A 57671-nucleotide genomic window follows, 5' to 3' on the forward strand; every position below is an offset into this window, starting at 1 on the left:
GACATGATGCGGCGCAATGTGCCGCGCCGATCGCCCCGCAGCCTCTTCTGCGATGGCGAATTCGACGACTTGTACATCATGTCCCAGGCGACGGACTGCATACTCATGTCGTCCAGGGTAGAAGCTCAAGCTCAGTTGAAGTCCAGCTGTGGGTTCAGCTGACAGCGGACCCGATGTGATCGTCGGACCCGGCCATGATTGTCAGACCCGTCCACGACAATGGGGAGCATGACCAAGCTCTATCCGATCAACGATTGGGACTCGATGCTCGAGTGGGTCGCCGAATCGCTCGACGAACAGCCGGCCGGCCTCGAGTTCAGTCTCGGACCCAATGATGTCCGGTTGGCCGAGGACTGGGACGAGGTCGAAGCCGATATCGAGGACGATGACATCGACGCCGACGACGAGGTCGATTTCGGAGCACCCGATGCCGTGTGCGCACAGGTCTACGTGCTCGACGACGGTGTCTTTCTCGTGCGACGGTCGCGCACCGCACTGCGCACCCTGCGCTTCACCGATCACGACGCCTCGTCTGTGCGGCTCGACGTCTGGCACCACGATGACCCGTTCGACGACTGCACCGACGGCTATTTCTACACGCGTGACCGCAGACTTGCCGCTGAGGCCTGTATCAGCTGGTTCCGTGACAACACGGATGCCCCGGCGCGGACCGACCTCGGTTGCCACTACAGCTACGCCGTCGACCTGCCTCGCGGGGCGGCGGACGATCCGATCATGCGGTGAGTCTTTCGGCGAGCCACGCGGAGATGTCGTGGCGCGCGACTGCCGCCATCGACGTCGCGTGATGTGTGAATCCGTGTGGCGATGCGGGATACACGCGCAGATCGACGTCGTTTCCCGCCCGTGACAGTTGTTGCGCCATGGCTGTGTTGTCGTCGAGCAGGACGTCCTCGGAGCCGACGACGAGCGTCATCGGGGGCAGTCCCGACAAGGTGCCGAAGAGCGGGGAGATGTCGGGGAGTGTGCGGTCAACGACGTGCCCGACGTACGCCTCGAGGAAGTACTCGTCGGCGATCAGGCGTCCGGCGGGCGTGGTCGAGCTGAGGTCGTAGGTGCCGAAGTGCAGTGCGGCTCCGCGGAACCGGTCGGCAAGGCCGGTCTCGCGGAGGCGTAGCAGCGTTGTCATCGCCAGCGTCGACCCCGCGGAGAAGCCCACGAGGACGAGCCTGTCGGTGCCGAACTGCGCCGTCGCGTTCTCGACCAGCCATCGAGCCGCGACCTCGCAGTCGTCTGGTGCGGCCGGCCACGGATGCTCGGGTGCCAGGCGGTAGTCGACGCCGACCACCACGGCGTCGAGCGCGTCGGAAAGTGCGCGATTCCAGCTGTCGTGATCGGCAGCCGACCCCAGATAGAACCCGCCGCCGTGCAGATCGAGCACCACACCGCGCGCAGAGACCTCTGGCGTGATGACCCGTAGCGTCACGGCTCGCCCCGCCCACTCGGCGGTGAGATCGACGGCCCGCGGGTCGCGGGGCCTCGGATCGGCCATGCGCTGTTCGCGCAGTCGGTGCACCTCGGCGGCGCTCTGCGGCCCGGGTCCGGTGCCGCGCGCGGCGTAGAACGCGCGTGATTCGTCGGCCAATGCGAATAGGCGGGGCTCGATCGGGGGAGCGTCGAGTTGCGTGGGATCCACGGGTACAAAAATGTACCCCTCGATCCCACACAACTCGCCGGATCGGCCCCGCCCTCGACGATCCGCGCCAGTCGCGCATGGGTACGTTGGATCACAGAGTGATCGTTCGGTCCAGCAATCGGCAGTGAGGCGTAGGTATGGCACAGGAACTCAAGCTCGGATACAAGGCCTCCGCGGAGCAGTTCGCGCCGCGTGAGCTGGTGGAGATCGCGGTTGCGGCCGAGGAGCACGGCATGGATTCGGTCGCCGTCTCCGACCACTTCCAGCCGTGGCGACACAATGGCGGCCACGCCCCGTTCTCGCTGTCGTGGATGGCGGCGGTGGGTGAGCGCACCAAGCGTGTACAGATCGGTACGTCCGTCCTGACCCCGACCTTCCGCTACAACCCCGCCGTGATCGCCCAGGCGTTCGCGACGATGGGCTGTCTCTACCCCGACCGCATCATGCTCGGTGTCGGGACCGGCGAGGCGCTCAACGAGTACGCCACCGGGTTCCAGGGCGAGTGGCCCGACTTCAAGGAGCGCTTCGCCCGCCTACGCGAGGCCATCAAGCTCATGCGTGAGCTGTGGACCGGCGAGGAGATCAACTTCGACGGCGAGTACTACCACACCAAGGGCGCCTACATGTACGACCTGCCCGAGCATCAGATCCCCGTCTACGTCGCGGCCGGTGGGCCTGTGGTCGCACGGTATGCGGGCCGCTCCGGCGACGGCTTCATCTGCACCTCGGGCAAGGGGCCGGAGCTCTACACCGAGAAGCTCATCCCCGCGGTCAAGGAGGGTGCAGAGAAGGCCGAGCGCAACTTCGCCGACATCGATCGGATGATCGAGATCAAGATCTCGTACGATCCCGATCCGGAACTCGCACTTGAGAACTGCCGCTTCTGGGCGCCGCTGTCGCTGACCGCCGACCAGAAGAACAGCGTCAACAGCTCGACCGAGATGGAGCGCCTCGCCGACGAACTCCCGATCGAGCAGGTCGCCAAGCGCTGGATCGTCGCGTCGGATCCCGACGAAGCCGTCGAGAAGGTCAAGTTCTACACCGACGCCGGACTGAACCACCTGGTCTTCCACGCCCCCGGTCACGACCAGGAGCGGTTCCTCGACAACTTCGAGAAGGATCTCGCGCCGCGGCTACGCAAGCTGGCCGTCGCCGACTGATCCACCCGCTCCAGCAATCGCCGCAGCCCGATCGGTCACGCACCGACCAGCTCGCCGTGTGTCCGCCGAGCCTGCTCGCGTACGAGCTCGACGATGCGATCGGCCGCGTCGTGTTCGCGGAGCGAGTGGCGGCGTCGGATCGAGATCGACCGCCGCGGAGTCGGTTCGGCGATCGGGATCACCCGCACATCGGCGGGCACGTCGACGAGGGCGAGCGCGGGCACCACGGTGAGTCCGATCCCTGCGGCCACGAAACTGATCGCGGTCGGGTAGTCGTGGGCCTCCACGCCGAAGCATGGAGTGAACCCAGCCGCGGTGCATGCGCGGAGCAGTGCCTCTCGACAGGGGCCGCGTGCAATGTCGTTGTCGATCCACACGTCGTCGGCCAACTCGCGCAACAGCACCGAATCCCTTGTCGCAAAAGGCGAATCGGGCGTCACCACCACGCGGTACTCCTCGGTCACCAGCGGCGTGACGTCGTAGTCGCGTAGCTGTCCCGCGTCGATCGTGGAGCCGGTCGCGTCGACCCCGACCCCGACCTCGATGTCGGGTGGCGTGAGAGTCGGATCGCTGATCTCGAGTAACCGGAGATCGAGGCGTAGCGCGGGGAACTCCCGCCGCACCGCAGCGACCACCGTCGGCATCCATGCCGCGCCGGCAGAACCGAAGTAGGTGACGCGGAGTGCACCCGCGCGACCATTGCGTAGGTCTGCGACGAGACCGTCGACGCGCGCGAGTTGGTCGAACACCGCTTCCGATTCGGCGGCGAGTATCCGTCCGGCCTCCGTGGCCACGACGCCTCGGCCATCACGTTCCATCAGCGTCAGGCCGGTCTCACGCTGCAGCGTGGCGAGATGTTGGCTCACAGCCGACGGTGTGTAACCGAGCGCCGACGCCGCGCCACCGACGGACCCCTCGGCGACGACCGCTCGGAACACGCGGAGGCGATGGGGATCGATCATGCCGCGAATATACAGCGGTACTCAACGGTCGTGAAGAAATATGAACTTGTGCTGAAGCAAAGTGCGCGCGGAGGATGTGTGCCATGACCCGTCGACTTCCCGATCTCGCAGTGCTCGCCGCGTTGGTCACCGTTGCGCTGTGGTCGCTGTCGTTCATCGCGATCCGCTCGGCGGGCCACTCGTTCTCGCCCGGCGCACTCGCGTTCGGGCGGTTGGCGGTCGCGGTGGTCGCGCTCGTCGTCATCGTCGGCGTGATGCGTCGGCGTGCCGGTTCGCGCCCATGGATCCCACCGCTTCCGCGCGGTAGGGCGCTTGCTCTCGTCGTCGGGTATGGCGTGGCGTGGTTCGCGGTCTACACGGTCGTCCTGAACTGGGCCGAGCAGCATCTCGACGCGGGGACCGCAGCACTGCTCGTGAACTTCGCACCCATTCTCGTCGCGGTGTTCGCGGGGCTCTTCCTCGGCGAGGGATTCTCCGGTCGACTGCTCGTCGGTATCGGCGTGGCGTTCGCCGGCGTCGTGCTCATCGCCGTCGGCGGCACCGGACCGCACGCCGACTGGCTCGGCATCGCTCTCGGGTTGACCGCCGCCGTGCTCTACGCAACCGGCGTTCTTGTCCAGAAGGTGGCGCTCGGTCATGTCGACGGACTGACCGCGACGTTCTGGGGCGTCGCGGCGGGTGTGATCGCCACAGTCCCGTTCGCGCCCGCCGCCATTCGTGAGGTGAGCACGGCACCGGCCTCCGACATCGGCGCGATGGTCTTCCTCGGCGTCGGTCCCACAGCCATCGCATTCACCACCTGGGTGTATGCACTCTCGCGTACGAGTGCCGGTGCACTGACCGCGACGACGTTGGTCGTGCCCGCGGTCGTCATCGTGCTGTCGTGGCTACTGCTCGCCGAGGTCCCGACGCCGCTGCGGGTCGTCGGGGGTGTGCTGTGCCTGGTGGGGGTGGCGATGACGCGGGGATTGATCCGCGTGCCCTCATCGCGCAGGCTGCGCGTCGTCGAGGATCAGTTGGAGGAATGCGAGGTCGAGCCATGAGCCGAACTTCGTCCCGACCTGCGGCAGCAGCCCGACACGCGTGAAGCCGAGTCGCTCGTGAATCCGGATCGATCCCGAATTCGACGCATCGATCGCCGCGACCATCACGTGCACGCCGTCGGTGCGTGCGCGGTCGATGAGCGCGCGCATGAGCGACTGTCCCGTACCCCGCCCGCGCTGATCGGAGCGCACATACACCGAGTGCTCGACGGTGTGCCGAAATCCGTCGTGCGGGCGCCACGGACCGTAGGTCGCGTAGCCGAGCACCGCACCATCGGAGTCGGCAGCGATCAGAACCGGAAATCCGGCCCCCAGCCGATCCGCGAGCCATGCCGACCGGTTCGCGTCGTCGACGAGCTCCTCGTTCCAGATGGCGGTGGTGTGTTCGACGGCGTCGTTGTAGATGAGCGTGATGCCGGGGACGTCGCGCGCCTGCGCGTCACGAATCTCCATGGCCGCAGAGCTTAGGGCATGGATGCGCGCACCGAGCGGCACGCGCCATGGCGCGCGTAAGTGGCCGGTACCGTGCGCCGACGTCGATCCGATTCGCTAACTTCTCCTCATGGAATCGGATCGCCTCGTCGACGTGGGCGTCGCATTGGTGTCGCGCTTCGGCGCCAAAGCACTCAGCCTGACGTCCGTTGCCCGTCATGCGGGGGTGGCACGCGCAACGGCGTACCGGATGTTCGGCGGCCGCGACGCACTCGTCGCCGCAATGCTCGACCGTGAGATCGCACTGCTGCGGGTGAAGCTACGCGAATGGTCGGCCACCGCGCCCGACGCCGCGGGCAAGGTACGCGCGCAGGTACTCGGCGTCCTGCCCTACATCCGCGAACACGAGGCACTGCAGTACGTTCTCCGCCAGGAACCCGAGGAGATCGTGCGCGCACTCGTCGCCACCAACGACGACGACGGACCCGACCTGATCGAGAAGATCGTCGACGCGACGCTGCCCGACGTTGCGCCCGAGGTACAGGCCGAGCTGACCCCCGATCCGCGTGGCGCAGCGGAGTTCATGGTCCGCATCATCTATTCACTGATGCTCGTTCCCGACAGCAGCATGACCGACGATCAGATCGCCGACCTGATCGTTCGGGCAATCGTGACCTGACCGGTCACCTCACCCGCGACGCACGCGAGAGGCACCAACTACTCTGACCACTATGTCGCCCGACGCAGTGAGCGCAACGAAGATCTACATCGTGTCCGCGGAAGCGGAGACCGGGAAATCGGCGGTGGCGCTCGGCGTGCTGTCGCTGCTGACGGCGACCGGGGGTCGTGTCGGCGTGTTCCGCCCGATCTCACGGGCCGCACACGGCGAGCGGGATTATCTGCTCGACCTCCTCCTCGAACACACCTCGGCCGATATCGACTACGACGACGCCATCGGCGTCACCTACGACCAGGTACACGCCGACCCGAGCGGCTCGATCGGGGAGATCGTCGCACGTTTCCACGCCGTCGAGTCGCAATGCGACGCCGTCGTCATCGTCGGCTCCGACTACACCGACGTGGGTAATCCGTCGGAGCTCACCTACAACGCACGTATCGCAGCCAACCTCTCGGCGCCGATCATCCTGGCGCTCAAGGCGCTCGACCGCACGCCCGCCGAGGTACGCGACCTCGCCGAGCACCTGCGCACCGAGATCGCCGCCATGCACGCCACCACGGCGGCCATCGTCGCCAATCGCTGCGACCCCGACCACATCAACGAGATCGGTGCCGCGCTGGCCAAACTCGACGTCCCGTGCTGGTGCCTTCCGGAACTGCCGGTGCTCTTCGCGCCGACGATGGCCGAACTCAAGAAGTCGCTCGGTGCCGAAATGTACAGCGGCGACCCGGAACTCCTCGACCGCGAGGCGCTGCGGGTGATGGTCGGCGGTATGACGGCCGAACACATCCTCGAACGGTTAACCGAGGGCATGGTGGTGATCACTCCGGCCGATCGCTCCGACGTGCTGCTCTCGCTGGTCAATGCCAATGCCGCACAGGGATTTCCGAGATTGACGGGCATCATCCTCAACGGTGGGCTCAAACCGCATCCGATGATCGACGCGCTCGTCGGCGGACTACGGTCCAAGCTGCCGGTCATCACGTGTGAGCAGGGGACCTACGACACCGCCCGCATCGCCGCCGACACCCGCGGGCGCATCGCGATCGGATCGGCACGCAAGATCGACGCCGCGCTCGGGCTCATGGAGCAGTATGTCGAGCCCGACGAACTGATCAAGGTGCTCGACGTCAGGCCGTCCGAGGTCGTCACCCCGCAGATGTTCGAGTACGGGTTGATCACCCGGGCACGTTCGGATCTCAAACGCATCGTCCTCCCCGAGGGCGGCGACGACCGAATCCTGCGGGCCGCTGGTCAATTGCTGCGCCGCGGCGTGGTGGCGCTGATCATTCTCGGAGATCCCGAAACGGTCACCGCCCGCGCGGCCGATCTCGGTGTCGACCTCGGTGGCGTCGAGATCATCGATCCCCAGAATTCCGAACTCACCGACGAATTCGCGCATACCTACGCCGAACTCCGCAAGCACAAGGGCATGGATTTCGAGCACGCCCAGGAGCGGATGCGCGACGTCTCCTACTTCGGCACCATGCTCGTGCACACCGGACGCGCCGACGGCATGGTCTCCGGTGCGGCACACACCACCGCGCACACGATCCGTCCGGCGTTCGAGATCATCAAGACGGTGCCCGGTGTGTCGACCGTGTCGAGCGTGTTCTTCATGTGCCTACCCGACAAGGTGCTCACCTACGGCGACTGCGCCATCGTGCCGGATCCCACCGCGACTGAACTCGCCGACATCGCGATCTCCTCCGCCGCAACGGCATCCGCGTTCGGCATAGATCCGCGCATCGCGATGCTCTCGTACTCGACAGGCCGCTCGGGCACCGGCGCCGACGTCGACAAGGTTCGTGTCGCCACCGATCTCGTGCACGAGCGCGCACCGGAACTCTCCGTCGAGGGCCCGATTCAGTACGACGCAGCCGTCGAACCGTCCGTCGCGGCGACCAAGATGCCCGACTCCGAGGTTGCGGGACGTGCGACGGTGCTGATCTTCCCCGACCTCAACACCGGGAACAACACCTACAAAGCCGTGCAGCGCAGTGCGGGAGCCGTGGCCATCGGCCCTGTGCTGCAGGGTCTCCGGCGCCCCATCAACGACCTCTCCCGCGGTGCTCTGGTGTCCGACATCGTGAACACCGTCGCGATCACCGCGATCCAGGCCCAGAACATCGACGCACAGGAGTCAACCCGATGAGTACAGCGACCGACGGCGCCGTCCTGGTTCTCAACGCGGGGTCGTCGTCCCTGAAATATCAACTGCTACACCCTGACACGACCGACGTGATCGCCGAGGGGATAGCCGAACGCATCGGTGAGGAACAGTCGTCGATCACCCATGAGCAGAACGGTGAGTCGTCCACCCGAACCGAACCCCTGCAAGACATCTCGGCAGCTCTCGACGCGGCGTCGGAGATGTTCGCGGATGCCGGAACCAACCTCGCCGATGCCGGACTCAGCGCAGTGGGACACCGCGTCGTGCACGGCGGGCGCAGCTTCTTCCACCCGACCCTGGTCACCGACGAGGTCGTCTCGGAGATCTCGCGGATCTCCACCCTCGCACCGCTGCACAACAAGGCGAACCTCGCCGGTATCCAGGTCGCACGGGAGAAGCTCCCCGACGTCCCGTCGGTGGCCGTATTCGACACAGCGTTCTTCCACGACCTCCCCGACGATGCTGCCACGTACGCCATCGACCGAGGTGTTGCGCACCTACATGCGGTGCGACGCTACGGCTTTCACGGCACGAGCCATCAGTACGTGTCGGGAAAGGTCGCCGAATTCCTCGGTCGTGAGTACGGCGACCTGAACCAGATCGTGCTGCATCTCGGCAACGGCGCATCGGCGTCGGCGATCGCACATGGCGAGCCCATCGACACCAGCATGGGCATGACACCTCTCGAGGGTCTCGTGATGGGTACACGTAGCGGTGACATCGACCCAGGCGTGCTGCTGCACCTGAGTCGCGTGGCCAAACTCAGCATCGACCAACTCGACACACTGCTCAACAAGAACTCCGGACTCAAAGGCCTTTGCGGCGACAACGACTTTCGGACCATCACTGCGCGTATGGACAACGGCGACGAGAACGCGAAACGCGCGTACAAGGTCTACATCCACCGCCTGCGCCGCTACATCGGCGCCTACATGATCGAACTGGGCGCCGTCGACGCGATCACGTTCACCGCAGGCGTCGGGGAGAATGCCGACAACGTGCGACGCGATGCGCTGGCCGGACTGGAGAACTACGGCATCGTCATCGACGACGAGCGCAATACTCTGCGCAGCAAGGAAGCCCGACGTATCTCGGCGGATTCGAGCGCGATCGACGTCTTGGTGGTCCCGACCAACGAAGAACTCGCGATTGCACGTCAGGCCGCGGCCGTCGCCCGTGGCGAGCAGCCGGAGTAGTGCGCCGGTGGCGGCCGCGTCAGAACAGCGACCACGGCCGCACGTAGTTCGCGAGGTCGACGAGCAGGAACCGGTGGTCGCGGTTGGTGCGTGTCTGCCGGGCGAGATAGCGCAGCGATTTCTCGGTACCCGTGCGCAGACCCTCCTCGGTGAACGGGAAGCCCAGAAGCCGCGCGGGTTCTCCCGCCCGGTCCGGATGGTTGTGCACCCACCCCAGTGCGGTACCGAGCACGATGAGTTGGAGTCGCTGTTTGCGCGGCTCGCTGTCGGGCATCGCCTCCATGCGCTTGGCGGCCTCGACGAGCTGGTCCTTGCGTAGCTCCGACGGGTCACGACCGTGGACGAGTGCGATGACCGCGGTCGCACGTGCCGTGTTGAAGTGCCTGCTCGTCGGTGGCACCTCATCGAGAGGCTCGATGGCCGCGTCGTAGTCGCCGCGCGCGACCGCGAGTCGAGCCATGCCGAACGCGGCCGTGACGATGCTGTGGTCGGTGAGCCAGAGATCGTGATAGTTCTGTGCCGCAACGTGATACATGTCGTTGATGCGTTGTCGAGAGCCCTCGGACGGATCGCGTTCATCCGACAGCCAGCGACCGATCAGCTCGGCCGTACCCGCGACCGCGAGCTTGGGTGCCACCTCTCCCGGCATGGCCTGCAGCACGGCGTCGAACCATTCGTACGCGAGCTCCGGCTCGTCGTTCATCAGAGCGCAGATGCCCATGTACCACTGCACCCGCCACGAGTCGCCGTGTTGCACAGAGACTTCGCGGAGCAGATCCAGTGCCGTGTCGACGTCGTCGAGTTCGAGATGTGCACGCGCTTCGGCGAGGTCGATCTCCAGCGACGGATGCGCCGACGACGTCGGTTGCCCGAGGAGCGAGCGGAAGCCCTCGGCGCGTGCGGCGTGAATCGAGTCCAAGGTCTGTCGAGGATCACTCAACGCCGCTGAGTTGAGTAGTCCCGCAGCGGGATCGGTGGGGTCGACGAGGGGTACCGGCAGCGCGCGCGCCATGTCGACCGGATCGTAGAAGGCAGCGAGGTCGGGATCGAAGAATCCGTCGACGGGTGCCAGCATGAGTTCGGTGCCGAACGTCGACCGTTGCGGGGTGAACACCGTCGACAGCGACGGACGGGGAACCCCGGTGTGCACCGCGACGGTCTCGCGGAGAACATTGAGCAGCTGGGTCGTCATCTCCTCGGCGGAGGAGAACCGCTCTGCCGGGTCCGCCGCGGTCGCGCGCTGCAGCAGCAGGTAGAACGACGGATTGTCGCGGAAGACGGGTGTGTCCTCCGGATCGGGTAGCCCGTCGACGTAGCGTCCGTCGCGCATGGGCATGTCGACGGTGAGTGCGGCGAGCGTACGTCCGATGCTGTAGATGTCGGTGACCACCTGCGGTCCGGTCTGCACGATCTCGGGCGCTTGGAAACCCGGTGTGCCGTACAGGTGCCCGTAACCGTTGATCGGAGAGACGGCACCGAGGTCGATGAGCTTCACCTCGTCGCTGCCGACCATGATGTTGTCGGGCTTGACGTCGTTGTACACCAGCCCGACCGAATGCAGATATCCGACGGCCGGCAGCACCTCGAGCATGTACGCGATGGCCTGCTCGACGGAGAGCAGAGCGGTCTCGGTATCGCCTTCCGAGGTGATCTGCTTGAGGGTCCGGCCACCGATGTACTCCATGACGATGTAGCCGAACCTGTCGCCGAACTCGGTGACATGCTCGACGAAGTTGTAGATCTTCACGATGCCCGGATGATTCACCGAGGCCAGGAACTGTCGTTCGGCGAGTGCGACCTGCTGAGCCTCCGAATCAGACGAGTTCAACAGACCTTTGAGGACCACGGGCCTGTCGGAGACGTTGCGGTCGATGGCGAGGTAGATCCATCCGAGACCGCCGTGGGCGATCGCGCCGGCGATCTCGTACTGGCCCGCGACGAGCGTGCCCTTGGCCAGGCCGGGGACGAACGAGTACCGCGCACCGCAGTGTGGACATTCGCCCGTCAGCTCACCGGCACCAGGGCCGGTTGACCGTCCGACCGGCCGCCCGCACCGCCAGCAGTTGCGCTTGCCCTCGGCGATGACCGGGGAGTCGAGCACGGCGTCCTGCGGCTCGATGTCGGTGACCTTGGGCAGTTCGACCAAACCCGAACCGAGCCGACGATCGTGGACGCGCGGACGGCGGCGCGGCACCAGCCGACGGGTCTGACCGATCGACACCAGGGCGTCGTTGGGTGCCGTGGGTCCCGACGGCACCACCGGCCCCGTCGACTCGTCGCGTAAACCGTGCACGGGTGTCGCGGCGGTCGCGAGTTCGACGCCGGGGTCGGCGCGCTGAGTTCCGACGTCGAGTTGGTCGAGGCTTGCCCGCTGCGTTCCCATCTCGGCGTCGGTGTCCGGTGCCCGCTGGGTGCCGACCTCGAGCGCGGCGAGATCGGCGCGTTGGGTACCCACCTCGGCATCTGCACCCGGACCGGCACCGCCCGGCCCGGGTGCCGGCTCGTCGCGCTCTTTCTCGGCGGCCGGGGTTGCGCTGTGCTTGTCGCTTCGGGACATCTAGCGTTGCCTCAATCGCGGTATGAGGGTTGGGGGGCGCCGTATCCCGGTCCGAGGATCGACAGCCACTGGTCGTACATGTCCTGCCACCGCCCGGAGGCGCGGAGTTGGGCGAGGGTCCCGTTGACGAACCGCACCATGTCGTCGTGCCCGACCGGCATGCCAACTCCGTAGTTCTCCTGGCCGAGGCTGGGTCCGACGACCTGCGCCCACGGATCCTGTGTCGCCAGGCCTGCGAGGATCGCGTCGTCGGTGCTGACCGCGTCGACCTGCGCCTGCTGGAGCATGACCAGGCAGTCGGCCCACGTCGTGGTGGTCACCATCTTCGCACGGGGTTGTATCTGCTGCATGCGGCCGATCGACGTGGTGCCCCGCGCAGCGCAGACCCGCTTGTTCGCCAGCTGCTCCGGACCGGTGATGACGGATCCGCGCAGTGCGAGAATTCGTTGGGATGCAACGTAATACGGTGCTGAGAAGCTGATGTCGCGCAGGCGGTCGCAGGTGATGCTCATCGTCTTGATCACGACGTCGACCTCCTGATTGCGGAGCGCGTTGATGCGTTCGCTCGAACTCAACACGCGGAACTCGATGCGGTTGGGGTCGTTGAAGATCGCACGGGAGATCTCATGCGCGAGGTCGACGTCGAATCCCTGGATGTCACCGGTGATCGGATCGCGGAAGCTGAACAGGTTGGAGCCGATGTCGGTGCCCACGATCAGTCGGCCGCGCCGGAAGATCGCGTCCATCGTGCTCCCCGGCGGCATACGAGCGGGTTCGGGTTGCTGCGCCGCGGGCCGCAGGCTCTGCGTCGCATCGCACGACGACGAGTTGGGCGGAGCTTCCTTGGCGACGTCGAACTCGGACCCGAGGGGCTCCGGCACCTCGGCTGTCGCACTCGGGCCGGGAGACGGCGGTGCCGGGAAGTCGACGCAGCCGGAGAGCATGACCATACCCACCACGAGTGCGACGAACGAGATCGTCGTTCGCGCCATGCCCGATGGTCCGCGGCCGGTGTGCGTTCTCATCGGTACTCCCGGATGCGGGGGATCATGCCGAGGATCAACGCGATCGTCGCGAAGACCGACAGCGCGAGAATTCCGTTGCCGGTGAAGCCGAGTACACGCTGCGCGGTGTTGATGTCGTCGCGGAACGAGGATCGGGTGGTGGTCATCGCATTCACCAGTGCGGAGTCGACCGCGTTGTAACTGGTCTCCGAACTCTGTGGCGACGAACCGACCGTCATGACACGCGCCTGCGAGAAGTTTCCGGTGGTCATCTCGTCGCGCACCTGGGCGTCGGTCCTCTTCCACTGGTCGAGTGCGCCGCGCAACGTGGCGATCCGAGCACTGTCGAGCGAGCCCGACGACTGTCCGTCCTTGTCGAGCCTGTCCAGAAGCATGCCGATCCGGTCGGTCGACTGCTCGAACGAGTCCTGCAGGCCGGATTGGTCGCCTCGTCGGAGCAGCGACAGCGTCTCGGCCGAACGCGCCTGTTGAGTGAGGATGCGGGCCTCGGTGAGTTCACGCAGCGGGGTCGCGCCTTCGGTCTTGGCCGAGCTGGTCGCCGCCACCGACAGCAGGCCGGACGTGAGCAACCAGATCAATCCGCCGATGATCGCGACCAGCGCGGCAACGATGCCGACGTTGAACCGGCGCCTGGTGCGTCGTGCCAGGTAGCGCGACGTGCCGAGGAGAAGGAGCACGACGACGAACAGCGCGACGTAGACGCCCCACGGAGGAGTTGTCAGGGCACTCTGCGGATCGGCGATGGCCAGCGAGCGTCGCTCGTACACCCGCTGCGCGGCGGGCAGGATCGTGTTCTGCATGACCGCCGACGCCTGACCGAGGTATGCCGATCCGACGGGATTGCCGAGCCTGTTGTTGGTCCGGGCGGTCTCGACCAGCCCGCTGTAGACGGGGATGGTCGTGGTGAGGGTCTCCAGATCGGAGTTGAGTGCGCGGGTGTCGGCTGTCGCGTCGGAGCCCGGTCCGGTGTCGCTTCCCGCGGTGACGAGCAGCGACGACGACGCGGTCGCCAGCGCGTCGGAGTATCGCTGACGCAGTTGCGGATTCTCCGGACCGCCGGAGATGAACGCCGAGTTGGCGGCCGCGTCGGCGATCGACAGCGAGCTGTAGAGCACCTGCGCGGCCTCGGACAACGGTTCGGCACGGTCGATGATCGTCTGCAGCTGATGCGTCCGATTGTTGAGGGTCGTCGACGCGTACCACCCCGTCGCGAGCGAGGTGACCGCAACCACGAAACACAACAGGATCAACTTTCCCGGTGTCGTCCTCGCGTAGTGCCGTACCGAGGAGAACGGCGACTGGGCGGCGGCCCGTGCGGAGGCGACGAGTTCGCGACGGTCGCTGAGCACCTCACGCAGCGGTGGCGATGTGGTTGCCGGGCGAACGGTCCGCCCTGCTCGGGTCAGCACTGCCCGCACGGGGGATGCGTCGCCGGTCACCTTCTCTGTCCCCTCTGCGTTCGCCGTCGATGTCGGGTTGTCCACTCCTCGGGTATGTCGTACGCCACGTCGAGTCCGTTTCCACCCTAGTCCGCGTTGTCCGCTTGGCGACTGCACCGGACGAGGGAGTGTCACGCGGCTGTGAGTTCACATAGGTTGGTGGGCGCGGGGGTTGGAGGGCACGGCAACGATCAGGAGGCGCGGTGCGCGGCGACGGCGACGGTTGGGTGTTCGACAGCGGTGCGAGGTACTGGGGCCTGCACGGCGCTGCGGGTCTGCTCCTGCGTGCGCCGCTTCCCGACGGAGACATGGGAGTACTGCTGCAGCACCGTGCGGTCTGGTCAGATCAGGGCGGCACCTGGGGTCTGCCCGGCGGAGCGCGCGATTCGCACGAGAGTGCCGTCGACACCGCGATCCGGGAAGCGGGCGAGGAAGCGGGCATCGTCGCCGACCAGGTGACGGTCGTCGCGGCTCTCGTCACCCACCGCACCGAGAGCGGGTGGACCTACACGACGGTGATCGCCGACGCCGAACGACCGGTCGTCACCACCGCCAACCTCGAGTCGACGGAATTGCGCTGGGTACCCGAACCGGTAGTGACCACGCTGCCGCTGCATCCCGCATTCGGTACGGCATGGCCCGGGTTGCGCGAACGCATCGCTGCGCTGGACTCGATGCCCTGAACCGAGGCGTCTGCCGTGCGTTCAGAGACCCACGCCGAGATCGCGGCCTGCGAGCAGGCGGTTCGCGCCGGCGATCAGAGCGTTGATGTTCGCGTCGGCCGTCGTCTCACCGTCACCGGTGGCCCAGCACTGACGTCGATCGTGCTCGCAGAGCAGGAACGAGACGTTGCGGTCGTCGAGTCGACGCTGGTGTAGTCGGACGATCTGCACGGAGACCCCGAGGTCGTGCAGGATCGACGTCATCGCGCCGACCGGCCCGGTCGATGTCGCGGACATCGACATGATCCGATCGTCGTAGGCGATGGTCGCCCGACACTCGACCATGTCGCCGGGTGCCGGAGCGACGCTCCACGACCCGAGACGAATCGTGCCGGTCGCGGTGTATTCGTCGATGAATTGCTGCCAGGTCATACCTGCCGCCTCCTGACGGATTCCGCGGGGAAGTCGACGGCCGGTCCGCTGCCAGAGCGGGTCGGTGGCGTCACGGTCACAGCATGAGGGCGAAAGATGAATGTTGTGCATCGGTGAAGGTCATTCCGGTCGAAGAATCGGTGACCGACGAGCGCATGACGACCCCGCAGCGGGGGGTCGGTCGAAACTAGACCCCGCTGCGGCGGGCTACGCGGAGGCCGCGGGTGCAGAGGATTCTCGGTGCGCACAACATGGTGGCGTCTACATTAGCCCCGACCACCGGGATGACCGCAAGTGGTTCGACCGACTGCTCCCCGGTTGCGGGAAAGCCACGAGTGGGGCGCCCGGTGGGTTCAGGCGAGGGGATCTCGCAGTTCCGTCGCTGCCGCCGCGGGATCGGATGCCGCGGTGATCGCGCGTACGACGACGATCCGCTGTGCACCCGCGGCGGTCACCTCCGGCAGTCGTGTCGCGTCGATCCCACCGATCGCGAACCACGGCTTACGGTGGCGGACATCGTCGGCCGACTCGTTCGCGGCGACCTCGCGCACGAGTTCGAGGCCAGGTGCGTGACGCCCGGGCTTCGTCGGTGTCGGCCAACACGGGCCGACACAGAAATAGTCGACGTCGGGATCGGCTGCCGCTGCCGCGGCCTGCTCGACGTCGTGCGTCGACCTGCCGACGATCACGTGCTTCCCGACGATCCGACGAGCCGCTGCGGGCGGCAGATCGTCCTGTCCGATGTGCAGGATGTCGGCATCGGCGAGCGTCGCGATGTCGGCCCGGTCGTTGACCGCCAGAAGCGCGTTGCGGGCACTCGTCACCTCACGCAGCAGTGCGAGGATCTCCAGTTCCTCGCGTGCCTCGAGAGTGCCGAACTGCTTCTCGCCGGCCGACCCCTTGTCGCGCAGTTGCACGATGTCGACGCCGCCCGCCAGCGCGGCGTCGACGAACTCGACGAGGTCGCCGCGTTCTCGCCGCGCGTCGGTACACAGGTAGAGCAGTGCCGTGGCGAGCCGAGCATGCCGGTGCGAGTGGATGGCCATCACGGTGGTCAGCGTAGCCGTCGACGCACGGTGGCCGAGGACGCGAGATCGGCAACCCAGTACGCTGGAACGCGAAACACACGGGAGTCCGACGATCGCCGGGCTGAGAGTGCGGGGCCGCGCCCGCTGACCGTCGTACCTGATCCGGGTCATGCCGGCGAAGGAAGGACGTCTGCAGTTCATGTCCGATACATCGGTTCCCGACCTCGCTGTCGTCGGCGGCGGCGTCGTCGGACTCACCAGTGCTCTCGCGGCGGTGGACGCGGGTATGCGCGTCGTCGTCCACGACGCCGGTGCACAGCAGCGGGCCTCGCATGTCGCGGGCGGCATGCTCGGCTCACTCGGTGAAGGACTGCCGGGCGAGGAGGCACTGCTCGCCGCGACGTCGGAGTCGGTGGCCGGGTGGCCTGCGTTGCTCCGACGACTCGGCGACCCACTGCGCGACGGAGGCCCCGCGGGTGCGGAGAGCATCTCGGTGGCCGACGACTCGCTGTTCGTCGCGACGACAGCCACTGACCACGAACATCTCACACGGCTCGCGCAGACGGTGTGGACGCCGTCGTCGGTCGACACACGCGAGGTCCGTCCGGTCGGGCCGAGTCAGATCCGCGAGTTGGAGGGGGCCCTGTCGTCGCGTCTGGTCGGCGGGTTCCTCGCCCTCGGCGAGGGTGCTGTCGACAACCGACTGCTGCTGACGCGACTTCGTGGCGCTCTGCGCGACGCGGGTGCGCAGCTTCGCCACGACACCGTCACCGATCTCGCCGATGTCGACGGCGCGCAGGTGTTGCTGGCGGCGGGTGCCGGAGTACCCGGCCTGTGGCCGGACGCGCCCATACATCGGGCGAAGGGCGAGATCCTGCGGCTGTCGCGGACCAGGTGGTCGGTGCCGCCGCCGAGCCACGTGGTGCGCGCGCGGGTCGACGGCAGAACGGTGTACCTGGTGCCGCGATCGAACGGAATCGTCGTCGGCGCAACGCAATACGAGTCCGACGAGCCGGGAGCCGAGGTTTCGGGGGTACGTGATCTCCTCGACGACGCGCTCACTGTGATGCCCGGACTCGCCGGTTACACACTGAGCGAGGTCGGTGTCGGGTATCGGCCGTGCTCTGTCGACGGGCTCCCCATCATCAGACGGATCGACGAGCGAGTGATCGTCGCAGCAGGTCATGGACGTAACGGCATCGTCCTCGCGCCGTACACGGCGCAGCGGGTCTCGATGTTGTTGCAGCACAGCGATACCGACCACCCGACCGGTGACCGCGACAACGACCACGTGAACGAGTACGAGAACGAGGAGGTCAGATGGGCTTCACCGTGAACGGAGAACCCCACGAGTGGGATCCGCAGCCGACGGTCGGCGTGCTGGTCGAGCGACTCGGACTGCCCGACCGTGGCATCGCAGTGGCGGTCGACGGCGCCGTGGTGCCGCGCGGCAGGTGGGATTCGGTCGTCCCCGCCGACGCCGTCGTCGAGGTCGTCACGGCCGTGCAGGGCGGCTGACATGGATGCACGCGACATGGATGTGGACGGCGCGAATCCGCACGGCACGAATGTGCATGGCATGGACGCCGGGGAACTGCGAATTGCCGACCGCCACTTCGGGTCCCGGCTGATCATGGGCACCGGTGGTGCTGCGAACCTCGCGGTACTGGAGCGGGCGTTGATCGCATCGGGCACCGAACTGACCACCGTCGCGATGCGTCGGGTCAACGCGGGTTCGACGACCGGTGTGCTGGATCTGTTGCGTCGCTTGAAGATCGAGGTTCTGCCCAACACCGCCGGCTGTCGCACCGCTGCGGAGGCCGTGCTGACGGCGCAGCTCGCGCGCGAAGCCGTCGAGACATCGTGGGTGAAACTCGAAGTGGTCGCCGACGACCACACGCTGCTGCCCGACGCCGTCGAACTCGTCGACGCGGCACGACGACTCGTCGACGACGGTTTCACGGTGTTGGCCTACACCAACGACGATCCTGTTCTCGCAGCACGGCTCGCCGACCTCGGTGTGGCGGCGGTGATGCCGTTGGGCTCGCCGATCGGCACGGGACTGGGCATCTCCAATCCCCACAACATCGAGATGATCGTCGCGGCAGCGCAGGTGCCGATCATCCTGGATGCGGGAATCGGGACCGCGAGCGACGCCGCACGCGCGATGGAACTCGGCTGCGACGGTGTGCTGTTGGCGTCTGCCGTCACTCGCGCCGACGACCCCGAGCGCATGGCCGCGGCGATGAAGCATGCGGTGGTCGCGGGCAGGCTGGCGGCGGGAGCCGGGCGAATCCCCACCCGCTTCTGGGCACGGGCGTCCTCACCGGAGCGCGTCTGAAGGTCGAGGTTGACGCCTGAGGGTGGCGTTGCGCGCTATGGTCGAGCCGATGCTTGCAGCGGCCGATCTGACCAAGACCTTCGGTGGCGTCACCGCCGTCGACCACCTGAGTTTCACCGTCGCACCGGGACGGGTGACGGGCTTTCTGGGTCCGAACGGGGCGGGAAAGTCCACCACGATGCGCATGATCCTAGGTCTGGACCGACCGACGTCGGGCACCGCGACGGTCGGTGGGCAGCTCTATCGCGATCTCCGGCATCCGCTACGTCAGGTCGGTGCGCTGCTCGACGCGCACTGGGTGCACCCGAACCGCAGCGCGCGTAACCACCTGCGGTGGATGGCCGCGACCAACGACATTCCCGAACGCCGAGTCGACGAGGTGCTCGACATGGTCGGGCTGACGTCGGTTGCGAATCAACGCGCAGGTGGCTTCTCGCTGGGGATGTCGCAGCGACTCGGACTCGCGGGCGCGCTGTTGGGCGACCCGCACACCCTGGTACTCGACGAACCGGTCAACGGTCTCGACCCGGAGGGCATCGTCTGGGTCCGCAACTTCATGCGGTCGCTCGCGGCGCAGGGGCGGACAGTATTCGTGTCGAGCCACCTGCTCACCGAGATGTCGTTGACGGCCGACCACGTCATCGTCATCGGCCGCGGCAGATTGATCGCCGACTGCTCCGTCTCCGAATTCACTTCGCGTGCGCGGCCTGTGGCGCGGGTGCGCACACCGCAGCCCGCAGAGTTGCATCGGGCGCTCGAACTCGCGGGATTGGCGGTCACCCCGGTGTCGGGAGCCGATGGCCGGGTCTACCTGACCATCCCCGATGCGGCGACGGATCAGGTCGGCGACATCGCAGCCGCCGCCGGGATCGCCGTGCACGAGTTGGTGTCCGACACCCCGTCGCTCGAGGACGTGTTCATGGCGGCCACCGCCGAATCGATCGACTACCGGGGAGGGCAGCGCTGATGGGCGCGGTGCGGGCCGAGCAGATCAAGTTGACCAGTACTCGGGCGCCGTGGTGGTGCACCGCAACCGTCGTCGTCCTCGGGCTCGGCATCGCGGCCCTGATCGCGGTGGTCACACGGGGTGTCGGCGCGGGGCCCGACCAACCGTCCGACGTGGGTGCCGACGCATCGTCGGTCGACCAGACCGGTGCGGCGTCGGTCTATCTGATCGGAGTGAACTTCTTCGGTGTCGTCATCCTGATGATCATGGCGGTCCTCGGGGTGACCACCGAATTCCGCTACGGCACCATCCGCACGTCGTTCCTGGGTATTCCGCGGCGCTGGAATGTGTTGTGTGCGAAGGCCCTCGTGTATGTGGCGCTGACCTTCGTCATCGTCGTACCCCTGACGCTGTGCAGTGTCCTGGTCGTCATCGCCCTGTCGGACGGGTCGTCGGGACTCGACCTCGGCAGCGAACACGTCATCCGGCAGATCTGGGGCACGGCCGTCTGGGCGTCGTTGTGCGTCGTCGTGGGTATCGGTGTGGGTGCCATCGTCCGGCAGACGGCGGGCGCGGTCTCCGTGGTGCTGGTCTGGATGCTGGTGATCGAGAACGTCGCTGCCGCTCTGCCCGTCGTCGGGCGACGTATCGGTCCCTTCCTGCCGTTCCGTAACGGATCCCGATTCCTCGATGGCGACTTTCCCGGCGACGGCTACCACTGGAACTCGTGGGTGTCGCTTGTCTACTTCGCCGTCTTTGCGGCGATTGTCTTCGCCATCGGACTGCTGGTGGTGAACCGCCGCGACGCAGGGTAGTCCGTTCGGAGGACGATCTCGTCAGCTGGCGTACGGAAAAGGCCAGGTGGTTGTCTAAAATTTGAGTCCATGCAAGGCACTTGGCCGTTGATCGAGCGCGAACGCGAGTTCCGCACGATCCAGTCTGCGCTGACCCAGGGCGGTCCGGTGTGTGGTGTCGTGTTGACGGGGGATTCGGGGGTCGGCAAGACGACCCTGGCGCGCCTGGTCACGGCGGGCACGGAGACCGGGGTGCGCTGGGTTGCCGGTACCGAATCCGCCAGGTCGATACCGCTGGGGGTGTTTGCGCATCTCGTCGGCCCCGCGGTGTCGAGTGACCCTGTCACGTATCTGTCCGCTGCGCGCGAAACGCTTCTGGCAGAGGGCGATACGATCATCGGCGTCGACGACGCCCATCTCCTCGACGAGTTGTCGGCAACCCTGCTCCATCAGCTCGCCATCGACCGCGCGGTGCAGATCGTGGCGACGGTACGCAGCGGCGAGGCTGTGCCCGACGCCGTCACGTCCCTGTGGAAAGACAACCACCTGATTCGGATCACGTTGTCTCCGTTCACCAAAGAGCAGAGTGTCGAGCTCATCGAGTCGGTACTCGGCGGTCAGCTAGAGGAGCATTCCGCCGACCGTATGTGGGAGGCGTCCGGCGGTAACGCATTGTTCCTGCGGCACCTCGTCGAGGGGGCGCGGGCCGCAGGCACGCTGCGACAGGTCAACGGTGTATGGCAGCTGCGCGGTCGCGCGGCGATCACCTCTGAGCTCGCATCCCTCCTCGCCGGGCGCGTCGAGCAGCTACAGCCCGACGTCCTCACGACCTTGAAGTACCTGAGCCTCTGCGAGCCCCTCGACATCGATGTGTTGGCGGACCTGACCAGCGAGGAGGCCGTGGAGAAGGCGGAGATCGACGGGCTCGTCCGCATCACGCGTGATGGCCGCAGCCTGAATGTGTCGTTTCACCATCCGCTGTTCGGTGAGGTCATTCGTCACGGTCTGGGGCTGGCGTCGTCGCGTCGCCTGCGTGGTGCGCTGGTCAGGGCGCTCGACTCGCGTCCGAAGGACACGCCTGCCGCGCGGATTCGCCTCGCCGATCTCGCACTCGAGAGCGATGTGGGGGCCATCGATCCCTCCCTGCTCGGAGCAGCGGCACGCGACGCCCTCAACCTTGCGCAGGTACCGATGGGCGAACGGTTCGCGCGTGCGGCGATCGCAGACGGCGGCGGCGCCGACGAGGCGGAACTGCTCGCGCGCGCACTGATGTGGCAGGCGCACCCGGACCGGGCCGAGGAGATCCTGAGTCGATTCCCGCTCGCCGACCTCGACGAGATCCGGGCCACCCGCGTCGGCATCGTGCGGGTGGGAAACATGTTCTGGGCCATGGGTGATTCACATCGTGCGGATGCACTGCTCGACGAGGTCCGCGGCAGGATCACCGACGTGAATCTGCTGCCCGTCGTCGACGCGATCGGGTCGGCCTGCGCGTTGTTCGAGAACGACCTCGACGCCGCGGTGGCGCTGTCGGACGGCGTGCTCGCCGAGTCCGCACCGCTGCCGTGGGCGGTCGAGTGGGCGGCGTTCGGTGGCATGCTCTCACGCGCGCTGCAGGGCCGCGGCGACGATGTCACACCGCTGGCGGTCCGAGCCCGCGAAGCCGAAGTGAAAACCGATGGCCTGCTCCGCTTTCCGACGGGGATCGGTGAGATACTCGCGCTCACCCTCACCGGCCGACTCGATGACGCACAGGTTGCGGCGAAGCGATATGTGACCTTCGCCGACACCGCGCAGTACCTCGGTTGGGCGATGGCGGGCGAACTCGTCGCCGCGGTCGACCTCGCGCGTGGGATGTGCGGTGCCGTGACACGTCGCATCGAGCAGACTCTCGCCACGCTCGACACCGACGAGTACTCGGCCACCTGGAACTTTCCCGCCTACCTGTTCCTCGCCCAGTCGTTGTCTGCGCTGGGGCAGGCTGACGCCGCGGGCTCGGCACTGGCGCGCGCCCGCAACCACTACGGCAGGCAGGTCGCGGTGTTCGGTCCGATGCTCGGGGTTGCGGCCGCCTGGCAGGCGGCCGCAACGGGGACGATCTCGACCGCGATCGCCCTCGCGAACGAGGCTGCGCGACTGGCACGCTCCACGGGACAATTGGCCGTCGAAGCCGAAGCGCTGCACACCGCGGCGCGGTTCGGCGACACCACCGTCGGGGGCAGACTCCTCGAGCTCGGCGAGGTCGTCGACGGTCCTCTGGTCGGCATCTACGCCAGGCACGCACAGGCGAGCGCCGCGGGCGACGGTATCGAACTCGACCTCTGCGCTGCCGACTTCGAGAAGCTCGGCTACCTGCTGTCTGCGGCCGACTCCGCCGCGCAGGCGAGCGTGCTGCACGACGCCGCGTCGCATCGATCGGCGACAGTCGCGTCGGCAGCGATGGCAGATCGGATCTCGGCCCGATGCGGCGGCCTGCGTACGCCCGCGCTGCAGCGGGCGGCGCAGCCGTTACCGCTGACCACTCGCGAGAGGGAGATCGCGAATCTGGTCGCGGCGGGGTTGTCGAACAAACAGATCGCGGAGCGGCTCGTGGTCTCCGTCCGCACGGTGGAGGGGCACATCTACCGTGCCTGCGTGAAGCTCGACGTGACCGATCGTGCCGACATCGCCGCGCTCCTCACGCAGCAGCGGGCGGTCGGTACCTAATCTCGGTGGCGTGCGCAACACAGGGCCCGGTACCGACGGCGGGCGTACCCGGTGGGGAAGCGGGCTACGACAACTGGCAGCCGCCGAATGGCATGTGATCCGTGGGCGCGACCCGGATCTCGACCCTGTCGAGATCTCGGAGTTCTCCGGACCGCTTCTCGCCGGCGGTGTGATCATCGCCGTCGTCGGGGTTCTGCCGCTCATCGGGACGCGACTATCCGACACCGCTGACAGTCTGTTCGGTCCGTTGATCGGGTCCTTCGCGCTGGCTGCGGTGTGTACAACTGCGGTGGCGTGGGTGCTGAGCGCGCTTGTGGCGGGATTCGTGGTGCTGATCGTCTACGACGCGAGTCCGAAGGTTGCGAGCGCTGCGACGGAGGCTGCCGTGCGTGGCTCATTCGGCCGGATCGAGGGCGCGGCGAGTTCCGTGACACTGGTAGCACTCATCTCGGGATTGATCTCGTTGGCGATCGGATTGCCGAACCTCGCGTCGAGCGACGACGAATCATCGGTCATCGAGGAATTGCTCTCTGCGCAGGTCGCGTGTCTGCTCCTCGTGTTGATGCTCGGCTTCACCGTCGAGTCGGTGAGGATCGCGGCGGAAATCCTCGGGTCGCAGGTGCGTGTCATCGGATGGCTGGGCTCGTTGGTGATCGTGCTGGTCACGTTCTACCTCGCGTCGACGGCAGGGCCGTTCTCGCCGGTCAAACTGACGCGCAACATCCTGGAGGCGTGGCTACCCGCGGAGGTCGACGGAGTGCCGAGGGCGCAGGTGGTGGCCGACGTGCTACCCGCGCAGAGCTATCTGTGGACGATGCTCGCCATAGCCCCGTTCGTGATCGTGGCGTGGCTGGTCACCGCGTGGCGGCTCGGAGCGCTGCGCAGCCTGCGCACCGAGGTCCGTGTCGCCGCAGGACAGGAGACGCCGAAAACCGATCAGCCCGAGTAGCGCTGCGAGTGCTGGCGGTCGTCGAGGTCGACGTCGGAACCGTCAGAGAGCGAGCCCGACGACGGAGTCGAACCGTCCGACGTCGAATGCCACTCGTCGGATCCCGTGGATGTCCGGTCTGTGGGGAGACTGTCGGTGGCGGTACTGCCGGTAGGGCCGCTGCCGATGTCGTCATCGTCGTCATCATCGTCGAAATCGGCCGGGGCGAAGCCGAAGGAGTCGATCTCGTCGGCGGCGGCGTCGTCGACGGCGTGATCGGTCTCGTCGAACTCGTCGTCTTCGCGACCTCGACGCCAGCCACCCTTCATCGGCGGTGCCTCACCGAAGTGATCGGGATCGCCGGAGCCGTACCAGGCGACGAGCACCGCACCGACGACCGCACCGACGAACCCGACCAGGGCCAGCCAGCCGAGGCCGGGTTTGGCCTGGTCGCCGAGGAACATGACGCCGATCAGGCTCGGTCCTGCGGTTTCGCCGACCACGAGCACGGCCGTGACGCCGTTGACGGCGCCGAGCTGCAACGCGACCGTCTGCACGAAGAATCCCACGGCGCCGGCGATCGCGATGGTCCAGGCTGCGGGGTCGAGCAGTAGCCGGACCGGATCGAAGGGGTGGACGCCGTCGAGTATGCGGACCGCGATGGCGATGACGCCGAACAGCAGGCCGGCAGCGGCACCTCCTGCGATCGCCCCGTGTCGGCCGAGCCGGTACACCGAGAGCAACGCCAGTCCGCTCAGGACGATGGTGGCGGAGAACAGCATCCAGTGGAATCCGCGCCCACCGGAGTCGCCCGTCTGATGCGACGACGACATACCGAGCAGGCACAGGGAGAAGACGACGAGCCAGATCGCGATCCAGTCCCTCGTGTGGAGCGCGATGTTGAGCATGATGGTGCCCAGCAGTGCGGTGATCACCAGGTTGGCCGAGACGATCGTCTGTGACAGGAACAGCGGAAGGTAGCGCGCTGCGACGGCACCGCCCGCGAAACCGACGGTCACCAGCACGGTGCCGAGGATGAAGGCGGGATCGACGAAGGTCGACGCCGTCGAGCGAAGTGTCGGCCCACCTGCTGCGTTGGTGGTCTCGATGCCCTCATCCCGTTCGGTCTGAGCAGCGCGACGTGCCCCGAGGGCGCGCAACACCGTCGACATGCCGTATGCCACCGCGGCGAGGCTTGCCGCGATGACGCCGATGAGGAACATGTCACCAACCTCTCCGTGTGTAGTGACGTCACCGGTGCACCAACGCTGATGCACTGACGTCGCCGACGTTCACTGACGTCGCCGTACCGTGGGCGTCTCACCGCGGCACCGACGGTCCGCAGATGCTCGACTCGACCCACCGGTGGACGACCCGGCAGCCGATGAGGTGCTGGCCTGTGGAAATCGCCCGTTGGCGGACCACCCCTCAACCACAACTCACATGTCAACGGTCGGCAAGCGAATTATTATTCCTCTCTCAGTATCCACGTGGGCACCGACAACCTCACACGCACCCGTCGGCGCACACCTGTGTGCGGAGTGTCCACGGTGCTCGCCCCTCACGATCGGCTGCCGGCCACTGACTAGACTCGCGATGTGGCGTCCACTCCGAAGAAGCATGTACTGATCACCTTCGGTCGGTCCTTTCTCACGCTGAATCTGGCACGACTGATGTCAGCGGCGGGTCATCGGGTCACCGTTGTCGACAGCATCCCGATCGGGGTCAGTCGGTTCTCCAATGCGGTCGACGCCTTCCACAAGGTGCCCGCGCCGAAGTTCGAGCCCCGCGACTACTGCCGTGAACTCGCCCGGATCGTCACCGACGAGAAGGTCGACATGGTCATCCCCATCCACGAGGAAACCGACATCCTGTCGATGATGGTCGGGCTGTTCCCCGCGGAGTGTGAGGTGTTCCTCTCCGACTTCGACACAGAGAACAAGCTCCACAACAAGTACGACTTCCAACGCGAACTGGTGTCGTTGGGGATTCCGACGCTGAAATTCGCCGTCGTCGAGGGACCCGACGACGCCGCCGCACTCGACTTCGACGTCCCGTTCGCGCTCAAGCAGTGCTACTCGCGCGGGTCGCAGAAGGTCCACAAGATCACCCCGGGTGAGAGCCTCGACTGGGTCGAATACGACCCGACGAACCCGTGGCTTGCGCAGGAGTGGAAGGACGGCAAGCGGTACTGCACGTACTCGGTGTGCCGCGAGGGCAAGGTCAACGCGCATGCGACCTATCCGGTCAGCTATGCGATCGGTGGCAGTTCATGCCTGTCATTCACCTCGATCAAGCATCAGGCGATCTTCGACTGGGTGTCGGAATTCGTTGCGGCCGAACGTTTCACCGGACAAGCGGGGTTCGACTTCATCGAGGGCGCCGACGGCAGTCTCTACTGCATCGAGTGCAATCCCCGATCGACGAGCGGGATCATGATGTTCCGCCCCCACAACGACGTTCCGTCGGCGTTCTTCGGCGACAACGACCACCTGATCGTTCCCGACTCCGACGTCGACCGCATGATCGGACTCGGCATGCTCCTGTACGGGTGGACGAAGGCGTCACGACAGGGCCGATCGATGCGGCAATTCTGGAAGGACTTCCGCGACTCCGAGGACGTCATATTCGAGCGCGATGACATGAAGCCCGGCGTCATGTTGCCGGCCGCCTACGCGTGGATCCTTCGCGATTGCCGCCGATATCACGTCGGCCTGGCCGAGGGGTTCATGCACGACCACGAGTGGGACGGCCACCCGATCTGACGGTCACGGGGTCCGCAGCGTCGAATCAGATGGCGTCGAATCAGATGGCGGCGGATCAGATGGAGCAGGATCAGATGGCGTCGGGGTCGAGTTCGATGCCCTGCACGTAGACTCGCGCGATCGCGGGTTCGCGCATGCCCATCAGGAGAGCGAAAAGCGTCTGATCACGCGCTCTTTCGGGATCGTCGTCGCGAACCCCGTTGTGCAGCATACGTTCCAGCGGGGGCCATCGATGGGGTTCGATCACCAGGAAGTCGGCTTCCTTGCCGACGTCGAAGTTGCCGAAGCGTGATTCGGCGTCGAGAGCCCGTGCGCCCGCCAGGGTTCCGGTGAACAGCATCTGTGCCGGGTGCATGGCGACGCTCGCCTCGCCCGGTTCTGAGATGTGCACCTTGTAGGCGTCGCCTGCGACCTTGGCGATGAGCCATTCGTCGCCTCCGCCGCAGTCACTGCCCAACGCGATGGTGACCCCGGCGTCGACGGTGCGCTTCCACGGCATCGTGCCCGACCCGAGGAACAGCTGAGAGGTCGGGCAGTGTGCGATGGAGGTTCCTGTCTGCGCCATCCGCGCCAGTTCTGCGTCGGTGCAGTGCACACAGTGGGCGAGCACCGTGCGTCGGCCGAGCAGGCTCTCGCCGCCGACGGCCGAGCCGGGGAGGAACTTGCCGTCGTAGGTGTCGAGATACGACTCGACCTCGAAGAGCTGTTTGACCAGATCGATCTCACCGGTGCCGGGGCGATTGTTCTCGTTGAGGTGAGTGTGGACGTAGACCCCACGATCGCGGACTTCGGCGTACAGGTCACCCAGGTTGGCCAGCGTCTCGGTGGTCACCGACAGCGTGAAGCGCGGCACGATCGCCGTGAGGAGTCGCGCAGTGTCGGGGTCGCCGGTGTCGGCCGCGTGCCAGCGGTCGATCTCGGCGGTCGTCAACGCGATCGCGTCAGCCTCGGACGTGAGTAGTGGTGCAGCCGACTCGGGTCCCTGCGTCTGGATGCCGCGGCCGCTGACGATGCGTAGTCCGGCTCGCTGCGTGACGGCGAACAGCTCGTCCTGTGCGTCGGGGAAGGCCGAGCCGAACACCATGGCAGCCGTGGTCCCCGCAGCGATCCTGGCGCGGGTGAAGTCGCGGGCGATGGTACGGGCGAAGGCGGGATCCGCAAGGCGCGACTCCGCGGGGAAGATGCAGTTGTTCAGCCATTCCAGCAGCTGACCGCCGCCGTAGGCGTTGAGCTCGTAGGTTTGCGGAAAGTGCACATGCGTGTCGACGAAGCCCGGGAGCAGGAACGCCTCGCCGTGATCGACGACGGTGTCGCCGGGCTGCGCGGGCAGCTCGCCGTACGGGCCGCAGTAGTCGATGCGTCCGTCTGCGGTGACGGCGAGTGCTCCGTCGGGAATGTCGACGAGCGCGGTATCGGCGTCGGTCACGCTCGGCGACCCCGCGATGTGCATGATGCGGCCACGGTGGACTGATCGAGTGGCGTTGGTTGTCACCAAGAGACCCAATCACAGGTTGCGCGATCCGGCTTGTCGACGTAGCGCGTTCTGCCGGTCACCGAGGCGTCGCGCGCGGTGCGACATCGATGACTCGCAACTGCAGCATCGCGGCGAATCGGGCCTCCGGGTCGGAGAGATCGATTCCGCTGATCTCGGCGGCCCTGCGCAGTCTGTACCGAAACGTGTTGGGGTGGACGAATTGCGTGGCCGCTGCAGCGGGGATGTCGCCGAATGCGTCGAGCCACGCCCGCAGGGTCTCCACCAACATCGTGTTGTGTCCGGCGTCGTGTGCGATCAACCTGCCGATCGGCCCGGACGGTTCGTCTCCGCGTGCCGCGACCATGTCTTTGAGGTCGATGAGCAGCGAGTGCATGTGCACATCGTCGAATTCGGCGATCTGCCCGAGTCCGGGTTGGTGTCGATCGAGTAGGACTCGTAGCGCGCGGTCGGCGTTCGACCGCGCGGTGGCGAGCTCTTCCGGGCGCGAGGCAACCGTCCCCACTCCGATGACCGCGTGCGACCCGTCGCCTGCTCGGTTCAGGAACTCTGCCGCGACGTCGATGGCGTGGCGTCGTGCTCGGGGGCCGTCGGCGAGCGGCACCAGCGCGTAACAGACATCGCCGATCAGGGCGACCGCCGCGCGCGGGTGCGATGCGCTGATGTGCAGTGCGAATCCGGACGTGAGTCGTTGCTTGATGGCAGCCCGGTCCGCTGCCGCCCGTGATCTCGTCGGGGCAAGGTCGCCAGCACCGCCCTCGCCTCCAACCTCACCACCGGTGCCGCCCTCCCGACCGCCGCCATCACCTCCACTGTCGTCTTCGGCGTCGGATTCGAGGAGGTCCATCGCCAGCACCGCGACCGGACGGTCCCCCATACCGAGTCGTCGCACGGCATCGCGCGTGCCGGGTCCGCCGCGCAGTGCCGTGGTGACCAGATCGGCCTTGAGGCGACGCGCACCGTCGTCGCCGTTGCGAATGGTCATCATGTGGAGGGCGACGAGTTTTGCGGCGTCCGTGAGTGCTCGAAGTCGGTCATCGCTCAACGGTTCGCGTACCGCGGCCCAGATCGATCCGAGCACCTCGTCGCCGGCTCTGACGGCGACCGCTACGCGTGGCAGCTGGTCCGGCGCCGCGGGCTCCGGCTGAATCCAGACCGGCTCGTCACTGGCGTACAGCTCGCGGAACACTCCCTGCTCGACCATGGCGTGCGTGAATCTGTCAGGCACCTGGCGCCCGAGGATCGTCTCCACCCGCGAGGAGTCCGCCTCGTCCTGACGGGCCGAGAACGCCACCACGCGCGAATCACGATCCTCGATGGTGATCGGAACGTCGATCAGGGCGGTGATCGAGTTGGCGAGTGCGAACAGGTCGCCGGAGACGACACCACCGAGGCGGTCCGATTCGCTGATGCCGACGGTGTCGTCGGCGATGAGGGTGCGGATCATCGTCGCCAACTGCATCCACGACGCGCCGGGCGCCAGGCCGAGCAGCGCGATTCCGGAGGCCGCTGCGGCGCTCTCGACCTCGTCGGTGAGAAGTACCGGTGAGCGCACGACGAGCGCCGCGGCGCCCCGCTGTCCCTCTCGTCGCAGAGCGGTGAGCGCCGACACGATGTCACCGGGTTCGTGGATACCGATCCCGAGCACGATGGCCTCATCAGGTTGCGCCGAGTCGTCCAGCGGATCGTAGAAGCCGACACCGCCGACGGGCACGGACAGTCCTACCGGTGCGCAGAGGGGTTCCAGGAACGTATTGCCCAGGTCGGTGAGAATCCTGCCGAGGGATGACCGCGGCAGCTGCTCGGCCATGATGGTCACCTCTCGCCGGCTCGGTGGCTGTTCAGCCAAGTTACCGGGCCGTCGGCGAGTTCCTGGCTGCGACACAGGTCATTTCGACGCGGAGTCCGAGCGGTAGACCGGCGACGCCGATCGCGGTGCGGGTGGGGACGTTGGGTTGATCGGCGAAGAAGTCGGCATACTCCGCGTTCATCGCGGCCCATTCGTCGATGTCGGCCAGGTAGCAGGTGACCTGGACGAGATCCGACAGCTCCCAACCGCAGTCATCTAGGATCCTTCGGACGTTGTGCAGGGTCTCACGGGTCTGTGCGCGGATGCCGTCGGGGATGCTCCCGTCCGCGGCGAACCCGCCCTGTCCCGAGATGACGAGCATCGGACCGCATTCGATGGCGGTTGCGAACGGTCCCTTGGCATTCGGGCTGGTGAAGTGGCGGCGCCCGTCGTCGTCGATGCTCACCGACATGTGGGCGGTCATGAGTTGAGTCCTTGTCCTGCTTGGTACATCACTTGTCGCCGATCGTGGCGAGGGTTGCCCGGTCGCGGCCGAGCATCGACGGTGTGAGGCCGAGGTCGGCCAGATCGGTCGGGAGCGGCTCGCCGGTGACCAGAGCTGCGCCGAACCGTGCGAGCGCGGGCGCGATCTGAATGCCGTATCCACCCTGTGCCGCGTGCCAGAACAGTCCGTCGACCGTGGTGTCGGGGCCGACGACCGGCGTGCGGTCGGCGACGAAACTGCGCAGTCCTGCCCATGCGGAGTTCACGCTGCGGATGCCCAGGGTGGTCGCGTCGTTGATCGACTCGATCGCGCGAGCGATCTCGAGCTCGTCCGGGCGCGCATCACCGGGCTCCTGCGGGGTCTCGTCGGCAGGTGAGCACAGGTACTGTGCGCCATCGGGTTTGACGTAGAAGTTCTCCGACGCCGCCATCGTCAACGGGATCGCAGCGTCGGTCGTCACAGGTGGGGCGGAGACCATGAATGCGGTTCGACGAAGCGGGCGGATGCCGATGGGCTTGGCTCCCAGCGCTCCGGCGACCCGATCGCACCACGCGCCCGCCGCATTGACGACCGTTTGTGCTCGGTAGCCCGAACCCGCCGCGTCGGTCAGATCCCACCCGTGGCCGGTGTGCGTTGCGTCGACGATGCCCGCGGATCTCACAACGGTGCCTCCGCGTGCGCGAAAGCCGCGTAGATACCACTGGTGCAGTGCGTGCACGTCGAGTTCCAGTGCGGAACGGTCGATCATCCCCAACGTCGTGTAGCCGGGACGGAGCAGCGGGTTGAGCTGCTCGGCGGTATCGCCGCTGACGAGTTCGACGAGATCGTTCCGGGCGCTGATCTCGTGGTGAAGCTCGCGGAGGGCGTGTTGCTCGTCGTCGTTCGCTATCATCAGCAGGTTCAGCGGCTGTGCGACCGGCACGTCGAAATGCCCGTCCTCGTCGGCGAAGAACGAGCGGCTGGCGGTTGTCAGTAGGCGGATCGTCTGGTTGCCGTAGCTTTCGAGAAATGCTGCTGCCGACCGTCCCGTCGAATGGTAGGCGAGGGTCGATTCCATCTCGACGACGGCGACCGATTGGTGTGCGGCGAGTTCGTAGGCGATCGACACCCCGGCCATACCGCCTCCGATGACGACGGTGTCGAAGTGTCGAGTGCTCGACGGGTTGGTACTCACAGTGCCCTCGTGGTTCTTGTGGTTTCCGTGGTTGTCATGGTGTTCGTCCTCTGTTGTCGGTGTTTCGCCGGCAGGTTCTGATTGCTCGACGACTCCGGATGCCGGAGTGCGAAATGCTCAGGCGCGTACTGGTTTACCCGGTAGCCGATCGGTGCGGATCTCACCGTCGCTGACGATCTCGACACCGTTGACGAGGACGTGGTCGAATCCCGTCGACGGCGCGATCGTGTCGGTGTAGGTGGCACGGTCGGTGACCGTGGCGGCGTCGAAGACGACGATGTCGGCATCCGCGCCGACCTGGACCCTGCCCTTACGCGCCATGTCCGGAACTGATGGGGAAAGGATCTGTGCAGGAAGGAGGCTTGCGCGTCGGATCACCTCCATCAGGCTCAGTGCGCCGGTCTCACGCCACAATGTGCGGATCGAGCGACTGAAGGTACCAGCGGTGCGCGGGTGGGTGACGACGTCGGCGGGTAACGGCCAGCGCGAGTCGTCGTATGTCGATGTGCGCCACAGTGGTTCGAATGCGTCGCTGGCGATCGCGGTGTCCTCGAAGACGAGCCCGCGTGTCATGAGATCCCGAGCGGTCGGGTCGTCCTCTTCGAGGAAGTGGACGAAGACCAGTCCGCCCGTGCCGTCCGCACGCGCTGCTCGCAGGTCCGCGGCGCTGGTGAACCGGTGTCCGCTGACGAGGTGTTGTACCGCGAAGGGCGTGATGTCGCGTCGGTCGAGCAGATCCGGCTCGAGGAAGGCGGCGCCGATCCCCGTCATCCCCGAGCCGTAGGGGTAGGCCTCTGTCGATATCCGGGAGCCGAGGGAACGTGCGCGCTCAACGAGGCCGTGCACCCGGTCGAGATGTCGCAGCGACGTGCTGTTGACGTGGCAGTAGTGCATGTGAGCACCGGTTTCGCCTGCGGCCCTGACGATTTCCTCAGCACCGTCGATCGGCGTGTCGGGGTCCTGTTCGACGAGTTCGCGTGCGTGGGTGTACGTCGGCACGCCCCGGGTAGCGGCGAGTCGCGCGACCTCGACGTACTCCGAGGGCCCGACGCGTGGGGCGTACCCGACGAGAACTCCGATACCGAGGGCACCGTCGCTCAGGTCTTCTTCCAACAGTGCCAGTATCCGGCCGACCTCAGCGGTGTTCGCCTCGGCCTGCCAGGCGGGGACTCCCATGTTGAACAGGACGTCGGCGGGATGGCCGGTGGTCGTCACGTCTGCCATCACGTGCATCCGTGCGGCGGCCCAGCTCGCCGAGTAGCCGTAGTTGACGGGACGCCCCTCGATGGCGGCGCGCTCGTAGGCGCGGCCGACCGGGTGTACTCCGCCCTCGAGTTCGAGAGCGGTCGTGACGCCGTCGAGAGCCTGCAGGCGTTGTCCTGCGATACCGAAGCAGTGGCTGTGCATGTCGATGAAGCCCGGTGCGACCACGCGGCCGGAGACGTCGAGCACGCGATGTCCGTCGAGTGGCTCGACACTGACGGCACTGATGGTGCCCCGGTCGATCCCGATGTCGAAGATGCCGTCGGTTCCGCTGTCGGGATCGATCACGCGGCCGCCGTGGAGTACCAGTTCATGCATGGATGAAGCATGCGCCGTGTACACCGCGGACTTTTCGTCGCCGGATCAAAAAATGGACGCCTCATGTTGTGGTGCGCTACGAACCGGCTATCTGTGCGATCGTGCTCGAGCCCCTGCGTGCCCGCCCCTGCGTGCTCCGCAAGCACGGGTATGCGGTCATGTCACATCGAACGCCGGAGTCGTCCCGACGAACGGCGAGAGCGTGCCGTTTGCGCGCTTGACATCGCCGAAGTACCGGATGCGATGGCGTCCGGAGGTACCTGTGCCGGGTGTCCAACTGATGGTCACCACCGACGCCGTCGAACTTCCGGCGGGGCGCTTCCAGGCGAGTTCGGTACCCCAGGTGTCGTCGTCGGCGGCGGCGACCCAGCGTCCCGACTCGTAGCGTTCGACGACGAAGTAGCCGTCGCGGGCCGCACTGCTTCCCGCGCTCACCCTGTGCACCTTGTTGGCGGGATGCGCTCCGCAGAAGTCCACCGAAACCGTCTGGCCCGATCGGTACGACGACTTCGGTGCGCGCACGACGTCGCCGAAACGCTTGCCCGCGATCGGGGTGTCGGCGGGTACCGGTGTCAGCAGATCGGGCTGCGGACTGCGCTGATCCGGCGGGTTCGGCCCGCGCGACGCCGACTTCCCTGCGGCCATCTCCCGCGCGAGTTTGTCGAACTCCTGCATGTACGCGCACAGGGTGTAGCGACCGAACATGGTCTCACCGCCCTCGTACTGCTGTGACAGATACTCCTCGGGGGTCGTGACGTACTGGCTGTACCCGTTCGAGTATCCCTGCAGCAGAACGTTTTCCAGCGGTAGTGCGAATGCCGCCGCGACGATGCGACGCACGCGCAGTCCCGCGGTGATGGTGAACTCGGCGGGAGCGGCTGCCAGCACGAGATCGCCGATGCGAATCAGCTGGATGGGCAGCACCTGTTGAATCCACGGATGCGGTGGCATGTAGCCGAGCGGGAACAACGGAACCTTCGGCGCTTGGATCTGCTGAACCCACGGCGGCGGTGTCACTTTCGACGTCGCGCCGAGTGCTGCGGCGAAGGGAAGCACCATGCCCTCGTTGAGGAACGAGAGCTGACTGCGGGTGTTGTCCTCGGTACTCGTCGCGGCGGCGGCAGCACCCATGATGGCGGGGCTCGTCCGCGCCGGACGTCCGTCGGGGGTGTAGGTGCCGTCGATCGCGATGTCGGACAGGTTCAGGAAGCGGTACGCGTAGGAGACGCCACCGGACATCGACCGTGCGGATGCGAATGCGCGCTCACCGGCGCGGAACTGGCGCTGTCCGATGATGGTGCAGTTGGCTCGGTGATCGTCGGTGGGGCCTGCCGGGTGGAGTTTGCGCACGGCGAGATTCGGTGTCATGTCACCGGCATTGGTTTGCGGGAAGGAGGCGACGACGTCCGGCTTCTGCTGCTCGGCCAGATACGAGGCGTAACCCTTGTTGTCGACGGAGATGAGCGTGTTTGCGTCGGTCAGTGATGTACCGTGCGTGGCGAACCAGGTGATCTCACCGATCACATTGCCGCTCTGCCGAAGTCGCAGTGATGTCACCTGTGGGTCGATGTGTTCCGGGAAATGACGCCGATCAGGCGTGGGATTGTTCACAAACGCCTGCAGCGAGCGGTTCGCGCTGGCGTCGTGTAGTTCGGAGTGCCCGAGCTCGAGCGTCCCCGGTGCCAGGCTGTGATGTGCCGCAACGATCGCGTCGACGATGCCGGCGACCTCGGCGCGGTAGGAGTTCTCGCGATGGCCCAGTGCGGCAAGGACATAGGCGTAGTCCCAGGCGGTGCCTCCGCAGGAGTTGTGGTTGTGGGTCGCGTTGAGGTTGACGTTGTCCTCGGAGTAGAGGTTGCCGAATCGACTGCGTAGTTCCTTCATGACACCGACGCGGTGCGACTCGAACAGGCAGGCCAGGTCGGCGTTGACGAACACCACCCGTGCGCCCGACGCGGCGTCGGCGATGATGTACGCCCGTGCCCAGACCCGTTGCAGGAGCCCTGTTGCCACCTGACTGAGATCGGAGTAGCCCATCATCCCTTGGCCGGCAATGGCACCGGTGAGGTCGCCTTTTCCCGCGCCGACGAGGTACCCGGATGGTGGTGCTGCCGATGCTGTTCCGCTACCCGCAGCGCCGAGCGCCGCGGTTCCGATCAGTCCCGCTCCGACGGCGCCTGCCGACACCCCCAGGAAGCCGCGGCGACTCACCCTGCCTGGCGCGGCCGTGTGCCCGGAACTGCTGTGTGCGTCATTGCTGTGCCCGGAACTGCGGCTCGCTGAACTCAACTGTGACCCCCTGGGTGGACAATACTTGTGACTGGACGTGGACGAGAGAAGTGGATATGGCGGAGTTTCGTGGTCAACGGTCAACGGTCAGCGGTCAGGGGTCAGCGCACAGTGCGCACCAACAACACGGACAGACCGCCGAGAATCCCGAAAACCGCTGAGGTGACGAATAATCCGGTGAAGCCGCCGGTGGCCTCGACCACTGCGGCACCGACCAGCGGTCCGAGTGCCTGCGGTACGGCCATGGCGATGTTCATGATGCCGAGGTCCTGACCGTTGTGTTGCGCGTCGGGTAGCACCTGTGTCGCCAATGCCTGGTCGACGCCGAGGAACGCGCCGAACCCGGCACCGAGAAGGGCTGCGGCGACCATGGTCATCGGGAGGTCGGCGACAGCAGCGATACAGATCGCGGCAGCACCCTGGCACACGCCCGCGGCGAGGACGAAGGGTTTACGACGTCCGACCAAGTCGCTGAGTTTGCCCGACACCAGGGCACTGATGACCACGAAGACCATGTACACCGCTGACACCAGCAGGATGTCGTTGTCGGCGTCGGAGGAGTGAAGTCCGAACTTGAGGAAGAAGAAGAGCAGAGATGTGCCGAGTGCATTGCCGAGATTCACCAGGATGCGCCCCAACAGCGTCCAGCCGAAGTCGGGATGCTCGCGAGGCGAGATCCAGAGTTCGGAGATGATCGTGCGGGGGCTGAGTCTGCCCTTGTCGTGGCTCGGACACGGCGGATCGTTCAGATACAGCACGAACGGTGTCACGCAGACGATCAGCAGGACCGCGAACAGTGCGTATGACGGCAGGAAACCGAGGCCGAAGACCGACACGAGTGCGATGCCGACGATCGCGCCGATGGCCTGCGGAGCCGACACCCAGCTCGACACCACTCCGCGCTGGAATACGGGGACCTGATCACTGATGAGTGCCGTCAATGCCGCCGAAGCAGCACTGAAACCGGTCAGCGCGGCACACCACCCGATGGTGATGGCGACGATGTTGTCGGAGAATCCGAGCGCTAGCAGCCCCGCTGCGAAAAGCGCTGTCCCGCCGACGATCCACGGCCGGCGTCGGCCGTAACGGCTCGTCGTGCGATCCGACAGGGAACCCGTCAGCGGAAACGCGACGAGCGCGAAGACGGCGGAGATACCGGAAACCACACCGAAGGTGAGAACGCTTCGCTGCCAGTTGCTCTCGTCGACGCTGTTTCCGATCTCGAGCCAGTCGTTGATCTGGTCGGGCAGGGTGAGCTGGAACGGTGCGAGCTGTGCGAGCCAGATGCCGAGCCATGACAGGCCGAACAGGCCGATCCACCGGGTGCTGACTCGCTGCCACGGAAGGGTAGACGCCTGGTGCGAGTCGGGTTCGACGGTCACCTCCGGTTGGCCTCGGACTCGGCGGGTGCGGCCAGTGTGACGATGGCGGCCACGAGAAGATCGATGTTGCGGCGCGCGGCCTCGGTGTCGCGATCGGTCAGCCACGAGAGGGTCAACCCGTCGATCGCCGAGGTGACCAGATGAGCCACCTGGGGTAGAGGCAGTTCCCAGGTGATGGACATGCGGTCGCCGAGGTAGCTCAGGGCATCGGCGACGGCGGTCCGATACGTCTGCCACTGCTTGCTCACCGCCGCGCGGTCGTGGCGGATCGCGTGTGTCGCCACCTCGAGCAGCGCGAGCTCGCGCGCGGGGTCGTCCTCGAGCATGCGGAGGTAGCCGAGCATGGCTTCGCACAGGACTTCGTGCAGTGTCGCGTCGTCGGCCACCATGTCGGCGGAGAGGACGGCGGTGAGTCGTTCCTGCTCGGTGATGTGGGCGATGACCTCGTTGATCAGTGCATCGCGTGACGAGAAGATGTAGAACAGGGCGCCCTGAGGCATGCCGGCCTCGCCGACGATCGCTCGTGTGGTGGCGGCCGCGAGGCCGTCTCGGGCGATCACCCGTACGGCGGCGTCGATCAGCGCCTGACGTCTGTCCTCGAAGGTCATTCGGCGCATAGATCCCCCAGTTCACCGCGTGTGGACGCACACCGGGCCGTGGTGTGCGCCTCGGTCCGGTTCGCAGCGCGTCGACTCGAGCATCTCGATTCACGGCCGCAGTCGGTTCCCGTCAGTTGACCATATGGTCAACTGCGGACAAATGTGCGGGATCGACGCGATTTCCGCAACAGGAGGCCGCCGAATTAACCACCGCGCAACGCGGGCACGCCTGCTACCGGGCCGGAAGGGTTCCGGTCCGGTAGCGAGCCCGTGGCAGGTCAGGCGGCTTCGTAGTCGCCGACGCTCACGAGCGTCCCGGCGCGCAGCATCGAGATGATCTCGTCGGCGATGCCGGTGGGATAGCTGCCGTCGGGTGAGCTCTCGGCGGGTGGGGGCGTGAACTCGGCGCGTCGTCGGAGAAGTCGATCGTCGACGATGCTGCCCAGATCATGCATGTGGTTGGTGCGTAAGGAGCCAGCTGTTCCCACTGGATTGCTGTTCGGGCGCCATCCGTAGCGGCCCCGGTCCGGGCCGTCGGGAATCTTCTCGGTGGTGAACTGCTCGGGCTTGTCTCCTACGGCGCGGTTGTGGGGACCGCAGGCTGGGGCGAGCTCGTCGATGTCGGTGCGTCCACCACGAGCCCAGTCCTGCTCGGCGTGATGGATCTCGACGTGGCTGAATGGGGCGGGGCAGTCGGGCTTGGAGCATCCGCCGTAACCGGCGAACAGCATGAACCGCTGTGACTGGCTGGCCAGCCGCTTGGACGTTCCGAGGTAGAGCGGCGCCCCGGTGTGTTCGGAGAAGACGGCCAGGTGCATCACTGACTGTGCCGCGAGCCGGATCAGGTCGGGCATGGGGATGTCGGCGCCGGTCGTGGTTTGTCCGACGCCCGCGTACTCCCGCAATTGGGTGTCGGAGATCCGCACGATCAGATGCGGTGGCAGCCCGCGGTGGCTCGCGCCGATGAGCCCGCCGTCGAGGACCGCCTTGAGTAGTGCGCCGAGCGCGTCGTGATTGCGTTGCGCAGGCGTTCGGTTGTCGCGTGCGGCAGCTTCGGTGAGTATCTCGGCGTCGACATCCACACTCGAGCCGGTCGGGGAGGCGTCGTCGTCGGGATTGTTCATCCCGGGCGCCGCCCACGCGGCGAGGACGACGTCGAGCATTGCTCGGGTTGTGGGGTCGAGCGTGGCGAGCAACTGTGACATCGATTGTGCGTCTTGGTTTCCGACGGTCAGTCTGCGTTGACGTTTGCGGTCTTTGTCGTCGGTGATCGTGCCATCAGGGTCGAGGTGGGCGAGCAATCGCGTTCCCGCGGCGATGATCTGGCGAGGCGCCAGCTTCTGCGAGAAGTCGACCACCTCTGCCTCTGCGCGGTTGAGGTCTTCCGGATCGAGGTTCTCGGGGATCTTGTTCAACACCTCGAGAGCTGTGCCGAGGTGATCGACCCCGAGCGTGCCCTCGCGAAGTGCCGCAGCGAGCTGTGGATACACGGGCGGCTTCTTGTCGCCGGTGATCGTGTAGGTCTCGCAGACGGCTTCCATCGTGCGCATTCGCTTGTATGCGTTGGGGATACGCAGTGGCCCCATCATGAAGTCGCGCAACGAGATCACGCCGACCGAACGGTAAGCGGCACGATCGGAGACATCCATGATCCGATCGTTACCGATGGAGATCATGCGCCGCACCGCGCGTTCGTGCTCGATGGCCATCGCAGCGACCTCGGCTTCGGGGGCAGTGGTGGTGTCGACCTCGTCGAGTTGATCGAGCAGCGCATGTAGCTGCTCGTACAACGCAATTGGGTTCTGCGCGTGCGGTTCTTGGATGTGGACGCCAGCGTCCTCGGCAACCGGATTCTCGGCGCCTAGTGCGTCGTCTCCCGGCTCGTGTGTACCCATCGCCACCCCGATTCGATACGAACAAATGTTCTATATTTAGAGTAGCTCCGCCTCGAGTTATGTCAAGAAGAATTCGGATATTCATCGAAATTGTCTGCGGTGCAGCGATATATGCGTAGACGGACGCCTCCTTGACTCTGGAGGTGCCGGACGCGAGGCTGGTTCACATGGTCATCACCGCCGACGACACCTCGGCCTCTCACGCCAGACTCGCGTACGAAACGCTCGAGCCATTCCACGTCCTCGCGTACTTCAATCCTGGACTCACGGCTGCGCAGGAGGACACGGGTCTCGATGCGCACGCGTTCTACGTCGGGGCACGCGGGGCGCCTCTCGGTGAATGTTCCGCCCCGGTGGTGGTCTCGTCGTTCTACAACTTCGCGCCCGACCTGATCACGACGGCCTGGGAGTCGGCACGTGCTGTGGGAGTCGAGACGATCGCGCGCCGTCGCGAGCAGATGCTCGACTCAGTGCTCCGCGACATCCTCGGGGACAAGCTCGATGATCCGGAGATGTCGGCGTTGGCCGGGCACTACCTCGACATCGCGTCGGATCTGCCACTCGGCGGCAGACCTCTCGCATCCTCTTGGGCCGCTTCCACGCCGCCGGAGACACCACACCTCGCGCTGTGGCATGCGCTCGCCGTACTCCGGGAGTGGCGGGGTGACAACCACATCGCGGTGCTCGTGACCCATGGACTCGACGGACTCGATGCGGCCGCATTCCACGAAGCGCAACTGCCCGATCCGTCGATCCGTCGTCGAATTCTGGGTCGAAAGCTGACGCAACTGACACGCGGTTGGTCGGACGACGACTGGGAGGCGTCCGTCGATCGGCTCGTCGGTCGTGGGCTGGCGACGAGAATCGACGACGCGCACCAGTTGACCGAGTCCGGTATGGATCTGTACCGCACCATCGAAGTCGAGACCGATGCCGTCACCGGCCAGGCATGGTCAGGTGCAGGCGTCGAGGCTCTGTTGGAGCGAACGCGTCCGTACGTGAAAGCCGTCATCGACGCCGGAGTGCTGCCGGGCACCAGGAAGAAGTAGGTGTTCCGGTACTGCCGAGCGCTTCCTCCACCAATCCCGCCATCAAGGATGTCCGCACGGAGTAGACGTGGATCATGGACGATCTCGAGGCCGTCAAGGCACTGAAGTACCGGTATCTGAGAACTCTCGACACCAAGGACTGGGTCGCTTTCGCCGAGACGCTCACCGAGGACGTCGTCGGCGAGTACGGCGAGTCGCTGTCGTTCGCTGACCGCGACGAACTCGTCGGGTACATGCGCACCTCTGTCGGGCCGGGTGTCATCACCGAACACCGGGTGAGCCATCCGGAGATCCTCATCGACGGCGACACCGCAAGCGGCAGGTGGTACCTGCAGGACCGCGTGATCGTGCCCGCGTTCTCGTTCATGATGATCGGCGCTGCGTTCTATACGGATTCCTACCGTCGTACCGACGACGGCTGGCGCATCTGCTCTACGGGCTACGACCGAACCTATGAGGCGAGCGTCGACCTGCGGGAGATACCGAGTTTCTCCGCCAAGGTCGGACCTGCGGTCGGTTCGGACGCCGGGACGGTCCGGGAAGACGCCGATGTCGGTCACGGTCGTGTTCACTGACAGGGTCGACGCCGGTCGTGTGCTGGGTCCGCTAGTTGCTGACGCGTTGCGGGAGATCGGATTCCGATCTGCCGGCGAGGACAGGCCACCGTTGATCGTCGTCGGGCTCGCCCGGGGAGGCGTACCCGTCGGACGTGAGGTGGCCAACGCGGTCGACGCACCGTTGGACGTACTCGTGGTGCGCAAGATCGGCGCGCCCGATCAGCCTGAGTTCGCGATGGGCGCGCTCGCCGCGGGGCAGGTACTGATCACCGACGACGTGCCGCGTCGACTCGGAGTGTCGGCCGAGCAGTTGCGTGAGATCATCGGCGCGGAGAACAAGCTGCGCGTACAACGCGAGAACACGTATCGCGCTGGGCGACAGCCGATTTCGTTCTCGGGCCGTGTTGTGGTGTTGGTCGACGACGGCATCGCGACGGGTGCGACGATGGCCGTCGCCGTGCGTGCCGTGCGGGCGGCAGGAGCCGTCGGTGTCGTCGTCGCCGTACCGGTGGCCCCGCGAGATGCGGTGCACAGATTCGAGACTGACGCGTCCGTCGATCGTGTCGTGTGCGTCGACGTCCCTGCCCCCTTCCGCGCGGTCGGCCTGTCGTATCACGACTTTGGTGAGGTGGCCGACAGTGAGGTCGTCGCCTGTCTCGGTGCATGACCGACTGTGGTGAACCGGGCAGCGCGACGCTGGATGTGGTGCGCTTCGTCGCGCCAACGTCGTGGCATCTGGGGGTGGAACGTCAGTGACGTGTAGTAGACGCGCTTGGCGAGTTCGACGAGCACGAGATAGGCCACCACCATCGAAGCGAGAAAGACGTAGAAGGTCCATGGGAGTACGACGAACCCGAGAATATGACGAAGCGGCGTGAACGGCAGCGCGATGCCGATCGCCACCACCACGAGAACCGAAGCGATCAGCCAGCCGCCTGCCCGACTGCGTAGGAAGGGAATTCGACGTGTTCGGATGGCGAACACGATCAACGTCTGAGTACACAGGGATTCGACGAACCATGCGGTATGGAACTCGCTCGCCCCGGCGTGGAAGACGTGAAGCATCACCGCGAACGTCAAGAAGTCGAACAACGAACTCAGTGGCCCGAAGAACAGCATGAACCGCCTGATCGCGGCGATATCCCAATGTGACGGGGAGCGAAGGAGTTCCGGGTCGACACGATCACTCGGGATCGCGAGCTGGCTCGTGTCGTAGAGCAGATTGTTCAACAGGATCTGGCTCGGCAGCATCGGTAGAAAGGGCAGCAGGGCCGACGCGCCGGCAGCGCTGAACATGTTGCCGAAATTGCTCGACGTGCTCATCTGTACGTACTTGATGGTGTTCGCGAACGTTCGACGCCCCTCCGCGACGCCTTTGGCGAGAACCCCCAGATCTTTCTGCAGCATGACCACGTCGGCCGAATCCTTGGCAACGTCGGTGGCGCTGTCCACGGAGATACCGACATCGGCCGCGTGCAGCGCGAGTGAATCGTTGACGCCGTCGCCGAGGAAGGCGACCGATTGCCCGTGTGCGCGCAGAGACGTCACAAGCCGAGCCTTCTGTGCAGGAGTGACCCTGGCAAACACTGTGTATTCACGTGCAACACGATCGAATTCGTCGGGAGAGAGAGCATCGAGTTCCGTGCCGGTGATGGCACCGCCCGAACGCATGCCGAGGTCGTCGACCACCTTGGCGGCCACGACGACGTTGTCTCCTGTGGCCACCTTGACGGTGATCTGCAGTGCTGCGAGCGCAGTGAGAGATTGCGCCGCAGACGCTTTGGGCTTGTCAAGGAAGACCAGAAATCCCTCGAGTGACAGTGCGGTCTCGTCGTTGTCGGTGATAGTGGTGTGGTCTGTGTTGACCTGCTTGGTCGCCACTGCCACCACGCGTGAACCCTCGGCGAACAGTCGATCGAGCGTGGCCTGGCCGCGCTCGCCGTCGACGCAGCGAGCCATGACCCGTTCCGGCGCCCCTTTCACCACGAGTTGTGCGTTGCCGTCTGTGCTCACGGTGACGGCCGACGCCATCTGCCGGTCGTGGTCGAATGGACGCGTGGCGATACGTTCGTACGACGCAACGGAGTCCGCGACGTGTCCGGCATCGCGCCACAGGGCGGCGTCGAGTTCGTTTCCACCCGCATGTATGGCCGAATCGGTGCCCAGCAGTCCGTCGCGTAGTACTTGGTCGTCCGGTGTCCCGTCGGGAGCGAGCGTCGCGGTCAGCGAGATCTTGCCGTCGGTGAGGGTCCCGGTCTTGTCGGTGAGCAGTATGTCGATATCGCCGAGATCCTCGATCGCCACAAGGCGTTTGACCAGCACGCCGTCGTCGGAGAGTCTGCGTGACCCGGCCGCGAGTGCGGTCGTCACGACTGCGGGTAGCAGTTGCGGGGTGATACCGACAGCGATCGCCAGGGCGAACAGCACCGAGTCGATGATCGGTCTGCCGAGGATGAGATTGGCGATGACGATGAAGACGGTGAGGACGATCGCCACTTGGAGCAGGAGGATCGAGAACCTCGACAAGCCTCGCTGGAAAGCGGTCTGCGGTGCCGCCTCGGTGAGTCCGCCGGCGACGGAACCGAACTCGGTTCGTTCACCCGTGGCGACGACGATTCCTGTGGCACTACCGGATTGCACCACTGTCCCCATGTACGCGCAGTCGGAGCGATCAGCCAACGCGGTGCCCGTCGGGACCGCTGAGATGCTCTTGCCGACTGCGGAGGACTCACCGGTGAGTACGCTTTCGTTGCATGCGAGGTCGGTGACGTCGATGAGGCGGAGATCTGCGGGAACGATCTGGCCCAAAGTGAGCGAGACGACGTCGCCGACCACGAGCCCGGTCACGTCGATCGTCGCCGGTTGGCCGTCGCGGATGACTGTGGTGGTGTGGTGGACTCTGTCGTGGAGCGCTTGTGTTGCCCGTGCCGCGCGGAGTTCGTTGAGGAAGCCGAGCAGGACGCTTGCCGCGAGAATCGCTCCGATCACCGCCGCGTCACTGACGTCACCGAGCGCACCTGCGAGCACAGCGGTGACGATGAGCAGGATCATCAATGCGCTCTTGAATTGGTTGAGCAGAATCTCGAACGGATGCACCCGTACGGTCCGCAGCGCATTCGGTCCGTCGTGCTCCAGGCGGGCGGTGGCCTCGTTGGCACTCAGTCCCGTGCGCGAGGTGCGCAGTGCATGCAGCACCTCGTCGACAGAGAGGCATTCAGGGTTTCTCACCGTGCTTGCGGGCGGCATCTCACTGCACCCGCGCCGGTGCACACCTCGACAGGCTCATCAGAGTACGACTCACGACCAAAAGGCTACGACTGGCTGTGCACCCGGGACAGGTGCGAAGGTCACGGTTCGAGGCCGCGCGGCGCGAGTGCGTCGAACAGCGTGCGCATGCATTCGGCGATCGACAGTTCCGGATGCACCAGCCAGTGTTCATGTGCGGCAATCGATGCCGCTATTGCGGCGTGTCCTGCTGCACGAGCCGCCACGTCCTCGACGTCGCATCCGCGGCGGTTCGCGACGAAACGAGTGACCGTGGTGCGCCACCGGCGGACGACCTGATTGGCCTGTGGCTGGACCGCGGGTTCGTAGAGGATCAAGCGTGCGCGGTGGCGTGCCCAGTCATCTTCGGCTCGGCCGTGGTCGAGCGTGGCGATATACGCCGCGGTGATTGCGGCCCACGGGGATTGGTGTGACGGGGAGTGATCGAGGAGCTGTTCGAACAGCGCGTGCTCGGCTTCCGATTCGACCCAGATCACATCCGCTTTGGTCGGGAAGTAGCGAAAGAACGTCCGTCGACTCACGCCGACAGTCGCCGCGATGTCCTCGACGCTGGTCCGGTCGAATCCGTTCTCGACGAAGAGGCGCTGGGCCTGGGCGGCGAGTTCGTGTGCGCTCGTCGACGCAGGTCTGCCCCCACGGTCGACCGGGGTTTCCCTGTCGGGAAGCGTGCGTCGGCCGTCGGAACCCATGTTCACCATCATGGCGTATCGCCGTCGATCACAGGCGTCGACGTTGCGTGGATCAGCGGAAATCGTGAATTCGTTCAGTTTTGACACAAGGTGTCATATCCTCACGCATGAGAGGCAGATCACGCCCGATAGTGCCGATGAAGGAGGAACAGATGAGGACTAGAGCTGCGGTATTGCGTGAGGCTCCAGGCGAGTGGTCAGTCGAGGAACTCGAACTCGACGACCCGAAGGACGGCGAATTGCTCGTCGAGATGGTCGCGACGGGGCTGTGCCACAGCGACGACCACATCTCACACGGAGACATCACTGCGGGGCACCTCCCCGTGGTCGGAGGCCACGAGGGCGCCGGCGTGGTGCGCAAGGTCGGACCGAACGTCACCGGATTCGAGGTCGGCGACCACGTACTGACTTCGTTCATTCCGTCGTGTGGTCGGTGTCGATGGTGTGCGGCAGGTATGCAGAACCTCTGCGACAACGGTGCTCTGATCATGATCGGCCATCAGATGGACGGCACGTATCGGATGCATGCTGACGACGGGAAAGATGTCGCAACCATGGGCCTGCTGGGCACGTTCTCCGAGTGGCAGGTCTACGACCAGATGTCGCTGGTCAAGATCGACAAGGATGTGCCACTGGAGGTAGCGTGCCTCGTCGCCTGCGGTGTGCAGACAGGTTTCGGGTCGGCGGCGACGGCGGGCAACGTGCAGCGTGGCGACACCGTGGTGATCGCGGGCGTCGGCGGCGTCGGTATGAATGCTGTTCAGGGAGCACGCGAAAGCGGAGCGTCGCACATCATCGCTGTGGATCCCGTGGCCGACAAGCAGAAGTGGGCAACGGATTTCGGCGCAACCGATGCATTCGGTTCGATCGACGAGGCGATGCCGCGCGTCGCCGAACTGACCAACGGTCAGGGTGCCGACGTGGTCATCCTGACTGCGAGCATCGTCAGCAACCAGTTGATCGGACAAGGGCTCGGTGCCGTTCGCAAGGCCGGAACTGTTGTGGTGACGGGTATCAGCCCCGAGAAGGAGGAGGGCGTGGTCCCCGGCTTGAACGCCAACAACCTGGCCATGATGCAGAAGCGAATCCAGGGTGCACTCTACGGTATGAAGTCGCCGCGCGAGGCCATGCCGAATCTGCTCGGCATGTACCGCGCCGGCAACCTCAAACTCGACGAGCTGATCACGCGGACCTACACCCTCGATCAGATCAACACGGCGTATGACGACATGCGCGAAGGCCGCAACATTCGCGGAGTCATCCGCTTCGGCTGATCCGAATCCGTTGGTGTGTCGGGTTTTCCGGCGCACCAACGGACGGGTTGAGGGCTCTGTGTTCGGCAGGCGCGGCCGGTTAGGCGGCTGTCTGGTGGGAAGCACGCGTTTGTGCGATGAAGACGACGATGCTCACGGCCTCGAGGATCACCGCTCCCCACAGTGCAGGTCCCACGCTCTGCGCGATCGCCGCTCCGCACAGAGCGCCAACCAGAAAGGCGACCACCACGACGGCAGTCGCGAGTGCGGCCCGGGCCTGGGCTGAGGAGCGACCGCGGACGAGGTCGGCGACCGCTGACACGAAGCGCATCAGATTTCCCGTCGTCGCAATGCTGACGAACGAAATGCCCCCCGCCGTGCGAAACAGTTCGAGACGCAGTCCCCCAACGAACGACAGTGGGATGACGAACAGTGCTGCGGGCGCGCCGACAGGCAAACACGCCAAGACGACGAAGACGAGGAGTTGGAAGACGAGCACGGCTCCGAGCGCCCGTGACGGCAGCGAGGGGGCCAGGGTGCGCAGCACCTGCGCAACAACGAGTCCCGCGAGGTAGGCGAGCAGGGGCCAGGCGAACTTCGCCCACTCGTCGCCCTTCACCACACCCACTGCCAGAAACACCACGTTGCCGGTTTGTGCGAATCCGAAGACCTGATGGCGGAGGTACAGGAACGCGTCGATATAGCCCGCGACCGCGGTCATCAGCACTGCGCTGGCGATGCCGATTTCTCCGCGCGGGAGTACGGGAATGCTGCGCAGGTAGGCCATCAGTTGTCCGTCCCTCGGTCGGTTCGCGTCATGAGAGTACCGACGGGTGGACAGTGGACGCGCGGGTGAACCGTCGACGTGTCATGGCGAAGGCTCTGCCTGACCTGGTCAGACAGAGCCTTCGGTAGACGATGCCAACGGTGCGTCGCCTACCGTGTGCGCCGATCCGCGCCCTTTTCGTTGCGGTCGGGGAGGTTCAGGAGATCACTGCGAATCCGGCGCCCCAGCTGATCTTCTCCGCGCTCGCGAGCGTGAGCTGGAGGAATCCGAGGGACTCGAGTTCACGGGCGCGCTTAAGACTTCCGGCGTCGACGGCCTTGAGGCCGCCCTCGGTGACGAGCCCGATCAGCAGATCTTTGGCGGCGGTGTCGTCGCCTGCGACAAGGACGGTCGTGGTCTGCCCGGAGTCGCCGACCGTACCGGAGTTGAGGGTCGCTGCGAAGGTGGTGTTGAAGGCCTTGAGAACCCGGGACTCGGGTAGCTTGGCGGCCAACTCTGCTGCGGCGCTGGAATCAGCGGGAACCACGAGGGAGTCAAAAGTGGTGAAGTTCAACGGATTCGTGATGTCGACAACCGTCTTGCCCGCGAGTTGGTCGGCGCGCTCGGTCGCGAGGACGTCGAGTTGCGGGTACGGCACAGCGAGCACGACCAGTTCGCCGGTGATCGCAGCCTTGTCGCCGTTGCCGATGATCTGAACGTTGGCGCCACCATTGCCCAGCACGCCGGCAATCGCTTGGCCCATGTTGCCGTTTCCGAAAACCGTTACCTCGGTCATGTCTCTGGTTCCTTCCACTCTGGGGCCCTACGCGGCCCTTCTTCCCATCGCAACCGTAAGCCGCTCGGCACTCTTCCAGGGTGATTTGGAATGACGCACAGATCACATAAACGGACCGTGGTCCGATTACGGTCGCGGGAAAGTCGCAGCGGGGAGAGTGTCCGCGCCAGGACGTCCGTTGGGTACCGGTGTCAGGGAGGCACGTCGTAGTGCACGTTGATGCACGGATGGCGGCTCAGGTACGTGTGCAGCACATTACGTAGCCAGGGGAGGTGATTCAGAAAAACAACGCGACCAGCGGTGACATCACCTGTGAACGTGGAGCCGATGACGGGAATCGAACCCGCGTATTCAGCTTGGGAAGCTGATGTTCTGCCATTGAACTACATCGGCGTGCGAGGTCACTCGCGAACGACAGCCTAGCAAACCCAGGGTCCAGTGCACGTGACCGGTCGCGATGTTGTCTCTACCCTCGGAGGGTGATTCCGCGTTGGTGGGCCCGACACGGACACGATCTTGGGAGGGCACTGATGGACTACCGCAACTCAACGGCGCTCATCACTGGAGCGAGTGGGGGTATCGGCGAGCAGTTCGCGCGTGCTCTCGCCGCGCGCGGCGCCGACCTTGTCCTCGTCGCGCGCAGCGAGGACAAGCTGGTCGCGCTCGCAGGCGAGCTTTCGTCGCGCTACGGAATACGTGCCGAGGTGATCCCAGCCGACCTGTCGGTTCCGGGTGCAGCCGACAAGGTGGTGGCCGAAGCAGACGGTCGTGGCCTGCGCGTAGACGTCCTGGTCAACAATGCCGGCTTCGGAACCTTCGGCTACCTCGCGAAGGCCGACCCTGCGCGGATCCGTGACGAGGTCCAGCTCAACGTAGGCGCCCTCACAGATTTCACCACCATCTATCTCCAGCGAATGGCCGAGGTCGGCCGTGGAGCAATCCTCAACATCGCAAGCAATGCTGCTTTCCAACCTGTCCCGCGCATGGCGGTGTACGCCGCGACCAAGGCCTACGTGCTCTCCCTCAGCGAGGCGCTGTGGTCGGAGGGTAGACGAGCGGGCGTGCGGGTTCTGGCGGTCTGCCCGGGCGCCACCGACACCGAGTTCTTCGACGTCGCGGGCGACGGCTCGGCGATGAAGCAACGACGCTCCACCGAGCAGGTCGTCGACACCGCCCTCAAGGCACTCGACGAGGGCAAGCCCAGCGTCGTCGACGGTCTTCTCAATCGGATCGGTGCGTATGGCGCGCGGTTCGCCCCACGTCGCCTGGTGCTCGCCATCGCCGAACGCACGGTGAGCTGACCGACCGTCGACCTTCGACGCATCGGCCAGGTCCGATACGCTCGCAGGCGTGCTGCTCTCCGATCGTGACATCCGCTCCGAGGTCGCCGACGGGAATCTGGCGATCGATCCGTTCGATCCGTCCCTCGTGCAGCCGTCGAGCGTCGATGTCCGGCTCGACAACCTCTTCCGGGTGTTCAACAACACCCGATACACACACATCGACCCCGCACAGCGCCAGGACGAACTGACCACGCTGGTCGAGCCCGCCGATGGCGAACCCTTCGTCCTACACCCGGGCGAGTTCGTCCTCGGCTCGACGCTCGAGATCTGCACCCTGCCCGACTACCTGGCCGGCAGACTCGAGGGGAAGTCCTCGCTCGGTCGTCTCGGCCTATTGACCCACTCGACGGCAGGGTTCATCGATCCCGGTTTCTCCGGCCACATCACGCTCGAGTTGTCGAATGTGGCAAACCTGCCCATCACGCTGTGGCCCGGCATGAAGATCGGACAACTCTGCCTGTTCCGGCTCAGCAGCCCGTCGGAGAACCCGTACGGTAGCGCGGCAGTCGGGTCGAAATACCAGGGTCAGCGCGGTCCCACTCCGTCGAAGGCATATCTGAACTTCATCCGCGACGCCGGATAGACGACTGCTGTTCACCGAGGGTCCGCGACGTTCACATGGGCGCCTGCGACTGGCCACGCGCTCGTAGCGAGCTGGCAGATCGACCCACGTAGTCATCCAGGTATGAAGCTGACAGTGATCGGTTGTGGATACCTCGGGGCGACACACGCAGCGTGCATGGCCGAGCTCGGACATGACGTCCTCGGCGTCGACGTCGACCCCGCCAAAGTGAGTCGGCTCTCCGCAGGCGAGGTTCCATTCTTCGAGCCAGGGCTCGCAGACATCCTGCGCCGCAACATCTCTGCAGGCAGGCTGGCGTTCACCACCGATGCGGTCGCCGCTGCGGGGCACGGTTCGGTGCACTTCATCGGTGTGGGAACACCTCAGCGTGCTCGCGGACATGCCGCCGACACGTCGTACGTCGAGGCCGCGGTCGACGCGTTGGTTCCTCACCTGCGCGGCGATCACCTCATCGTCGGCAAGTCGACCGTGCCCGTTGGTACTGCGACGGCTCTCGCACGGCGGATCGACACACTGACTGCTCCCGACTCTGCTGTCGCGCTCGCGTGGAATCCCGAGTTCCTGCGTGAGGGATTCGCCGTCGAGGACACGCTGCGCCCCGACCGCCTGGTCATGGGCACCGACCCCGACTCCGATTCGAGTCACGCACTCGAAACGCTTCGCGAGGTCTATCGCGACATCATCAACACTGGCCTTCCCGTCATCGAAACGGACTGGTCCACAGCAGAATTGGTCAAGGTATCGGCAAACGCCTTTCTCGCCACGAAGATCTCGTTCATCAATGCGATCAGCGAACTCTGCGAGATCGTCGGCGCCGACGTGTCCACACTCGCCGACGCGATCGGACACGACAAGCGGATCGGACGTCGGTTTCTCAACGCGGGTCTGGGATTCGGCGGTGGCTGCCTACCCAAGGACATCCGCGCGTTCGAGGCTCGCGCCGAAGAACTCGGCGCGCACGGTGCCCTGCGATTCCTGCGTGAGGTCGACACCATCAACATGCGACGGCGCTCCGCGATGGTCGATCTCATCGTCGGGTCGTGTCCGCGGGAACTGTTGGGCGCCAACGTCGCGGTGTTGGGCGCCGCGTTCAAACCGGAGAGCGACGACGTCCGCGACTCGCCGGCATTGAGTGTTGCCGGACAACTGGCCCTGCGGGGAGCCTCGGTCACGGTGTTCGATCCCAAGGCGAACAGCAATTCCCAGCGGATGTACCCGATGCTGGCCTACGCCGACTCCGCGGCGGAAGCCGCGCAGGATGCCGATGTCGTCGCGATCGCCACCGAGTGGGCCGAGTTCGTGCACATGGCGCCGGCCGAACTCGATCCGGTCGTGCGATCACGCGTGATCGTCGATGGTCGACGCTGTCTGGACCCGCTGACGTGGACGCGGGCCGGATGGACCTACGCAGCGCTCGGCGGCAGGACTGCGGCCTCTGCCGACGAGCTCGCGCTGCAGAACGAAACCGCAGGTGGGCGGCGTCACACGGGTGCCGCACAGGCATCGGCAGCGTCCTTCGAAGGTGCGACACAAGTGGCGCATCGGTGACCTCGTGCTAGGTTGAACTCTCGGAACCTCGGGGGAGTGGTCGACAGAGCGTGGCACAGAATTGACTGAGCCCGACTCACGAGAAAGCGTGTGGAGTTTCTCGATGACGGGATTGCAACATCAATGGACGACGACGTGATCGCAGATGACGTGATCGCACCTGGGCGGGTGCTCGACGCCTCCGTGATCGGCCGTGTCTCCGAACACCTCCGTCGGCGTCACTCGACCCTCGTCGATTCCCTGGCGCTGATCACCGTCGCCGACGACGGGGTCCGCGTGTGGCTCGCCGACGTCGAATCGGGTGCGGTCTTCGCGAACACGCTTGTCGCGGGTACCAGCGGAGCTGAGCTCGACGCACTCATATCCGATCATCTCGTGCGCGCCGGCCGCGTCGATCCCCCCGAATCCGCTGACTGGGCCGCAGAACTTCGCCTCCTCAGCCAGCGGGGGCGCCACCGCCTCGCCGAGTCCGACGGCGCGTTCATCATGGGCGAGAACCACGTGCGCCTGTTCCGTGTCACGCGACGCGACGTCGCGCAGTCGACGTTGGCATGCGCAGAGCGCGTGCCGGACGCGGTGGCGTCCAGCGCACAGGCTGCCCGACGCGAGGTCAGCGCGATGGTGTTCGACGCGTCGCACACTGTGTGGCCCGGGCTGCCCGAACTGCTCGCACCCGTCGTCGACGTACCGATCGCTGTCTTCGACGATGTCGTGGTGTCTCTGCCCGTCGGCGATGGTGAGTCGGGGCCCTCGGTCGGAGACCAGGCGGACCAATCGTCCCGGGGGCACTATCCGGGCGGGGGCAGGGTCGAGACCACCGACCTCCTCGAGGTGGAGCGGAAGCCGTACGCCGAAAGCCCGCCTGCTGCCCGTGCGGTGCGATCGGTCGACAACGAATTCGACGTGACCGATCGGATCGAACCGATTTCGCTCGCATACTCCGACTTGCCGGACCGCGACCTGGCGATCGGGTACCAGACCTACCCCGCCGCCGACGATCCGGGTGTGGCGTCGCACTCCGAACAGCCTGTGCAGCAGGAACATTCGGTGGTCGTCGACAACGAATTACACGATCGTCGGAAGAAGATCGTACTCGGTGCGGCTGCAGCCGCCGCCGTCGTCGGGGTCGCTGTCGCCGCCACGGCGCTTGCCCTCAGTGGCGGCTCCGCGACACCCTCGACGTCGAATACCGTTGCCGCACGACAGGCACCGGCGACGTCGACGCAGCTGTACGCAGACCTTGGCGACCTCAACGAGGCGCGCGCGCCGGCCGCGACCTACGTGCCGCCGCCCCCGCCGCCACCGCCCACCACGCAGACCGAGCAATCACAACGCGCAGAGCAGCAGGCGCCCCGTCGGACGTCGCGACCGAAACCCCGACCGCGAGCGGTGATTCCACTACCCGGAGGACTGCCGCCTATCGTCGTTCCCTGACGGCTCGTCGCGCTCGGCGATGGCGAGATAGTCGCCGAGTTGGCGTGCCATGTCGCGGTCGAGTGCGCGGTCGAGGGTGTTGTGCGCGATCGTCGACCCGGCGCGCCTGAGCTCGACGAGAAGGTCTCGCGCCCAATCGGATTCGGCGGGGGTCTGCGGAATCCAGCCGTCCTTGTATTCCTCGGCGATGGTGCCGCGACCCGCCGAGATGAGCGACTCCGCTGCCGAATCCATGTCAGTGCTGAGCTTCTCGTGCACCGAGAGGATCGAATTCAGTGTCACGCCTCGTCGGACCAGTCGGGCATAGGCGTTTATGGTCTCCTGGTCGAGCACGGTGAACGAGGTAGGAGGGTCCGACGGTCCCTCCGGACTGATCAATCCGAGGTCGATGAGTCGTGTGAGGTACGCGGGGTTGCTGTTGTTGAGCAGTTCACGGAGTTCGTCCGCACTGACCGACCCCTTCGTCGTGTTTCCCCAGGGAGCTGCGACGACTTCACGGAGCCCGAGGACGTCCGCGAGGTCGTCGCCGCGTTGAATTCCGCTGAGGAACTCGCCGATGTGTCGGATGGTGAACCCGCGACGGAGCAGATCGTTGATCACCTTCAGCCGATCGAGGTGCAAGTCGGTGTAGATGGCGATACGTCCGCGACGCAACGGCCTCGGCAACAGTCCGCGGTCCTGGTATCCGCGGACGTTGCGCGTGGTGGTTCCGGCCGCCCTCGCCAGGTCGTCGATCCGATACTCGGTCGTGCCCTTGTCGTCGCTGCTCATCGCGCCCATTCTCGCATCACGTCGACAGCCCGCGGAGCACCATCGCCAAGACGCGCTCGTAGTTGGTGCCCGGATCGATCGTCGGCGGATGCGTACCGGCCAACTCCAACGACACCGCACCGTGCACGCAGCTCCAGACCTGCATCGTCACCTCGTGGGGCTCGGCCCTCGTGAGTAGCCCCGCGTTCTGCCCGTAGCGGATGTGGTCGGTGAGGACTTCGAAGGCGTGGTCTGCGATGTCGGAGTCGGGATGGTGGTCGGAGCCGAACATCAGCGAATACACGACCGGGTACTTGAGTGCGAACTCCCGATACGCGCGCCCGCTGTGCGCCAGTCGGTCGCGCGCGTCGTCGTCCGTCACGTCGATCATGCGGGTGAACTCGGCAAATGCATCGCTCACCAGGGCGTCGAGTAGACCCTCCTTGCCGTCGAAGTGGTTGTACACACCCATCGGTGCGACTCCGGCTTCCGTCGCAACGGAGCGGACGGTGAGTCCGGCAACGCCGTCACGTTCGAGGATTCGACGCCCCGAGGCGATGAGGTTGGCGCGTACCTCGGTGGCCGGAGTACGACGCGGAGTTCGTGAAGAGGCCATATTGACATCCTACTAGAACGGTGTTCTTCTAGAAAAGAACAACGTTCTACAACAGTGGAACGAAAATCTATCAGCGGAGGTGAATCGGATGCGTTCACGGTGGTTGGCGCTCGGTGCGCTGTGCTTGGCCGAACTGTTGGTGATGATCGACAACACGATCGTCAATGTCGCACTTCCGACCATGGCGCGCGATCTCGGTGCAGGGATTTCGGGCCTGCAGTGGATCGTCGACGCCTACACGCTGGTGTTCGCCGGTCTGCTCCTCACCGGCGGCTACCTCGGCGACCGCTTCGGTCATCGTCGGATGCTGGTCACCGGTATCGCGGGTTTTGCCGCGGTGTCGGCGCTGGCCGCGTCGTCGAACACACTGGGCGAATTGATCGTCGCGCGTGGGGGACTCGGTGTGTTCGCGGCGCTTGTCTTCCCTGCGACGCTCGCGCTGATCATCGCGATCTTCCCGGTCGGTGCCGAACGCGCGACCGCGGTCGGCGTGTGGGGTGCGACGTCAGGCGTCGCGGTCGCAATCGGTCCGGTACTCGGTGGATGGTTGCTCGAGCACTTCTCATGGGCGTCGGTGTTCTGGGTCAACCTGCCCATCGCTGCTGTGACCGCGCTCGCGGTGCTCGCGGTCGTGCCGGGCACGCGGCCGGAGTCGGTCGCGCGGTTCGACGTCCTCGGCCTGGTCCTGTCGGTACTCGGACTCGGACTGCTGACCTACTCGGTCATCGAGGGACCGCACGTCGGCTGGGCCGATCCGCGGACCATTGCCGGCCTCGTCATCGCGGTCGCGGTGATCGGTCTGTTCGTGTGGCGCGAACTCACGGTGACACATCCGATTCTCGACGTCCGATTGTTCGCCAATCGCCGATTCGCGACCGCAGCAGGGATGATCGCCGTAGCGTTCTTCTCGCTCTTCGGATTCATCTTCCTCATCACCCAGTTCTTCCAGGCGGTCAAGGGCTACGGGCCTCTCGAAGCAGGGTTGCGCACACTGCCTTTCGCGCTCGTGACGGCAGTGTGTTCGCCGATCGCGATGGCGCTCGCGCACAGGGTCGGCCCCCGATGGGTCGTCACGACCGGTGCCGTCCTGATGTCGGCCGGCTTTGCGCTCGTGGAGATCTCGTCACGGGTGTCGGGCTACTGGGAGCTCATCATCTGGTCGATGGCACTGATGGCTGCTGGGCTCGCCGCGATCTCCGGTCCGTGTACGCAAGTGATCATGGATTCGCTTCGACCGGAACAAGCCGGCGCCGGCAGCGCGGTCAACGACACCACGCGCGAGATCGGCGGCACCCTCGGTGTGGCAGTGCTCGGTTCGGTGCTGACGTCCGTGTACGCGTCGTCCGTCGCGGAACGAATTGGTGGACTGGGGCTTCCGCGTCACCTCGCCGAGATTGCCGATCAGTCGGTGATGGGCGGGGCCGAGGTGGCATCGCGTACGCCTGCCTCGATGTCGGAGCGCATGACCGTCGCCGTGCAAGAGGTGTTCGTCGAGGGTCTGCACAGCGCCGTGTGGGTCGCCGTCGTGGTGACGGCGGCGGCAGCCGTGGCGGCAGCTGTGCTTTTGCGCGGCGGGAGCGGTTCACGCACAACCGAACCCGAGTCCGAGCAGGCGTCAGAGGTCGAGGGTGAGGTGATCGCCGCCCGCCCGTGAGACGCAGGTGAGGATGGAGCCCGCGGTACGCTCCGGCTCGGTCAGGATGTTGTCCCGGTGGTCAATCGCACCAGACAACGTCCTGATCTTGCATGTACCGCAGAAACCCTGACGGCATGAATACGGCACCGTCGGAATCTCCTTGCGTAGCGCGGACAGCAGCGTCTCGTCGGCCGCGACGTCGATCTGCTGCCCCGTCGACTCGATGGTCACCGTGAACGGGCGACCGTTCTCGACCGGTGGTGGACTGAATCGCTCATAATGCAGTTCCATGTCCGGGCGATCGTGTAAGTGACGGCGGAGCGCCTCCAGCATCGGGACCGGACCGCAACAGTAGACTGCGAGACCTGATGGAGCTCTACCGGTTTCGGAGTCGACGGAGCCCAGCAATTCTTCCATGGTCGGCAGACCGTGCTCGTCGTCGGTGCGGATCGTGATCTTGTCTCCGTAACGCGCGACCTCGTCGCGGAACGGGATCGAGTCCATGTTCCGGCCCGTGTATATCATCGACCAGTCGAGTCCGAGGCGCTCGGCCGCAGCCAACATCGGCAGGATCGGTGTGATCCCGATACCCGCGGCGACAAACCTCAGCGAGCGTGCCGGAGAGCCGTGACCGGGCAGAGCGATCGGAAATGCGTTGCGGGGTCCTTTGATCCGAACAGTGTCACCGACGTGCAGAGTGTCGTGTACCTCGACCGAGCCACCCCCGCCATCGGGAATGCGTCGGACTGCGATTCGATACGTGGCGCGGTCCGCGGGATCTCCGCACAGCGAGTACTCGCGCATCCGGCCGGACGGCAGCAGCAGGTCGAGATGTGCTCCCGCGTGCCATCGTTCGAGTAGCTGGTCGTCGAGTCCTGCGAAGGTCAGTGCGACCACGTTCTCGTCCTGCGCGACGACCTCTCGGCCGACGATGCGCAGTGTGGTGACGCCGTTGTCCTCGGCGGTTTCCCGTAGTGGCGAGAAGGGACGCCAGAAGGGAATCCATGCCTTCGACAGCACGGTGCCGAACGTCATCAGGGGATCGTGGCGCCAGCGGCCGTACAGATGTGGCGGCGGTGAGGTGAACTCGGTGGTGTGTGGATGTACCCGTTGATTCATGATGTCTGCCTCTGGCATTCGGTCAGGAGGCGTTGCGCGCAGCAGGTGACGACGCCAGATACGCCACAGCCTGTGCGGTCGAGCCGATCTCGGTGGGGTGGAACCCGGGCCGGAAATAGCTCACCGTGGCCAGCAGGACGCTGCGAATCGTCGGGAGCACACCTGCTCGCACCCCGCGCATGTAGTGGTACTGCCGGTAGAAGAAGTTGTTGTGCCGGATCGACGTGTCCTGGCTGGTGATGAAGCGGAACCCGCGGAAGAGCAGGATCATCAGGGCGGGCAGCGCGATGAGCATGGCTCGCCCGCGACGCAGATAGCTGTCTCCGAAGTAGACCGCGACGTCGTGTGCGACCGCCCTGTGCTCGACCTCTTCAGCACCGTGCCAGGTGAACAGATCTGCCATCGTCGGGTGGGCGCCGACCTCGGTCCAGGTGTTGTTGAGTGCGAAATCGCCCAGGATCGCGGTGTAGTGCTCGATGGCCGCGATCAGCCAGAGACGCTCGATGAGGTGCTTCTGCTTGGCCTCGGCCGAGCCCTTCTCGAGGGGGCCGAGGACCTTGCGAAACACCCACTCCATCTGACGGGCGTACGGCCGCGGGTCGATGCCGTGGTGATCGAG

General features: G+C 65.8%; 50 protein-coding genes, 1 tRNA gene and 1 pseudogene (1 of these 52 running past the window's edge). 24 read left to right on the forward strand and 28 right to left on the reverse strand.

What is annotated here, in order from left to right; genetic code table 11:
- A pseudogene (locus tag GOOTI_RS26730) lies at positions 1-107 on the reverse strand (ABC transporter transmembrane domain-containing protein); the annotation flags it as partial.
- A 121-nt stretch (positions 108-228) separates the two neighbouring features.
- Here GOOTI_RS26730 and GOOTI_RS07740 point away from each other — a divergent pair.
- A complete protein-coding gene (locus GOOTI_RS07740; protein WP_007238015.1) occupies positions 229-744 on the forward strand; it encodes a hypothetical protein in 516 nt (171 codons plus the stop codon).
- On the opposite strand, the gene GOOTI_RS07745 is transcribed toward GOOTI_RS07740, so the two are convergent.
- Positions 734-1654, reverse strand: a complete 921-nt coding sequence (locus tag GOOTI_RS07745) for an alpha/beta hydrolase (RefSeq protein WP_007238016.1) — start codon at positions 1652-1654, stop codon at positions 734-736. The two genes, GOOTI_RS07740 and GOOTI_RS07745, sit on opposite strands and share 11 nt — an antisense overlap.
- Before the next feature lie 137 nt (positions 1655-1791).
- Here GOOTI_RS07745 and fgd point away from each other — a divergent pair, with 137 nt between their 5' ends.
- Positions 1792-2814, forward strand: a complete 1023-nt coding sequence (fgd, locus tag GOOTI_RS07750; protein WP_007238017.1) for a glucose-6-phosphate dehydrogenase (coenzyme-F420) — start codon at positions 1792-1794, stop codon at positions 2812-2814.
- Positions 2815-2849: 35 nt separating this feature from the next.
- Here the strand turns inward: fgd and GOOTI_RS07755 are convergent, their stop codons facing one another.
- Positions 2850-3776, reverse strand: coding sequence for a LysR family transcriptional regulator (locus tag GOOTI_RS07755; protein ID WP_007238018.1), 927 nt, complete (start codon positions 3774-3776; stop codon positions 2850-2852).
- Between the two features lie 83 nt (positions 3777-3859).
- Here GOOTI_RS07755 and GOOTI_RS07760 point away from each other — a divergent pair, with 83 nt between their 5' ends.
- Positions 3860-4819: a DMT family transporter gene (locus GOOTI_RS07760; protein WP_007238019.1), complete on the forward strand. Its 960-nt coding sequence runs from the start codon at positions 3860-3862 to the stop codon at positions 4817-4819.
- On the opposite strand, the gene GOOTI_RS07765 is transcribed toward GOOTI_RS07760, so the two are convergent.
- Positions 4760-5272, reverse strand: coding sequence for a GNAT family N-acetyltransferase (locus GOOTI_RS07765; RefSeq protein ID WP_039993739.1), 513 nt, complete (start codon positions 5270-5272; stop codon positions 4760-4762). The genes GOOTI_RS07760 and GOOTI_RS07765 overlap by 60 nt on opposite strands.
- Before the next feature lie 109 nt (positions 5273-5381).
- Between GOOTI_RS07765 and GOOTI_RS07770 the strand changes: the two genes are divergently transcribed.
- Genes GOOTI_RS07770 through GOOTI_RS07780 form a run of 3 tightly spaced genes read left to right on the forward strand, consistent with a single transcriptional unit; the run spans position 5382 to position 9299 of the window.
- Entirely contained in the window at positions 5382-5930 is a 549-nt protein-coding gene (locus tag GOOTI_RS07770; protein ID WP_007238021.1) for a TetR/AcrR family transcriptional regulator, read from the forward strand.
- A 52-nt stretch (positions 5931-5982) separates the two neighbouring features.
- Positions 5983-8085, forward strand: a complete 2103-nt coding sequence (pta, locus tag GOOTI_RS07775) for a phosphate acetyltransferase (protein ID WP_007238022.1) — start codon at positions 5983-5985, stop codon at positions 8083-8085.
- A complete protein-coding gene (locus GOOTI_RS07780) occupies positions 8082-9299 on the forward strand; it encodes an acetate kinase (RefSeq protein WP_007238023.1) in 1218 nt (405 codons plus the stop codon). The genes pta and GOOTI_RS07780 overlap by 4 nt, the downstream gene beginning before the upstream one ends.
- A gap of 19 nt (positions 9300-9318) precedes the next feature.
- On the opposite strand, the gene GOOTI_RS07785 is transcribed toward GOOTI_RS07780, so the two are convergent.
- From GOOTI_RS07785 to GOOTI_RS07795, 3 genes are read right to left on the reverse strand one after another with little or no spacing between them, the layout of a single operon-like run.
- Complete coding sequence (locus GOOTI_RS07785) at positions 9319-11856, reverse strand: serine/threonine-protein kinase (RefSeq protein WP_007238024.1); 2538 nt, start codon at positions 11854-11856, stop codon at positions 9319-9321.
- Positions 11857-11867: 11 nt separating this feature from the next.
- Positions 11868-12881, reverse strand: coding sequence for a glutamate ABC transporter substrate-binding protein (locus GOOTI_RS07790; RefSeq protein WP_007238025.1), 1014 nt, complete (start codon positions 12879-12881; stop codon positions 11868-11870).
- On the reverse strand, positions 12878-14320 hold the full coding sequence (locus tag GOOTI_RS07795) for a GlnX family signal transduction membrane protein (protein ID WP_007238026.1): 1443 nt from the start codon (positions 14318-14320) through the stop codon (positions 12878-12880). Before GOOTI_RS07795 ends, GOOTI_RS07790 begins: the two co-directional genes overlap by 4 nt.
- Before the next feature lie 203 nt (positions 14321-14523).
- Here GOOTI_RS07795 and GOOTI_RS07800 point away from each other — a divergent pair, with 203 nt between their 5' ends.
- Complete coding sequence (locus GOOTI_RS07800) at positions 14524-15003, forward strand: NUDIX hydrolase (RefSeq protein WP_007238027.1); 480 nt, start codon at positions 14524-14526, stop codon at positions 15001-15003.
- A gap of 21 nt (positions 15004-15024) precedes the next feature.
- Here GOOTI_RS07800 and GOOTI_RS07805 read toward each other — a convergent pair whose 3' ends face one another.
- Both GOOTI_RS07805 and thiE read right to left on the reverse strand, forming a co-directional pair.
- Entirely contained in the window at positions 15025-15414 is a 390-nt protein-coding gene (locus GOOTI_RS07805; protein ID WP_007238028.1) for a hypothetical protein, read from the reverse strand.
- 353 nt (positions 15415-15767) lie between these two features.
- Complete coding sequence (gene thiE / locus GOOTI_RS07810) at positions 15768-16460, reverse strand: thiamine phosphate synthase (RefSeq protein WP_007238030.1); 693 nt, start codon at positions 16458-16460, stop codon at positions 15768-15770.
- A 181-nt stretch (positions 16461-16641) separates the two neighbouring features.
- On the opposite strand from thiE, the gene GOOTI_RS07815 reads away from it, so the two are divergent.
- The 7 genes from GOOTI_RS07815 (at position 16642) to GOOTI_RS07845 (ending at position 24178) form a co-directional block, all read left to right on the forward strand.
- Complete coding sequence (locus GOOTI_RS07815; protein ID WP_007238031.1) at positions 16642-17778, forward strand: FAD-dependent oxidoreductase; 1137 nt, start codon at positions 16642-16644, stop codon at positions 17776-17778.
- Positions 17763-17960 (forward strand): sulfur carrier protein ThiS, encoded by a 198-nt coding sequence (thiS, locus tag GOOTI_RS07820; protein WP_007238032.1) that lies wholly within the window; start codon positions 17763-17765, stop codon positions 17958-17960. The genes GOOTI_RS07815 and thiS overlap by 16 nt, the downstream gene beginning before the upstream one ends.
- Positions 17961-18021: 61 nt before the next feature.
- Positions 18022-18783, forward strand: coding sequence for a thiazole synthase (locus GOOTI_RS07825; RefSeq protein ID WP_039993747.1), 762 nt, complete (start codon positions 18022-18024; stop codon positions 18781-18783).
- 49 nt (positions 18784-18832) lie between these two features.
- On the forward strand, positions 18833-19750 hold the full coding sequence (locus tag GOOTI_RS07830) for an ABC transporter ATP-binding protein (RefSeq protein WP_039993748.1): 918 nt from the start codon (positions 18833-18835) through the stop codon (positions 19748-19750).
- A complete protein-coding gene (locus tag GOOTI_RS07835) occupies positions 19750-20544 on the forward strand; it encodes a DUF2705 family protein (RefSeq protein WP_007238035.1) in 795 nt (264 codons plus the stop codon). Before GOOTI_RS07830 ends, GOOTI_RS07835 begins: the two co-directional genes overlap by 1 nt.
- Positions 20545-20613: 69 nt before the next feature.
- Complete coding sequence (locus tag GOOTI_RS07840; RefSeq protein ID WP_039993740.1) at positions 20614-23229, forward strand: LuxR C-terminal-related transcriptional regulator; 2616 nt, start codon at positions 20614-20616, stop codon at positions 23227-23229.
- A gap of 10 nt (positions 23230-23239) precedes the next feature.
- Complete coding sequence (locus GOOTI_RS07845; protein WP_007238037.1) at positions 23240-24178, forward strand: hypothetical protein; 939 nt, start codon at positions 23240-23242, stop codon at positions 24176-24178.
- Here the strand turns inward: GOOTI_RS07845 and GOOTI_RS07850 are convergent.
- Entirely contained in the window at positions 24166-25380 is a 1215-nt protein-coding gene (locus GOOTI_RS07850; protein ID WP_007238038.1) for a DMT family transporter, read from the reverse strand. The genes GOOTI_RS07845 and GOOTI_RS07850 overlap by 13 nt on opposite strands.
- Positions 25381-25755: 375 nt before the next feature.
- On the opposite strand from GOOTI_RS07850, the gene GOOTI_RS07855 reads away from it, so the two are divergent.
- Positions 25756-26922: an ATP-grasp domain-containing protein gene (locus GOOTI_RS07855; RefSeq protein WP_007238039.1), complete on the forward strand. Its 1167-nt coding sequence runs from the start codon at positions 25756-25758 to the stop codon at positions 26920-26922.
- A 70-nt stretch (positions 26923-26992) separates the two neighbouring features.
- Here GOOTI_RS07855 and GOOTI_RS07860 read toward each other — a convergent pair whose 3' ends face one another.
- The 9 genes from GOOTI_RS07860 to GOOTI_RS07900 form a co-directional block, all read right to left on the reverse strand.
- The gene (locus tag GOOTI_RS07860; protein WP_085949779.1) at positions 26993-28414 is read right to left on the reverse strand and encodes a guanine deaminase; all 1422 of its coding nucleotides are present in this window, start codon (positions 28412-28414) and stop codon (positions 26993-26995) included.
- 58 nt (positions 28415-28472) lie between these two features.
- Complete coding sequence (locus tag GOOTI_RS07865; protein ID WP_007238041.1) at positions 28473-30224, reverse strand: PucR family transcriptional regulator; 1752 nt, start codon at positions 30222-30224, stop codon at positions 28473-28475.
- Between the two features lie 40 nt (positions 30225-30264).
- Positions 30265-30687, reverse strand: a complete 423-nt coding sequence (locus GOOTI_RS07870) for a RidA family protein (RefSeq protein ID WP_007238042.1) — start codon at positions 30685-30687, stop codon at positions 30265-30267.
- A 28-nt stretch (positions 30688-30715) separates the two neighbouring features.
- On the reverse strand, positions 30716-31882 hold the full coding sequence (locus GOOTI_RS07875) for an NAD(P)/FAD-dependent oxidoreductase (RefSeq protein ID WP_007238043.1): 1167 nt from the start codon (positions 31880-31882) through the stop codon (positions 30716-30718).
- A 117-nt stretch (positions 31883-31999) separates the two neighbouring features.
- Positions 32000-33487, reverse strand: a complete 1488-nt coding sequence (locus tag GOOTI_RS07880) for an amidohydrolase family protein (protein ID WP_267879809.1) — start codon at positions 33485-33487, stop codon at positions 32000-32002.
- Positions 33488-33619: 132 nt separating this feature from the next.
- Entirely contained in the window at positions 33620-35674 is a 2055-nt protein-coding gene (locus GOOTI_RS07885; RefSeq protein WP_007238045.1) for a neutral/alkaline ceramidase, read from the reverse strand.
- A 179-nt stretch (positions 35675-35853) separates the two neighbouring features.
- Entirely contained in the window at positions 35854-37134 is a 1281-nt protein-coding gene (locus GOOTI_RS07890) for an MFS transporter (RefSeq protein WP_007238046.1), read from the reverse strand.
- Entirely contained in the window at positions 37131-37742 is a 612-nt protein-coding gene (locus GOOTI_RS07895; protein ID WP_007238047.1) for a TetR/AcrR family transcriptional regulator, read from the reverse strand. The genes GOOTI_RS07890 and GOOTI_RS07895 overlap by 4 nt, the downstream gene beginning before the upstream one ends.
- Before the next feature lie 269 nt (positions 37743-38011).
- Positions 38012-39628 (reverse strand): DUF222 domain-containing protein, encoded by a 1617-nt coding sequence (locus GOOTI_RS07900; RefSeq protein ID WP_007238048.1) that lies wholly within the window; start codon positions 39626-39628, stop codon positions 38012-38014.
- 167 nt (positions 39629-39795) lie between these two features.
- On the opposite strand from GOOTI_RS07900, the gene GOOTI_RS07905 reads away from it, so the two are divergent.
- The 3 genes from GOOTI_RS07905 to GOOTI_RS07915 all read left to right on the forward strand — a co-directional run bounded on the left by GOOTI_RS07905 (position 39796) and on the right by GOOTI_RS07915 (position 41901).
- Entirely contained in the window at positions 39796-40677 is an 882-nt protein-coding gene (locus GOOTI_RS07905; RefSeq protein WP_039993742.1) for an SCO6745 family protein, read from the forward strand.
- Positions 40678-40751: 74 nt separating this feature from the next.
- Positions 40752-41252: a nuclear transport factor 2 family protein gene (locus tag GOOTI_RS07910; RefSeq protein WP_007238050.1), complete on the forward strand. Its 501-nt coding sequence runs from the start codon at positions 40752-40754 to the stop codon at positions 41250-41252.
- The gene (locus GOOTI_RS07915) at positions 41227-41901 is read left to right on the forward strand and encodes a phosphoribosyltransferase (protein WP_007238051.1); all 675 of its coding nucleotides are present in this window, start codon (positions 41227-41229) and stop codon (positions 41899-41901) included. Before GOOTI_RS07910 ends, GOOTI_RS07915 begins: the two co-directional genes overlap by 26 nt.
- Here the strand turns inward: GOOTI_RS07915 and mgtA are convergent.
- Positions 41847-44480, reverse strand: coding sequence for a magnesium-translocating P-type ATPase (gene mgtA, locus GOOTI_RS07920; protein ID WP_007238052.1), 2634 nt, complete (start codon positions 44478-44480; stop codon positions 41847-41849). The two genes, GOOTI_RS07915 and mgtA, sit on opposite strands and share 55 nt — an antisense overlap.
- 101 nt (positions 44481-44581) lie before the next feature.
- On the reverse strand, positions 44582-45295 hold the full coding sequence (locus GOOTI_RS07925) for an acyl-CoA-like ligand-binding transcription factor (protein WP_007238053.1): 714 nt from the start codon (positions 45293-45295) through the stop codon (positions 44582-44584).
- Between the two features lie 65 nt (positions 45296-45360).
- On the opposite strand from GOOTI_RS07925, the gene GOOTI_RS07930 reads away from it, so the two are divergent.
- Positions 45361-46482 carry an NDMA-dependent alcohol dehydrogenase gene (locus GOOTI_RS07930; RefSeq protein ID WP_007238054.1) on the forward strand — a complete coding sequence of 374 codons (1122 nt, stop codon included), beginning with the start codon at positions 45361-45363 and terminating at the stop codon, positions 46480-46482.
- A 79-nt stretch (positions 46483-46561) separates the two neighbouring features.
- Here GOOTI_RS07930 and GOOTI_RS07935 read toward each other — a convergent pair whose 3' ends face one another.
- From GOOTI_RS07935 to GOOTI_RS07945, 3 genes are all read right to left on the reverse strand, one after another.
- Positions 46562-47248, reverse strand: coding sequence for a DUF1275 family protein (locus tag GOOTI_RS07935; RefSeq protein ID WP_007238055.1), 687 nt, complete (start codon positions 47246-47248; stop codon positions 46562-46564).
- 196 nt (positions 47249-47444) lie between these two features.
- Entirely contained in the window at positions 47445-48023 is a 579-nt protein-coding gene (locus GOOTI_RS07940) for an NADPH-dependent F420 reductase (protein WP_007238056.1), read from the reverse strand.
- Between the two features lie 319 nt (positions 48024-48342).
- Positions 48343-48416: transfer RNA gene (locus GOOTI_RS07945), tRNA-Gly, on the reverse strand.
- A gap of 137 nt (positions 48417-48553) precedes the next feature.
- Here GOOTI_RS07945 and GOOTI_RS07950 point away from each other — a divergent pair.
- The 4 genes from GOOTI_RS07950 to GOOTI_RS07965 all read left to right on the forward strand — a co-directional run bounded on the left by GOOTI_RS07950 (position 48554) and on the right by GOOTI_RS07965 (position 52931).
- On the forward strand, positions 48554-49324 hold the full coding sequence (locus tag GOOTI_RS07950) for an SDR family NAD(P)-dependent oxidoreductase (RefSeq protein WP_007238057.1): 771 nt from the start codon (positions 48554-48556) through the stop codon (positions 49322-49324).
- A gap of 49 nt (positions 49325-49373) precedes the next feature.
- Entirely contained in the window at positions 49374-49949 is a 576-nt protein-coding gene (gene dcd, locus GOOTI_RS07955) for a dCTP deaminase (protein WP_007238058.1), read from the forward strand.
- A 102-nt stretch (positions 49950-50051) separates the two neighbouring features.
- Positions 50052-51497, forward strand: a complete 1446-nt coding sequence (locus tag GOOTI_RS07960) for a UDP-glucose dehydrogenase family protein (RefSeq protein WP_007238059.1) — start codon at positions 50052-50054, stop codon at positions 51495-51497.
- A gap of 90 nt (positions 51498-51587) precedes the next feature.
- On the forward strand, positions 51588-52931 hold the full coding sequence (locus tag GOOTI_RS07965) for a hypothetical protein (RefSeq protein ID WP_007238060.1): 1344 nt from the start codon (positions 51588-51590) through the stop codon (positions 52929-52931).
- On the opposite strand, the gene GOOTI_RS07970 is transcribed toward GOOTI_RS07965, so the two are convergent.
- Both GOOTI_RS07970 and GOOTI_RS07975 read right to left on the reverse strand, forming a co-directional pair.
- A complete protein-coding gene (locus tag GOOTI_RS07970) occupies positions 52896-53702 on the reverse strand; it encodes a MerR family transcriptional regulator (RefSeq protein WP_007238061.1) in 807 nt (268 codons plus the stop codon). The genes GOOTI_RS07965 and GOOTI_RS07970 overlap by 36 nt on opposite strands.
- A gap of 16 nt (positions 53703-53718) precedes the next feature.
- On the reverse strand, positions 53719-54297 hold the full coding sequence (locus GOOTI_RS07975; protein WP_007238062.1) for a TetR/AcrR family transcriptional regulator: 579 nt from the start codon (positions 54295-54297) through the stop codon (positions 53719-53721).
- A gap of 88 nt (positions 54298-54385) precedes the next feature.
- Between GOOTI_RS07975 and GOOTI_RS07980 the strand changes: the two genes are divergently transcribed.
- Positions 54386-55951 carry an MFS transporter gene (locus tag GOOTI_RS07980; protein WP_007238063.1) on the forward strand — a complete coding sequence of 522 codons (1566 nt, stop codon included), beginning with the start codon at positions 54386-54388 and terminating at the stop codon, positions 55949-55951.
- Here GOOTI_RS07980 and GOOTI_RS07985 read toward each other — a convergent pair.
- Positions 55913-57052 (reverse strand): PDR/VanB family oxidoreductase, encoded by a 1140-nt coding sequence (locus tag GOOTI_RS07985; RefSeq protein ID WP_039993754.1) that lies wholly within the window; start codon positions 57050-57052, stop codon positions 55913-55915. The genes GOOTI_RS07980 and GOOTI_RS07985 overlap by 39 nt on opposite strands.
- Positions 57053-57074: 22 nt before the next feature.
- Positions 57075-57671, reverse strand: the 3' portion of a protein-coding gene (locus GOOTI_RS07990) for a metal-dependent hydrolase (protein ID WP_007238065.1). Its footprint extends 330 nt past the window's final position; the window shows 597 of its 927 coding nt (coding positions 331-927); its start codon lies off the right edge, out of view; it ends in the stop codon at positions 57075-57077.

Source organism: Gordonia otitidis NBRC 100426, from assembly GCF_000248075.1.
GTDB classification, from domain to species: Bacteria; Actinomycetota; Actinomycetes; order Mycobacteriales; family Mycobacteriaceae; genus Gordonia; species Gordonia otitidis.

What these genes read in the sequence shown, in the direction of transcription:
- GOOTI_RS07740 (WP_007238015.1), top strand. Translation starts at nt 229, where the DNA reads ATGACCAAGCTCTATCCGATCAACGATTGGGACTCGATGCTCGAGTGG.
- fgd (WP_007238017.1), top strand. Translation starts at nt 1,792, where the DNA reads ATGGCACAGGAACTCAAGCTCGGATACAAGGCCTCCGCGGAGCAGTTC.
- GOOTI_RS07755 (WP_007238018.1), bottom strand. Translation starts at nt 3,776, where the DNA reads ATGATCGATCCCCATCGCCTCCGCGTGTTCCGAGCGGTCGTCGCCGAG.
- GOOTI_RS07760 (WP_007238019.1), top strand. Translation starts at nt 3,860, where the DNA reads ATGACCCGTCGACTTCCCGATCTCGCAGTGCTCGCCGCGTTGGTCACC.
- GOOTI_RS07765 (WP_039993739.1), bottom strand. Translation starts at nt 5,272, where the DNA reads ATGGAGATTCGTGACGCGCAGGCGCGCGACGTCCCCGGCATCACGCTC.
- GOOTI_RS07770 (WP_007238021.1), top strand. Translation starts at nt 5,382, where the DNA reads ATGGAATCGGATCGCCTCGTCGACGTGGGCGTCGCATTGGTGTCGCGC.
- pta (WP_007238022.1), top strand. Translation starts at nt 5,983, where the DNA reads ATGTCGCCCGACGCAGTGAGCGCAACGAAGATCTACATCGTGTCCGCG.
- GOOTI_RS07780 (WP_007238023.1), top strand. Translation starts at nt 8,082, where the DNA reads ATGAGTACAGCGACCGACGGCGCCGTCCTGGTTCTCAACGCGGGGTCG.
- GOOTI_RS07785 (WP_007238024.1), bottom strand. Translation starts at nt 11,856, where the DNA reads ATGTCCCGAAGCGACAAGCACAGCGCAACCCCGGCCGCCGAGAAAGAG.
- GOOTI_RS07790 (WP_007238025.1), bottom strand. Translation starts at nt 12,881, where the DNA reads ATGAGAACGCACACCGGCCGCGGACCATCGGGCATGGCGCGAACGACG.
- GOOTI_RS07805 (WP_007238028.1), bottom strand. Translation starts at nt 15,414, where the DNA reads ATGACCTGGCAGCAATTCATCGACGAATACACCGCGACCGGCACGATT.
- thiE (WP_007238030.1), bottom strand. Translation starts at nt 16,460, where the DNA reads ATGGCCATCCACTCGCACCGGCATGCTCGGCTCGCCACGGCACTGCTC.
- GOOTI_RS07815 (WP_007238031.1), top strand. Translation starts at nt 16,642, where the DNA reads ATGTCCGATACATCGGTTCCCGACCTCGCTGTCGTCGGCGGCGGCGTC.
- thiS (WP_007238032.1), top strand. Translation starts at nt 17,763, where the DNA reads ATGGGCTTCACCGTGAACGGAGAACCCCACGAGTGGGATCCGCAGCCG.
- GOOTI_RS07825 (WP_039993747.1), top strand. Translation starts at nt 18,022, where the DNA reads ATGGACGCCGGGGAACTGCGAATTGCCGACCGCCACTTCGGGTCCCGG.
- GOOTI_RS07830 (WP_039993748.1), top strand. Translation starts at nt 18,833, where the DNA reads ATGCTTGCAGCGGCCGATCTGACCAAGACCTTCGGTGGCGTCACCGCC.
- GOOTI_RS07835 (WP_007238035.1), top strand. Translation starts at nt 19,750, where the DNA reads ATGGGCGCGGTGCGGGCCGAGCAGATCAAGTTGACCAGTACTCGGGCG.
- GOOTI_RS07840 (WP_039993740.1), top strand. Translation starts at nt 20,614, where the DNA reads ATGCAAGGCACTTGGCCGTTGATCGAGCGCGAACGCGAGTTCCGCACG.
- GOOTI_RS07850 (WP_007238038.1), bottom strand. Translation starts at nt 25,380, where the DNA reads ATGTTCCTCATCGGCGTCATCGCGGCAAGCCTCGCCGCGGTGGCATAC.
- GOOTI_RS07865 (WP_007238041.1), bottom strand. Translation starts at nt 30,224, where the DNA reads ATGGCCGAGCAGCTGCCGCGGTCATCCCTCGGCAGGATTCTCACCGAC.
- GOOTI_RS07870 (WP_007238042.1), bottom strand. Translation starts at nt 30,687, where the DNA reads ATGACCGCCCACATGTCGGTGAGCATCGACGACGACGGGCGCCGCCAC.
- GOOTI_RS07895 (WP_007238047.1), bottom strand. Translation starts at nt 37,742, where the DNA reads ATGACCTTCGAGGACAGACGTCAGGCGCTGATCGACGCCGCCGTACGG.
- GOOTI_RS07900 (WP_007238048.1), bottom strand. Translation starts at nt 39,628, where the DNA reads ATGGGTACACACGAGCCGGGAGACGACGCACTAGGCGCCGAGAATCCG.
- GOOTI_RS07905 (WP_039993742.1), top strand. Translation starts at nt 39,796, where the DNA reads ATGGTCATCACCGCCGACGACACCTCGGCCTCTCACGCCAGACTCGCG.
- GOOTI_RS07910 (WP_007238050.1), top strand. Translation starts at nt 40,752, where the DNA reads ATGGACGATCTCGAGGCCGTCAAGGCACTGAAGTACCGGTATCTGAGA.
- GOOTI_RS07915 (WP_007238051.1), top strand. Translation starts at nt 41,227, where the DNA reads ATGTCGGTCACGGTCGTGTTCACTGACAGGGTCGACGCCGGTCGTGTG.
- mgtA (WP_007238052.1), bottom strand. Translation starts at nt 44,480, where the DNA reads ATGCCGCCCGCAAGCACGGTGAGAAACCCTGAATGCCTCTCTGTCGAC.
- GOOTI_RS07930 (WP_007238054.1), top strand. Translation starts at nt 45,361, where the DNA reads ATGAGGACTAGAGCTGCGGTATTGCGTGAGGCTCCAGGCGAGTGGTCA.
- GOOTI_RS07935 (WP_007238055.1), bottom strand. Translation starts at nt 47,248, where the DNA reads ATGGCCTACCTGCGCAGCATTCCCGTACTCCCGCGCGGAGAAATCGGC.
- GOOTI_RS07940 (WP_007238056.1), bottom strand. Translation starts at nt 48,023, where the DNA reads ATGACCGAGGTAACGGTTTTCGGAAACGGCAACATGGGCCAAGCGATT.
- GOOTI_RS07950 (WP_007238057.1), top strand. Translation starts at nt 48,554, where the DNA reads ATGGACTACCGCAACTCAACGGCGCTCATCACTGGAGCGAGTGGGGGT.
- GOOTI_RS07960 (WP_007238059.1), top strand. Translation starts at nt 50,052, where the DNA reads ATGAAGCTGACAGTGATCGGTTGTGGATACCTCGGGGCGACACACGCA.
- GOOTI_RS07970 (WP_007238061.1), bottom strand. Translation starts at nt 53,702, where the DNA reads ATGAGCAGCGACGACAAGGGCACGACCGAGTATCGGATCGACGACCTG.
- GOOTI_RS07975 (WP_007238062.1), bottom strand. Translation starts at nt 54,297, where the DNA reads ATGGCCTCTTCACGAACTCCGCGTCGTACTCCGGCCACCGAGGTACGC.
- GOOTI_RS07980 (WP_007238063.1), top strand. Translation starts at nt 54,386, where the DNA reads ATGCGTTCACGGTGGTTGGCGCTCGGTGCGCTGTGCTTGGCCGAACTG.
- GOOTI_RS07985 (WP_039993754.1), bottom strand. Translation starts at nt 57,052, where the DNA reads ATGAATCAACGGGTACATCCACACACCACCGAGTTCACCTCACCGCCG.